Origin of the sequence: Burkholderia sp. PR2 (genome assembly GCF_052372875.1) — a bacterium.
GTDB classification, from domain to species: Bacteria; Pseudomonadota; Gammaproteobacteria; order Burkholderiales; family Burkholderiaceae; genus Burkholderia; species Burkholderia diffusa.
In genome coordinates this window covers 629,704-686,010 of record NZ_JBQRWH010000002.1, presented here as the reverse complement: position 1 = coordinate 686,010, position 56,307 = coordinate 629,704, and the positions used below count along the sequence as shown (strand labels likewise).

Sequence of the window (56,307 nt, the reverse complement as noted above, 5' to 3'; positions counted from 1 at the left end):
CCTTGGAAACCGCCGGAAACGTCGACCGGGCGAATAGGCGACGGCATCGTCCGCGCAAAAAGAATCACATGACAGCATTTGGGGAATAAAAATGAAAGACCAGAGCACGTCGCGGCTCGCATGCCGCGAAGAAGACCCGCAGTGGAATCGACGCGTCAGCGTCATCCGTTCAATCCGTATTCATGCCCGGGACGGTTATTTCGCCGTTCTGCTCGATCGCGCCATTCGCCAGATCGCAGCGCGCATGCATATCGCACGCATCAGCTCACCGACAATCGTTCGCCCGGCCAGGCTCGTACCCTGCCGTGTGCGTCGCTGAGCGCAGCATCCGAATCCTTGAGTTGTTCCGGCAGTACCCGCTCCCCGCGTCGATCCCCGACAACGGGTTTTTATAGTAGTGCGAAAGGAGAGTAGCCATGTCCACGTTCATCACGAAGATCCGCGGTTTCGTTCAAGACGAACAAGGCGTGACGGCCATCGAATACGGCCTGATTGCCGCACTTATCGCAGTCGGCCTCGTTGCAGCGCTGACGCTGGTCGGAAACGATCTCCAGACCGTCTTCAACACGATTGCAGACGATCTCAACGCGGCGGTCTGAATGGCGGGGCGGCGAACGGCGGGTCCGGCCCGTTCGTCGCCATCCCGTCGCTCGTGCAGGGCCGGACACTCAACCAACAGATGTCGAATGGAGCGAACGGCGGATGACTCGGCCGGTGCACTGCGCGAGTCTCCCCCGCTCTCTCGATCAACCGAATCGGAGGCTGTCATGCGGACCAGTGGACGTGCGGTAGCGGTATCGCGATGGATCGGCGACGAGCAGGGGGTGACGTCGATCGAGTACGCGCTGATCGCGGCAGTGTTCGCCACCATCGTGCTGGGAAGCGTGGTTACCCTGAAGGGTTCGGTTCAAGACGCGTACAACATGATCGCGGCAATCGTGACCGCGGCGGTCAATACCGCACTGGGTAAGTGATTCCGACTATTGCAGCCAATCGAGGTTCGCCATGTTGCCTGCCGCACTGCCTCACCCGGTCCCGTTGTGCGTGACGCTGCTCGTCGTCGTCGCGGCCAGCACGGACATCACGAGCCGACGCATCCCGAACCGGCTCGTCGCGATCGGGCTGGCCGGCGCGCTGATCGCCCAGTGCGCGCTGCACGGGGTCCAGGCGGGCGCACTCGCGTGGCTTGCCGGCGCGGCGACCGGCTTCGGCATGCTGCTGCCGTTCTATCTGATGCGCGGAATGGCTGCAGGCGACGTGAAGCTGATGCTGGCGATCGGCGCATGGGTCGGCGCACAGATGGCGTTCTACATCGTGCTGGCCACGTTTCTGGCCGGCGGGATCGGCGCGATCGGCCTTGTGCTGCTGCGCGGGCGCCTGCGCCAGATGTGCGCGAACGTCAGGGCGCTGATCGCGCATCGCTCGATCCGCGCGTATGCAGGGGCGACCGACGGCCCCATCGAAGCTGCGTCGGTCGGCGCGTTGCCGTATGGCGTGGCAATTGCCGCCGGCACGCTGGGCATGCTGTTCGCTTCGTGCGTCTAGCGCGACGAACCCGCAACGAGGATGAAACGCACATGAACACGATCCCCACCGAACCGAAGCGCGACGCGCAGGTTGCACACCTGCCGCATCCGTCGCCGTTGCGGGAGGCGCATGCGAAGCCGGGCACGCAGTTGCCTGCCGCGCCGCGCTCGCTCGAGGAAACCGGACTGAGCCAGCCATTCGTCGCAGGGCTCGTGCTGAAGTCGACGCTGGTGCTCGGCCGTCCGTCTTACGGCGACCTCATCGAGCGCCACTGCCTGCCGCTCGCGGTGCTCGACGACGTCTTCGCGTTCCTGGTGCGCGAGCATCTGGTCGAACTCACCCATCGCGGCAAGACGGATCTCGACGTGACGTTCCGCCTGACCGACGCGGGCCGCGTGGCAGCACTCGAGGAGTGTGCGCGCAGCACGTACAGCGGGCCCGCGCCGGTGACGCTCGACGCGTATCTCGACTGCGTGTCCACCCATTCGGTGCGCAAGCTGCACGTGGCTCAGAACGACGTGTGGGCCGTATTCGAAGGCATCGTGATGGACACGTCGGTACTCGACTCGGCGGCCGCCGCGCTGAACTCCGGCCGTCCGCTGCTGATCTACGGCCCCGCCGGCAGCGGCAAGACCTTCCTCGCCGAGCGGCTCGGCGCGTTGATGGGCGGTCACGTACCGGTGCCGTATGCGATCTATGCGGCCGGGGAAGTCATCCAGATCCACGATCCGCTCGTGCATGTCGACGCGCCGTTGCAAACGGAGGGACAGTCGGTCGATCGCCGCTGGCGCCTGTGCGAGCGGCCGGTCGTGATGTCCGGCGGCGAGTTGACGCTTGACGAACTCGACCTGCGCCGCGATGACGCGGCGGGCTTCTACCAGGCGCCGCCGCACATGAAGGCGAACATGGGCATGTACATCATCGACGATCTCGGCCGCCAGCGTGTCGAGCCGCGCGACCTGCTCAACCGCTGGCTGCGTCCGCTCGATCGAGGCGTGGATTTCCTGACGCTCGAATCCGGCAATCGATTCGTGCTGCCGTTCGACGTCTGGCCGGTGTTCTCGAGCAACCTGGCGCCGGAACAGTTCGCCGACGACGCATTCCTGCGCCGGCTCGGTTCAAAGCTTCACGTCGGCGCGCTGTCGATCGACCACTACCGCGCGGTGTTCGACGCCGCATGCGAGTCGCTCGGACTGGTGTCGACGCAGGACGCCTTCGACTATCTGCTGCACCGGCTGCACCTGCCGACCGGCAAGGCATATCTCGCATGCTTCCCGATGGATCTGCTGCGCCTGGTCGCCGCCGGCGCGCGGTATCGCGGCGATCCGCTCGAGGTGACGCACGACGCGTTGCATGACGCATGGGCCAGTTATTTCGGCACCGCGCCCGAGCGCGACGGCGGATATCTGCCGCCTGCCGAGCACGGCGGTCACACGCACATAACCGGTTGAGCCGTTTCTTTCACGATTCGTTGAGGAGCATTGCCATGAAAAACAGTCGAGCGCTCATGATGCTGATCGTCGCGATGGTCGCGGGCCTTGCCGCGGTCGTGTTCGCGTCCCGCTGGTTGATGAATACATCCAGCAGCTCGGTCACGTCGGTCGCGGTGGCGACCACCGACCTGAACCTGGGCGAGCCGCTCGGGCCGAACCAGATCCGCATGGTGAGCTGGCCGTCGGGCAGCGTGCCGACCGGCGCGTTCACCGACACGAAGGAACTCGAAGGGCGCGTCGTGCGTACGAGCCTCGCACGCGGCGAACCGGTGATCGAGTCGAAACTCGCGCCGGTCGGCACGAAGGGCGGGCTGTCCGCCGTGATCGCCGACGGCAGCCGTGCGATCACGGTGCGGGTGAACGACGTGGTGGGCGTCGCGGGCTTCGCGCTGCCGGGCAACTACGTCGACGTGATCGTCAACACGCAGGAACAGCAGGGCAAGACCGACGGGCAGAGCATCTCCAAGATCGTGCTCGAGCACATCCTGGTGCTGGCCGTCGCGCAGCAGGTCAGCCGCGACGATACCGCACCGAAGGTCGTCAACGCGGTGACGCTCGAAGTCACGCCCGATCAGGCCGAACGCCTCGACCTCGCGCGCAGCGTCGGCACGCTGTCGCTCGTGCTGCGCAACCAGGTCGACCAGAAGACGCTGACGACCGATGGCGCGACCAAGCTGACGCTGCTCGGCAAGGCTCCGGTACCCGACGCGACGCCCGCACCGGTACACGAACGCGTACGGACCGTGCGCGTGCACGTTGCGTCGCACGCGGCACCGGACGCACGGCACGATTGTGTAGGCGTGCTGACCGGGGTACGGGGCAGCGTCGAATGCTTTTGAAACCGTAGAACACACATCCAGATAAACAGATTAACCAGATCGGCCGCCGTCAGGGCACGGCGGCCTTGGAAGTCGACAACCGGCCGCTCGCCGGTCACTCGGGGGATCAGACGAAATGAAGATCAATCCGCAATATTCAGGTACCGGCCCGGTGCGCACGCGTATCGCACGGGGCACGATGATGGCCGCGATCCTGTGTACGGGGTGGCTGACGGTGTACAGCGCGCTGGCCCAGGAAGGCGCGGAATCGGCTGCGCTGATGAAGGGCGGCGCGAGCGCGCCGGCTGCCGTCGCCAAGGGGCCGATGCAGATGACGATCAGCATGGCGCCGGCGCCTGCCGCCGCGGCTGCCGCATCGGCGGGCCCGCTGCGCGGACCGAACTGCGTGGGCGCCGTGCGCGAGTCGACCAGCGTCAGCGTGCCGCTCGGCAAGTCGCTGCTGGTGCCGATGCCGGAGCCGGTCCGCAACCGGACCATCGGCAACCCGGCCGTCGCGCAGGCAACGATGGTGTCGCCGCAGACGCTCTACATCCTCGGGATGTCGGTCGGCACCACCAACATGATCGTGCAGGGCAGGAGCGGCGCGTGCCGCGTGATCGACGTTGCGGTCGGCGCGGACGCCGGCGGCCTGCAGGCATCGCTGGCGCAGCTGATGCCGGACGAGCACGCCATCCACGTATCGAACGCAGCCGGCACGATCGTGCTGGCGGGCACCGTGTCGAGCTCGCAGGCCGCGCAACAGGCCGTGCAGATCGCACGGGCCTACAGCGAGAGCACCGGCGAGGGGGGCGGCACTGGCAAGGGTGGTGGCGTGCTGAACATGCTGAACGTGACGTCGCCGCAGCAGGTGATGCTCGAAGTGAAGGTTGCCGAAGTGTCGAAGACGCTGATCAACCAGTTGGGCAGCGCGTTCAACATCCAGGGCGGGTTCGGCTCGTGGAGCGGCGCGCTCGTCAGCAACCTGCTCGCGGGCGTTGCGAGCGGTGCGATCTTCAACAAGGCGAACAACAAGCCGTTCAGCATCGCGGCCGATGCGCAGAACACCGACAACCTCGTCAAGATCCTCGCGGAGCCGAACCTCGTGACGATCAGCGGCCAGGAGGCGACGTTCCTCGCCGGCGGCAAGATCTTCATCCCGGTACCGCAGAGCAGCGGCACCGGCACGTCGTCGATTACCCTGCAGGAAGAGGAGTTCGGCGTCGCGCTGAAGTTCACGCCGACGGTGCTCGCGAACGGCCGGATCAACCTGAGGGTCGCGCCGGAAGTGTCGGAGTTGTCGCAGACGGGCGTGACGCTGAGCGCGACCAACATCGGCGGCACGTCGATCCTGCCGCTGATCACCACCCGGCGCGCGTCGACGACGGTCCAGATGGCCGACGGCGAATCGTTCGCGATCGGCGGGCTGATCAAGGACAACGCGAGCGGCGCGCTGAAGGCGATTCCCGGCGTCGGCGAGGTGCCGGTGCTCGGCGCGCTGTTCCGCAGCACGTCGTTCCAGCAGGACCGCACCGAGCTGATCTTCGTGATCACGCCGCACCTGGTGAGGCCGCTGCAGACCGCCGACCTGCCGCTGCCGACCGACAGCTTCTCGAAGCCCAACGAAGCCGACGTGTATGCGACCGGCAACATGGAAGGGCGCAAGGGTGTCCGCAAGGCGGGCGCGCAACCGGCGAACGGCGCGATGGATGCACCGCAGACGCCGGCACCTGCTCCCGCGCCGCAATCGGCTGCACCGGCCGCACCGGCCGCCGCGCTGCCCGCTCCGCGTGCGCCGCAGCCCGCCGACACACCGGCACCGGTGCCGGCGCAGCCTGAGAAGCCGGCGGCTGCAGCGGCCGCCGCGGCAGGAGCGGTGAACGCCGAGCCGGCGCATGCCGCGCAGTCGCAGCCGAAACCGCAACCGCAGGCCGATGCGGCCAGCGCGGCACGGATCGCGCGCATCGAAGCCGCTGCCGCGCGTCTCGCGGCGGCTGGCTCCGACACGCCGGCCAAACCCGCGCCGCATTCGAAGAACAGTCTGCCGGCCGCCGCCCACGCGCAGATCGCGCGGGCGAATGCGGAACCCGCGTCCACCGATCGTTGAAGCCATCCAAGGGGAAGCTCATGAAATCCGCCTACCTCGTATTCGTGCGCCGTGCGGCGCTCGCCGTCCCGCTCGCGTTCGCGCTTGCCGGCTGCATGTCGTCGACGCCGGTGTGGGACAGTCGCTTCGGCGACTCGGTCCGCGCCGTCACGCAAGCCCAGATCATCGATCCGCATGCCGCCGAACACGCGGCCTCGCGCCCGGGGGTCGACGGCAGCGCCGCCGCGGCCGCGCTCGACAACTACGACAAGTCGTTCAGGCAGCCCGAGCCGAAAGCCAATGCATTCGTGATCGGGATCGGCAAGTCGTCGGGCCAATAACACAGGCACGCTCAGGGAGAACGCCATGTCCAGCGCAGCTCGTCATCCGAAACTCACGCGTCGAGGGTTGCATCGCCAGCAAGGCGCCGTCGCGATCATAGTCGGTCTCGCACTGGCGGTGATGATCGGATTCGTCGGTCTCGCGCTGGACCTCGGCAAGCTGTACGTCACGCGCAGCGAACTTCAGAACAGCGCCGACTCATGCGCGCTGTCCGCTGCGCGCGACCTCACGTCGGCCATCAGCCTGCAGGTCGCGGAAGCGGACGGCATCGCCGCCGGCCACTCGAATTTCGCCTTCTTTCAGCAGAACGCGGTGCAGATGCAGACGGATTCGAACGTCACGTTCAGCGATTCGCTGACCAATCCGTTTCTGACGAAGACGGCGGTCGCCACGCCGGCGAACATCAAGTACGTGAAGTGCACGGCGCAGCTGACCAACATCGCGCACTGGTTCATCGAGGTGCTCAACACGATTCCCGGTGTGCAGGTCGCGAACGCGGCGCAGGTCTCGGCCAGCGCGATCGCGACGGTGGGCGCCGGGCAGACCACCTGTGCGATACCGGTGTTCGTGTGCCGCGCGGCGGCCGCCGCGCCGTACAAGGTCGGTGACTGGATCTCGTCGCCTTCCGGCTCGTCGTCGACGTACGGGCCCGGCAACTTCGGCTGGGCCGCGCTCGACGGTTCGACCAACGAAACGACGATCGCCAGCGAACTGTCTGGCAATACCTGCAACATCAAGTCGCCGCCCACCCTCGGTTCGACGGGCCTGAAGTCCGCGTCGCTGCGCGCGTGGAATACCCGCTTCGGCATCTATACGAACGGCGCCAACGGCTCGAGCGGCCAGCCGGACTTCACAGGCTACGCATACGTCGGCCCCAAATACGGGCCGCCGGGAACCGCGGGTATCGTCGGCGACGCGTACAAGCAGTTCGTGCTCGATCGTGCGAGCTTCAAGTCCTACCAGGGCGACGGCGCGCCGCCCGCCGGCAGCGGCATCGCGACCAAAGGGACCGCCACGGCAAGCAACTATCAGACGTTCGGTGGCGACCGCCGGGTCGCGCTCGCCCCCGAGGGCGACTGCTCGACGCTGCAGGGCGCAAGCAACCAGCTGACCGTCACGCAGTGGGACTGCGTGCTGATGCTGGATCCGCTGCCGTTCAGCCCGGGCGCCGGCGGGGTGGTCGCGCATCTCGAATACCTCGGCTCGGCGTCGTCCGGCAGCACGCCTTGCGCGACGCACGGTTTGCCGGGCAACGGCAGCTCGATCGGCCTCAAGGTGCCGATGCTCGTTCAATAGAGGAGACGCGATCATGAAAAGGCTCCCGATTCGCCGGTCGCGCATGCGCGGTGTCGCCGCGGTCGAGTTCGCGCTCGTGCTGATGCCGATGATCGTGCTCGCGACCGGTGTGGCCGAGTTCGGCCGCGCGATCTATCAGTACGAGACCCTCACCAAGGCGACGCGCGACGCGGCGCGCTACCTGTCGGTCTATCTGCCGGCCGACAGCGCGTATCCGCTCGCGGCGGCGCAGTGCCTGGTCGTCTACGGCAACACGACCTGCGGGTCTGCCGGCACCGAGCTGGTGCCGGGGCTCACGACATCGATGGTGATCGTGTGCGACGCCGCGCATTCGAGCGATTGCGCCGACGCATCCGATCCACCGCAGTTCGCGAACCTGCCGACCTATGACGCGACCAACAACGCGGCAAGCGGCACGGCGACCGGCAGCATCAACGTCGTCGAGGTGAAGGTGAAGGGCTATAAGTACCAGCCGATTCCGGCCTACCCGGGGCTGTCGTCGATCACCTTCGGCAACATCGTCACCGTGATGAGGCAAGTGTCATGAACCCGCGCTCCTGTCTGCCGTCGCGCCGTCGCGCACAACGCGGCGCGACGATCGTCGAATTCGCGCTGATCGCATCGATCCTGATGATGCTGCTGATCGGCGTCTTCGAATTCGGGCGCGTGCTGTTTTACTGGAACACGGCGGCCGAGGCCATCCGGCTCGGCGCACGCACGGCGATCGTCTGCGACGTGAACGCCGCCGGCGTCGTGAAGCGCGTGAAGTCGCTGATGCCGATGGTGTCGAGTGCGAACGTGTCGGTGAGCTACACGCCGTCGGGCTGCGACGTGAGCTCCTGCTCGTTCGTGACCGTCAGCATGACCAACTTCACCGTCAAGACGATGATTCCGCTCGCGAGCGTCTCGATCACGATGCCGCCGTTCACCACGACGCTGTCGCGTGAAAGCCTGAATTCATCCACGGGCGGCACCGCCTGTCAATAATCGAACCGACGAGGCACAGCCATGATCAATATCCTCGTAGCTGCCGACGATACCGCCCGGCTCACGCAGATCGCGCGCCTGGTCACCGACAGCGGACACTATCGCGTGACACGCGCGCATGGACGATCGTCGCAGATCGAGAATCGAACGGACGGACTCGATTCATTCGACATCCTGCTGATCGACGGCGCGACGACCGATGCGACCGAGCTGTCGGCGCTCGAGCGCATCTGCCGGCTGCACCCGAGCCTGACCTGCATCCTGGTGACGGCCGACGCGGCGCCGAACGTGCTGCTGGACGCGATGCGCGCCGGCGCGCGCGACGTGCTGCAGTGGCCGATCGACCCCACGGCGCTGGCCCGTGCGCTCGAGCGTGCCGCCGCGCAAAGCACGCGACGCGACGCCGAAGATACGCGCTTCGTGTCGTTCATGTCGTGCAAGGGCGGCGCGGGCACGAGCTTCGCCGCGAGCAACGTCGCGTACGAGATCGCTGAAGGATATAAGCGCCGCGTGCTCCTGGTCGATCTGAACCAGCAGTTCGCGGATGCCGCGTTCCTCGTCAGCGACGAGACGCCGCCGTCGACGCTGCCGCAGCTGTGCGCGCAGATCGAGCGACTCGACGGCGCGTTTCTCGACGCGAGCGTCGCGCACGTGACGCCGACCTTCCACGTGCTGGCCGGCGCGGGCGACCCGGTCAAGGCCGCGGAGATGCGCGAGGATGCGCTCGAATGGATCCTCGGCGTCGCGGCGCCGCGCTACGACTTCGTGATCTTCGACATCGGCGTGAGCATCAATCCGCTGTCGATGATCGCGCTGGATCGCAGCGACCAGATCCAGCTCGTGCTGCAGCCCGCGATGCCGCACGTGCGCGCGGGCCGCCGGCTGCTCGAGATTCTCGTGTCGCTCGGCTACCCGACCGACCAGATGCGGCTGGTGGTGAACCGGATGACACGCGCGAGCGAACGGTCCCGCACCGCGCTCGAGGAAGTGCTCGGCCTGCATGCGAGCAGCACGATACCCGACGACGCCGATACCGTGCGCGAGGCGCTCGACCTCGGGCATCCGGTCTCGCGCGTCGCACGCAGCGCAGCGGTTACGCGTGCGTTACAGGCCTGTGCGAAGCAGATCGTCGAAGGGGACGTGCGCACCAGGCACGACGCGTCCAGCAGCGAACCGTTGATGTCCCGGCTGTTCGGCCGCAAGGCCACGCCGAAGCTCAAGTCCATGTGAATCTTTCGGGGAAACTATCATGTCATTGCGCGAACAGATGTCCTTGTACCGGACGCAGCCCCAGGCGACGAGCACCGATCCGGCGGGTGCGACGCATTCGTCGGTACGCGACGCGTACCAGAGGCTACGCCGTGAAATTCACGCGGCGGTTCTTGAACGGGTCGAGCTGGAGCGTCTGTCACGCCTGCCGCAGGAACAGGTGCGGCAGGAAATCTCGGCGCTGATCTCGCGCATCCTCGACGAGGAGCGCATGCCCGCGAACGACATCGAGCGGCGCCAGCTCGCGATCGACGTGTACGACGAGATGTTCGGTTTCGGCCCGCTGGAGGCGCTGCTGCGCGACCCCGGCATCTCCGACATCCTCGTGAACACGTACCGGCAGGTCTATGTCGAGCGCGCCGGCCAGCTCGAGCTGACCGACGTGACGTTCTACGACGACGCGCACCTGATGAAGGTGATCGAGAAGATCGTGTCGCGGGTCGGGCGGCGCATCGACGAATCGACCCCGATGGTCGATGCGCGTTTGCCGGACGGCTCGCGCGTGAACGCGATCATTCCACCGTCGGCGATCGACGGGCCGCTGATGTCGATCCGACGTTTCGCGGTCAACCCGCTGAAGATGGACGACCTCGTGAGCTACCAGAGCCTCACGCCGCCGATGGCGGAGCTGCTCGATGCGCTGGCCAAGGCGAAAGTGAACGTGCTCGTGTCGGGGGGGACCGGCAGCGGCAAGACGACGCTGCTCAACATCCTGTCGGGCTTCATCCCGCGATCGGAGCGGATCGTGACGATCGAGGACGCAGCGGAGCTGCAACTGCAGCAGCCGCACGTGCTGCGGCTGGAAACGCGGCCGCCGAACATCGAGGGCAAGGGCGAGATCACGCAGCGCACGCTCGTGCGCAACGCGCTGCGGATGCGGCCGGACCGGATCATTCTCGGCGAAGTGCGCGGCGCGGAAGCGCTCGACATGCTCAATGCGATGAACACCGGCCACGAAGGCTCGCTCGCGACGATCCACGCAAACACGCCGCGCGACGCGCTCACGCGGCTCGAGAACATGATCAGCGTCGGCGGCCTGACGCTGCCGCCGAAGACGATGCGCCAGCAGATCGCGTCGGCGATTTCGGTGGTGGTCCAGGCGACGCGGCTTACCGACGGCAAGCGCAAGATCGTCAGCATCCAGGAGCTGACCGGGATGGAAGGCGACATCATCAACATGCAGGAGATCTTCACGTTCAAGCGCACCGGCATGGATCGCGACGGGACGGTGCGCGGACACTTCTGCGCGACCGGCGTGCGGCCGAAGTTCGCCGAGCGGCTGCAGTCGTTCGGCATCAACCTGCCGGATTCACTCTACGACCCGGCGCAGCGTTACGAGACGAAGTGACGACGCGCCGTCGTCTGATTCCGGGGAGGTCTCATGGACTCGATATTCTATGGTTTTGTGATTCTCACCTTCGTCGCGGTGGTGCTCGCGATCGAAGGTGTCTATCAATGGTGGAACTCACGCCACGGTGCCGCGGCACGCCGGATCGAGTCGCGCCTGCGCGCGATGTCGGCCGGCGGCAGCGTGCAGCAGGAGCGACTGTCGATTCTCAAGAAGCGGATGCTCGACGAATCGAAACCGTTCGACCGGCTGTTGCTGCGTATGCCGCGCGTGCAGTCGGTGGATTTGCTGCTGCAGCAATCGGGGCTCGACTGGACGGTGGCGAAGCTCGTCGTGTACAGCGCGGCATTGCCGGTGACGGTGATGCTCGTCCTGCTGTTCACTCCGTTGCCCCTGATCGCCATGTTGCCGATTGCGCTGCTGACCGCGTGCATGCCGGCAATGTACGTGATGCGGCATCGCAACCGGCGGATGCTCAAGCTCGAGCGCCAACTGCCGGATGTCTGCGACATGATCGCGCGCGCGCTGCGCTCCGGCCACTCCTTTACGAGCGCGCTCGGGATGGTCGGCGAGGAGTTTCCCGATCCGATGGGCGGTGAATTCCGGATCACGTTCGACGAGATCAATTACGGCGTATCGCTGCACGATGCGCTGGTGAACCTCGCGACACGCGTGCCTGCCCATGACCTGCGCTACTTCGTGATCGCGGTGCTGATCCAGCGCGAGACCGGTGGCAACCTGGCCGAGCTGCTCGACAGCATCGCATCGCTGGTTCGCGAGCGCTTCAAGCTGTTCGACAAGGTCCGCGTGCTGTCGGCGGAAGGGCGGCTGTCGGCCTGGATCCTCGGGCTGCTGCCATTCGGCACGGCGGGCATGATGGCGGTGTTGAACCGGGAGTTTCTGTCGGTGCTCTGGCAGGATCCGGCCGGCATCAAGATGGTCGGAGTGATGCTGGGGTCGATGGCATTCGGCATGCTGTGGATCCGACGCATCATCCGGATTCGCGTCTGACGCGTGTCTCAGGCTTCACGAACCGATTCGAGGCTGTCATGCAAAACCTGAGCGTAGTACATACCGTGATGCTGGCCGGCTTGTTCATCTTCGTCGCCGGCGGCGTGCTGGTCGCGATGCTGCTGTTTGCGCCGCGCAACATGGAGCGCCGGATCCAGCAGGCGAGCGGAGCAAGTGTGGGCATCGGCGCCGGCGCCGGCGCCGGCGCCGGCGACGGCGGCGGGCAGCCGTCGCGCTGGGTCGCGAAGCTCGTCGAGCTGTCGCAACCGATTTCCCGGCTGTCGGTGCCGCAGGAGGGCTGGGAGAATTCACCGCTGCGGATCCGGCTGATGAACGCCGGCTGGCGCGATCCGAACGCGGGCGCGCTTTACTTCGCGGCGAAGACGGTACTCGCGTTGGCGCTGCCGGGCGCCGCGCTGCTGGCGCTCGCCACGACCCGGCTCGCGGATCAACGCATGCTGCTGTCGTTCATCCTCGTCGCGCTCGCCGGGATCGGCTACTACGTGCCGAACGTGATCCTCAGGCGGCGGATCGCGACGCGTCAGCGAGTGATTTTCGAGGACTTTCCGGATGCGCTCGACTTGATGACCGTCTGCGTCGAAGCAGGGCTCGGGCTCGACGCGGCGCTGATGCGGGTGAGCGAGGAACTGCGCTTTCGCAGCGAAGTGGTCGCGGGTGAACTCGACTTGCTGCTGCTCGAGATGCGTTCCGGGTTCACGAAGGAAACCGCGCTGCGCAATCTGGCACTGCGGACCGGCGTCGAGGATATCGAATCGTTCTGCGCGATGCTGATCCAGGCCGATCGCTTCGGCACCAGCATCGCCGAATCGCTGCGCGTGTTGTCCGACATGCTGCGCACGCGGCGGCGGATGCGCGCCGAGGAGCGCGCCGCGAAGATCGCGCTGAAGCTGCTGTTCCCGCTGATCTTCTGCATCTTCCCGGCGCTGATGTGCGTATTGCTCGGGCCGGCGATGATTCATGTGTATCGCGTGCTGCTGCCGACCTTCACCAGTATCGGGCAGTAAGCAGCGGCGCGGGACTGCCGCGCGAACCGGATGTACGTGCCGACCGGGTATTGCCGGCCGGCACGGTCACCGTCTTCATGGGAGGCTCCTTCTCCCCCCGGGCGGCGCCGCGAGACAGGTCGATCATAGCGGCGTCAACGCAACCCGGACCCATGGTCGACCATGGAGACAGCCGTAGTCCACTGCCCGCGCGGGTGGCCCCCTACGACTAACCTCGAACGCAGTCGCGGCGGCGCGCCGACCGGACTGAAAGCCGATCCGACAGGTCCGATCTGCACGGCTGAATCCATCCGTGTCGATAACGCGAGCGATTGTTTACCGAATTGCCGGCCGGCGCAGGCAGTCGCCGCCCGGCCGCAGCGCCCTCGGGCCGCCAGCGGTGGCATGCGTCAGCCGATGACGCGGCACGTATCGACGGATGCCGCTGCCGATGTGCGCGTCATCGTGCCCGAAAATCTCCTTGAAATCGTCGATTCGAATTTCTACGATTATTCAAAATCAGGCTTGAATGACGCTGCGAACGGGACGATCGCCCCGCGTCGCGGAAAGAACGAACACAACGCCTGAAATTGAAGCGGCTGCCCGACGATACGGGCAACAGGCCAGTCAAGCACGATCGGGGCCGGGGGAATCATGAACGAACACGCAGCGCGATGCACGCCGCCTGACGCTTCATCGAGCAGGCGCCCACCCGCGTGGACCGAACCCGCGATGCCGCCGGGCTACGGCGCGCGTCGTCTCCCTCCCGATTACTAACAGCCGGCGCGCGCAACCGCGCCCGGAACACCGCTTTCTCACCGACATCCTGTGCACCGACGCACACGCGTATCGGGCCGCTCGCGGCCGGCGTGGCGACGCACGTCGCGCACTCGACGACCGACATAACAATTCGAACGAGGGACGCAGCATGGCCATCCGTGTGCCAGTGACACGCCGGACGTTTCTGAAGCTCGCCGGCAGCGGCGCCGTTGTCGCCGTTTCGGTTACGCATTTACCGGCACTCGTACTCGCCGCGGGCGAGACGCAGGCCGATGCGGACGGCCCGAGCTGGGCACCGGTGCCCGGAAAGGCGCGCTGGCGCATCGATGGCGTGCCGAAGGTAATGGGCCAGAAGATCTACGCGCGCGACTTCAAGTCCCGCGACTTCGTCGGCTGGCCGCAGCAGGAAAACTGGCTTTATGCGCTGCGCTGCGACCGGGTCGACGCGGTGTACCAGGGCTACGATCTCGGCGTGCTGCCGCACGAACTGCAGCCGATCGCCATTGTCGACAACGCGTTGCTGAGCGCGCGCAAGATCAATCTTGCACCGCGGCCCGACCCGATCGCGAACCAGGACATCTACTGGCTCGCGCGGGTGGGTCATCCGGCGGACTGCTACGGCCAACCGGCCGCGCTGTTGATCTTCGAGAACTTCGATATCTATCGTCGCGCGAGGAAGCTGCTCGATTTCAATCGCGGCGTGATCCGCTACGGCGCGCCGGTCGGCACCGGCCAGGCCGCACCGGTCGTGCCGTATTCGCCCGTGACCGTCTACGTGCGCGACGACGCACGGCGGTTCAACTACGTCGACAACTACGAGGCCGACAGCACCGGCAAGCCGACCGCGAAGTATCTGGAGGAACGCGAGGCGGCGGTCGCCAACATCGATGCGACGATTGCCCACCACGCGGCCGCCGGCACGTGGATCGGCATTCGGGCGACGGGCGACGACGGGTTCGAGACGCCGGCGATGGATCCGATGTTCATGGAGCCCGAAGCGGGACTCGCATGGTACGACGCGTCCGCCTCGAAGATGAGCCTCGTTCTCGGCACGCAGTCGGCGAACGACGATGCGATCGGTGCGTGTGCGCTGTTCGACGGCAGCAACGTCCCGGTCAAGGAGGCCCAGGTCATCGCGTGCTACCCGGGCGGTGGTTTCGGCGGACGCGACAAGTCCTATTTCCCGCTGTATCTGGCCCTTGCGGCGCCGTTCGCGAAGGGCGCGCTGCGTTGGCAGCAGTCACGCTACGAGCAATTCCAGGTTGGCCTGAAACGCTGCGAGACGCAGTTCTCCGAATCGCTGTGGTTCGACCGCCGCGGCAAGCTCGAAGCGATCACCTGCGATTTCCTGATGAACGGCGGCGGGAAGAAGAACCTGTCGCCGTACGTCGCGCAGCTTGCCGCGTTGAGCGCGATGAGCTGCTACGAGATTCCGCGGGCACGCGCGCAGGCCGCGTCGACCTACACGCGGGAAGTCTTCGGCGGCTCGCAGCGCGGCTTCGGCGGGCCGCAGGCGTTCATGGCGATCGAGACGCTGATGGACGAGGCTGCACGCCGGCTAGGGATGTCGCCGTTCGAGATCCGGCGCGCCAATCTGCTCGGCAAGGCGCCCGCTCTCGGCAAGGGCCGCGCGATCACGGGCGCGCCGATCCTGTTCGACCTGCAGCTGGACGCGCTGCTCGACCGGCTCGAACGTCATCCGTTATGGCTCGAGCGTGAGCAGATTCGTGCCGAGCGCAGCGCGCGCAGCCTCCGCTACGGTGTCGGCCTCGCGATGGCGAACGAAGCGTACGGCACCTCCGGCGACGGCATGTTCGGCATGGTGCAGATCCTGCCCGACGGCAACCTGCGAGTGGTCACGCCGTACACCGACATGGGCAACGGCGCGGCCACGACGCTCGGTCTCGCGCCGGCCGAGTTTCTCGGGCAAAACGCGCAAACGATTGCGATGAGCGAGATCGGACCGTTCAACTCGCTCGGGTTGCAGCGTTCGAGCAATCCGCCTGACGACAGCAAGTACGTGTGCTACACGTACGGCTCGTCGAGCGCCTGTCTCGGCGCATTTCATCAGTACCACGCGGTCAAGGGCGCCGCGCAGGTGCTGTTTCTGCAGAGCGTGCTGCCGGCCGCGCGCGCATGGTGGGGCGTACCCGTGCGTGCGGAGGACGTGCACTGGACCGATCGCGCACTCGCCGCGAACGGCCTCACACCGATTTCGTGGGCGACGCTGCTCGGCACGATCAGGAAGCTCGGCCTGCAGACGACCGCGGCCGTGCATGCGAGTTATGCCGGGTATTTCTGGAAGGGAACCTATCCGTTCGCGTCCGGCAGTGCGCAGATCGACTACGACTACGTGGCGGTCGGCCTCGATCCGTATCACCTGACGCCGTTGAAGCGCGTGCTGCAGCCGCCGCCGATCAATACGACACTTTACGGGCGCACGACCTATGCGCCGTCGGCGACGCTCGTCGCGGTGTCCGTCGATTCGGCGACCGGGCGCGTGAAGGTCGAACGCGTGGTGACGGCAGTGAGCGTCGGCCGGCAGTTGTCGCCGGAGCTCGTCGAAGGGCAGTCACAGGGCGCGGTCGCGATGGGTATCGGCAACGTGTTGACCGAAACGTGTCCGCTGGGGCCGGACGGGCCGGGCGGCGGCCGATGGAATCTGGATCGCTACGAGGTCACGCGGCTGCCGGACATCCCCGTGCAGGAGCTGATCGCCTTACCGCCGCCCGGCGGCGATCCCGCGAATGCACGCGGCATCGCGGAAGCGGTGATGTGTCCGATCGCGCCGGCGCTGCTCAATGCGCTCGCGATGGCGACGGGGCGGCGGTTCCGGGTGACGCCCGTGACGCCGGAGAAGATTCGGGAGGCACTGCAATGAGCAATCCGGTCCGGATGATCATCAACGGCAAGCCCGTCGAAGCGGACGCGGCCGACGCGGACATGAACCTCATCGACTTCCTGCACGAGCGGCAGGACCTGACGGGCACCAAGCTGTGCTGCGGCATCGGCGTGTGCCGCGCGTGCACGGTCGGCGTGCGCAATGCGCCCGATGCGCCGATGGAAAAGACGCTGTCGTGCTCGACCCCGGTCAGCGCGATGGCGGACATGCACGTGTACACGATCGAGGGGCTCGCGCAGGGTGGCGCGCTGTCGCCGCTGCAGCAGAGTTTTCTCGAGTCGTTCGCGTTCCAGTGCGGCTACTGCGTGTCGGGTTTCCTGATGGCCGCGACCGCGATGCTCGATCATCTGCGCGCGCAGCCGGTGCACGAGCGCGATCTGGACGCGATGATCGAAACATGGGTGGGCGGCAACATCTGTCGTTGCACCGGTTACGTGAAGTACATCGAGGCCATTCGCAAGGTGGCGATACGCTACACGAAGGGGGCGGCATGACGATGAGAACCTGCGTCGTCGTGCTGGCGACGATGCTGGCCGCGCCGGTCGTGCCGGTTGCGCTCGCGGCGGCAAACGGCGATACGTCGCTGCACGAGTATGCGCAGCGGTGCACCGACGAGATCGGCGAGATTCCCGCGTTCGACTGCAATGACGGCACCGATGTGCCGATCACCGTCAACGGCCGCGTGCCCGTGCGCTACGCAGCACACATGACGTGCGATCGCCCGGCGCTATTGCCCTATGACGCGCCGACGTCCGGACAGTGCACACCGTATTCGAAGATCCTCGACCTGTCGCATGGCGACACGCAGATCTCGGCGTTTTGCCGCCGCAAGCAGATCCGCGCGAATCGGAGCCCGTATTACGACGAAGTCGACATCGTGCTGCATCATGCGGGCAACGGCAAGACCTGCTGGTTTCATGCGGAGCAGGGCGGCACAGCCGGCATGAACGCGGCGCGCGTGCCGCCGCCGAACGAGACGACGCCGCCGCCCGGCCATCCGTCCGCGGCGGAGTTCTGGTGGAAGCCGGCCGCGACCGCGACGAAGCGCTGCGTGTCGTGTCATGACGCGAGCCCGGTCATGTACAGCCCGTGGATCGGCCAGGTCTGGAGCAAGGTGCCGACCGATCCGTGGGGCAAGTACGTGAATCTCGGCGCCGACTTCGCGTCGTGGACGTCGCACGCGATCAGCACGCCGGGCAATACCTGCATCGGCTGTCACCGGATCGGCGATCAGAACAGCTGCAAGATCTACGTGCCGCTCGCGGCCGGTTTGCTGCCGCCGCCGAAGGGAAGCAACGCGCGTGCGAGCCGGTATCCGATGACGCATTGGATGCCGATCGACAACAACAAGAGCCTGTATGAATGGAATGCGGCGAACGCGAAGTCGGTGAGCGACCTGCTCGAATGCTGTTCGGCGCGCGGCAAGGACGATCCGAAGTGCAGTTTCACGCCGGCGGCGCAGGCGGCCAAATAGGTCGCGCGCGGGTTGCGCGCCGGACTGCCACGGCGCCTCTCGCTTGCCCCATCGGCGGCCTTGCCGGGCTCGCCCACGACGATACGCGCGGATCGCCTCGGCCGGTGCAGCCGCGGTCATGTGATGCGCCGGCCGATGAGCGATGCGCGAGAAAAACCGGGGTAGTAGAAGTTGCCATCCGTCATACGTACCCGCGGTGCTGCGTCACGCGTCGGTGTTTCGCCTACTGAAAGTGATGCACGTACCGCAGCACCATCCGCGAACCCTGCGGCCGGTTACGGGCATGGACTTCGAAGTACGCGTTGAACATCAGGTGATCCTGGGGCGAGAAGCTGTACATTGCACCGGGTCCGATCGCCAGCACGGCTTCCCGCGTGCCGGACACATCCTGACCGTTCACCTTCATGTCGGTGGTCTGGCGCAGCCAGTAGCCGTTCAGACCCAGCCGCAGCCCGGGCCGCACTTCATACTCGGTCGCAAAGTTCGCATGAACGGCCTGGCCGGCCTGCGTCGACGTCACGTCCGGCCCGAGCGCGGTCGCCGGCTCGTGATTGGTCGCATTCCACAAATAGTGCAGACGCCACGACACGGTCCACTTCGGCGTGATCCAGAACGTCGCGGCCCAGTACGGATCGAACGACCAGAAATGGCTGCCCGGATTGATCGCGCGCGTTGGATCGTATGCACCGGTCGGCGCAATGAACTGGAACTCCAGCCGCTGCGCGAAGCGCGGCCCCTGCGCGCCCATCACCGGATCGAACTGGATGAACGGTCCGACCAGCAGGTCGCCGAATCCGGCACGCGAATTCAGCGCGACGTTGCCGATTCCGTCGTTCGTATGCACGGAGGCCACCCACGGCAGGATCACGTCGAGCCCCGGATGCATGCCGCCGAACGTCAGCGGCGACTGGTAGACGAGCTGGCTCAGCCCCGCGAACAGGTCGATGTCCTGCTTCGGCAGCCCGACCTTGTTGCCGGCGTTGTCGTTGACGCGTCCGGCGGTGTAGTACTCGAGATACTGCGTGCCGTACCAGCCGGAGCCGGCTGGCGGCATCCCGTCGAGGAAGCTGGTCATCCCCAGGTTGACCGACGGCAGGTCGGTCGCATGCGCCGGCGCGGGGCCGGTCAGGCCGACTAACCCGAGACCTGCGATCGCAAGCAGGCGAGAGCCGAATTTCATCATCACCACCTCCTGAATATTTATTTGTATAACTAATCAAACGGCGCGAGAAAGATCGGGATGTGCGGAGATCGCGCGATACTGGCCCGCATGGAACACGAGCGGCGCCTTTCCGAACGCATCGAACTGCTCGATCTGTCCGATGAACAGCAGATGGTCGCCGCCTTCGTAATGGCCCACGTTGCGGCACACGAAACGCGCGCTCGCGCCGTCGAGACAGGGTACGCCGCCCGCATCGGCCTCCACGTGCGACACGCCGTCGAACTTGTCGGCGCTCGGTGTCGCGAAACGGCGCGACAGCTCGATCTGGTCGTGCGCGAGGATATTGATCGCGAAGTGCGTGGCCGCGACGAAGTCCGGGCGGCTCGGCGCGACCTTGCGCAGGCTCCACAGCACGAGTGGCGGGTCGAGCGACAGGGACGAGAACGAATTCGCGGTGAGTCCGACCTTGCGCCCGTCCGGCGAACGCGTCGTGATCACGGTGACGCCGGTCGGAAACTGCCCGAACGCGGCGCGCAGTTGCTGCGGGTCGAGGCCCGAAATGCAGGTCGCGGTGGTGTCCATGTCGCTTACTCCGAACGTGCGGCGTGGTCGCGGATCAGCGCCGCACAGGCCGACGGTTCGAACCACCACGGCGCGAACTGGCGCGGATCGTCGAAGCCATTGACGAGCGTCGCGGCCAGCGACGGCAACTGGCCGGCGGCACCGAGCAGTTCGAGGATGTGCGGCGGCGGCGGGGTGAGCAGCGAGTTGGTCCAGCGCACGACGTGCTGCGCATAGGACCAGTAGCGTTCGAACGTGTCGTGCATCCAGCTTTCGTCGAACGGCTGGCCTTCGCGTGCGAGGATGGCGTCGCCGTATACCTTCGCGCATTTCGCCGCATTGTTCGAACCCTGGCCGGTGATCGGATCGTTGACGACCACCGCATCGGCCATGCCGAATACGGTTCGGCCAGACGGCAGGCGGAAGAACGGCTTGCGCACGGTCGGCGTGAAGCGGCCGGACAGCGTGCCGTTCGGATCGGTGAGCTCGACGTCGCGGCAGCGCTCGAATTCCCACGGCACATACTGCTGCAGGAACGACAGGCTGCGGTCGAGATGCTGCTCGGGCGTCTTGACGTCGGCCCAGCAGTCGAGCGGGCCGCCGGGGATTCCTTCGAACACCATGATTTCGCACGGGCCCGTCGTCGTCAGTGCGGGGAAAACGAAGTATTCGCCGATGCCGGGCAGGAGGTTGAAGCGCACGCGCGAATACGGCTGGCTCGGCGTCATGCCTTTCACGTAGGTGAGCGCAAGCGCGCGTTGCGGGCGCTCGAATGCGCTGCGTGCGTCGTCGCGGCCCAGCAGGTGCACGATTTCGCCCTTTCCGGCCGCGAGCAGCACGAGATCGTGGCTGAGCGCGAGGTCCTCGAGTTCCGGCACGCCGACGTCGCAGATGCGCACGTCCGCGCCGCGGCGCCGGATCGCGTCGAGCCAGTCGGCCATCTTCACGCGCTGGTCGACCGATTGTGCGTAGCGGGTCAGCCGCGACGACCAGTCGATTGCCTTGCGGCCGTTGCCTTCCGGATGCGGCACCGCGATGCCGATGCCTTCGACGGTCGGGCACGCTTCTTCCCAGGTGTTCAGGCCGAGATCGCGTTCGATCTGCAGTGCGGTATGGAACATGCACTGGCTCGACATGACCTTGCCGGCGCGGATCTGTTCCGCGTCGCGGTTGGTCGCGAGCGTGACGTGATAGCCCTGGTCGAGCAGCGTGAAGGCGAGTTGCAGGCCGGCCTGGCCGGCGCCGACGATAGCGATGCGTTTCATGATGAAATCCTTGGTAGAACGAATTGCATGAGGCGAAGTATGGGCGGGGCGAGAAGCGGCTGCCGGTTATTCGGCCAGCCGCGGAATCGCCGGCACCGCCTGCTCGGGGCCCATCGCGGAGTAGCCGCCGTCCACCGCGTAGTCGGCGCCCGTCACGAAGCTCGCCGCGTCGCTGCACAGGAACGTGACGACCTGCGCGACTTCCGACGGATCGCCCACGCGCCCGAGCAGATGAAACGGCGCGGCCACGCGGTCTGTCTTCGCGCGGTCGCCGTGCGTGAGCTCGTCCATCACGCGCGACCACGTCCATCCCGGCGACACCGAGTTGACGCGAATCCGGTCGCCGGCGAGATCCATCGCCATGCTGCGCGTGAGCTGGCGCATCGCGGCCTTCGAGGTCGGATAGAGCCAGCGGCCGGTCTGTGCGCATTGCGCGGAGATCGAACTGAAGTTGACGATCGCGCCGCCGCGCCGCTTCAGAAACGGATGAACGGCCTTGACCAGCATCGCGGCCGAAACGACGTTAACGTCCATCGCCGCCAGCCAGTCGTTGCGCGTGGCCTGGATCCCGTTGTCGACGTAGCTGCAGGCCAGGTTGATCAGCAGGTCGATCGCGCCGAAGCGTTCGGCGATCGCCGACACCGCTCGGTCGATCGCGCGGTCGTCGGTGATGTCGGTTGCGATGAACATCCCGCGTTCGCCGAGCGTGTCGGCGACGCGCGCGCCGTTTTCCGCATCGAGATCGAGGATCGCGACGCACGCGCCGGCGCGCCCGAGGTCCTGCGCGACGGCAGCGCCGATCAGCGTGGCGCCGCCGGTGACGATCGCGACTTTGCCAGCAAGGGAAGTCATGGTGTGTCTCCTGGAATGATTGAGTGAAGGCGGCGCGCGTTGCGCGCGCCGCATGCGTATCCGTCGATCACGCGCTGTCGTGCCAGCGCTGCATCAGCCTGTTCGACGGCACGGTTTCGTCGAGCAGCTTGCGCGCCGTTTCGACACCGGCAACGGGCAGCCCGGCCGCGTCGAGCAGGCCGATCTGCACGAGCACGCTCGCCTGGTCCCAGTAGATGTGTTCGTGATACAGCTTGTCGCCGCGGAACTTGACGATCGCGACGAGCGGAATCTCGACACGCTTGCCGGTCGGCGCGACGCCGGGCAGCATCCAGTCGATCTCGGTCGTGTGCGTGAAGCAGAACAGCAGTTCGTCGACGATCTGGCTCGCGCCGACCGTGCGCGAGATCGGCGTGATCGTCGTGTCCGGCGGGTTCGCATGCACGAAGTGATGCGTGTAGAAGCGCTTGAGCTCGTCGTAGCCCACGCCGCCCGTCAGCGTCGGAATATGGTTCACGTAAGGCTGCGCGACCATCGTGGCCATCGTCGCGTCGACGTTGCGCGTGTCGAACTCGTGCCGGAGGTGTTCTTCCCACAGGGCGGACAGATCGTAGTGCGGGCCGAGCGCCGCGCGGAACGCGGCGATCGCGCGCTGGTGCGCCATGACCGCGGCGGCCTTGTCGAAATGATCGCCGCCGACGCGCGCGAACGCATGATCGACACCCGGGTAGACGTACACTTCGACGCCGTCGCGGCCGGCCAATGCAGCGGCGATGCGCTGCTGCGCGTCGGGCGGGCAGAAGCGGTCCTGCGCGGCGATCTGCAGCACGAGCCGGCCGCGCAGATGGGCGGCTTCGTCGAGCGCGTGCTCGATCCCCACGCCGTAATAGCTGACGGCGGCGGCCACGTCCGGCAGCCGGCACGCGGCGAGATACGCGAGCTTGCCGCCCAGGCAGTAGCCAAGCACGCCGGCCTGGCCCGTGCATTCTGGCCGTTGCATCAGCACGGCCAGCGCGGCGGCGATGTCCTCGACGCCCTTGTTTTCGTCGTACTCGCGGTACAACGCCATCGCGCGCTCGAAGTCGGCCGCCGTGTAACCGAGTTCGATGGCGGGCGCCTGGCGCCAGAACAGGTCGGGCACGAGCACCGTGTAGCCTTCCTCGGCGTAGTAATCGGCCACGTCGCGCATCGTCGCGTTCGCGCCGAAGATCTCGTGACACAACACGATACCCGGCCCCGTGCCGCCGGCCGGCGTGCTCAGGTATGCGCGAAACGTCCCGCCGTCCGGCGACGGGATGTCGATGTGTCGTCCTTGCATGTGTCCCTCCGTTCTGTTCGTGACTGGCATGGGCCCAGTATTGGCGGACGAAACGCGCGCTTCTATCCGCTTTCTTCGGCCGGTATCCGCGAATTCCGGAAACCTGCGGATCGGCCCGCCGCGCCGGGGCCGGAACGCGGCGCACTGCGGGTATGTGCGGATGCGGAAGGTCCGCACAGTTTTCTACGATGCGCGAACGGTCCACTTCTTGCGTGATGTGCGCAGGGCTTGCGTAGTGTAACGAGGCGGACCGTCCGGATACTCCGGACGCTATCCGGATCGTGCGACGGGGTTCCCCGGAATCGGGAATACGTGCACGGCGCAGGTGCAATCGAGCACGACGGGAGAACTTCGATGGGGCAATTTTGCGGAGCGGGCTGGCTGGGTGACGCTGCCTGTTTCAACCACGACACGCTGCTGCTGCAGTCAGATGACGTCGACGAGGTGCGCGCGCGGGTTGCGGACGTGTTCAAACCGCATCGTCTTACGCTGACCGGCGATTCGCGCGCGCTGCACGGCCGCATGCATCATGCGCGCTGGGGCAATCTGTCGCTGAATCTGCTCGACTACGGCGGCGAAGTGTCGATCGAACCGGGGCCGCTCGAGCACTTCTATCTGTTGCAGATTCCGCTGCGCGGCGACGCCGAGATCGAGTGCGGCGCGACGCGCTTCGTGTCGTCACCCGACACCGCGTCACTGCTGTCGCCGACGCTGCCGCTCCGGATGCGGTGGGGCGAGGCGTGCCCGCAAGTGATCCTGCGCATCGAGCGCGAGGTGATGGAGCGGCATGCGCAGCGGCATGTCGGCGATGACCGGCGCGTGCCGGTGGAGTTCGAGCCGGAATTCAGCCTGTCGTCGCAGCAGGGCGCGTGTCTCGCGAAAATGCTGCCGATGCTGGCCGACGCGATCGCGACGGACGGGCATCCGCTGCGCCATCCGCTCGCATTCGAGCAACTCGAATCGACGCTGCTCAACCTGTTGCTGTACGGCCACCCGAACAGCGCACGCAACGGCACACGCCCCGCGCCGGCGCCGCTCGCGCCGTTCTACGTGCGGCGCGTCGAGGAATACATCCGTGCGCATCTCGACGAGCCGCTGACGATCGAACGGCTGGCCGAACTCGCGGGCGTCAGCCCGAGCACGCTGTTCGCCGGATTCCGCAATCGCCACGGCATCACGCCGATGGGATTCGTGCGCCAGTTGCGGCTGCAACATGTGCGCGACGAACTGCTCGACGACGCGACACCGGGGCTCGCATCGGTGACGGACGTCGCGCTGAAATGGGGCTTCGCGCACCTCGGGCGGTTCGCGATCGACTACAAGCGCGCGTTCGGGGAATCGCCGTCGGCCACGCTCCGGATGCGGCGTGCGCGGTGCTGACGGGAGGGCAGCCACAACGCAGGCTCACTTTTTGAAGTCTGGCACATGCGTGAAGCGCGCGCTTGACGCATGTCATGAACGCGGGCGATGCCACTGCGCCGCGTAGGGGCACGCTCCCGTCTCGCGCCTCACCGCGCTAGGATGAATGACGTCATCCTCGATTGCCGGAGACGCACATGAAAATCAGCGAGCCGATGCGAGCCCCGTCGGCGCCCGATACGTCACCGCTGCTGCAGCTTGGCCTGCGGCCGTTCTATCTGACCGGCGCGCTGTTCGCGAGCGTCGCCGTCGTCTTGTGGCTTGCGGCCTGGCACGGCGTGCCTGTCGCCGGGCGTGCCGGTCCGATGACCGGGCTCATGTGGCATGTGCACGAGATGATCTTCGGCTTCGTCGCCGCGATCGTCGTCGGCTTCTTGCTGACCGCCACGCGGGCCTGGACTTCGCGCGAGACGCTGCGCGGCCCGGCGCTCGCGGCGCTGTGGCTGCTTTGGCTGGCCGGACGCGTGCTCGTCTGGTCGGGGCCGCCGATGCTCGCGGCCGTCGTCGATTCGTTGTTCTTGCCGGTGACGGCCATCGTGTTGTTGCGCGTGCTCATTTCGGCGAAGAACCGTCACAACGTGTTCCTGCCGGTCGCGCTGCTGCTGTTCGGTGCGCTGAATGCGCTGTTCCATGTATCGGTGACGACGGGTCGGGCCGATCTCGCGTTGCGTGCGGCCTACGCGGCGACGGGGCTGGTCGTGTTCTTCGTCGCGGTGATCACCGGACGCATCGTGCCGATGTTCACGATGAATGCGATTCCCGGCTTCAAGATTCACCGCTTCAGGATCGTGGATGCGCTCGCGGCTCCCGCGGTCGCGCTGACGTTGTTCGCGGACGCGCTCGGCGCACCCGATACGCTGTTGGTCGTCGCTGCGCTCGCGACCGCCGTGCTGCACGCGTGGCGCCTTGCCGGATGGCATTCATGGCGCGTCGGCAAGCGGCCTATCGTGTGGATCCTGCACGTGTCCTGTCTGTGGATTCCGGTCGGCTTCGTGCTGCTCGCGCTGTCGTTCGCTGGCGCGGTCGCGCACTCGCTCGCCGTGCACGCGTTGACCGTCGGCGCGATCGGCGGCGCGATCATCGCGATGATCACGCGCACGGCGCTCGGCCACACGGGACGCATGCTCGTCGCGGGCCCGTGGGAGCAGCTGTGTTACTGGCTGGTGATCGGTGCGGCAGTCATTCGCGTGTTTGGTCCGCTCGTGCCGGGTGTGCCGTACACGGTCTGGCTCGATGCGTCGGGCGCGTGCTGGATCGTCGCGTTCGCGGCGTACGCGGTTCACTACGCGCCGTTCCTGATGTCGCCGCGTGCGGACGGTCGCCAGGATTGACGCTCGCGCGTCGTCGGATCGCTGCAGGAAGCGTCGGGCGCAACATCAGAGCCGCCTTGCGCGCCGGGCACGGCGTCATGAGACGTCGACCGATGCCGGTCTGATAAGCGATGGTTCGGAGAATGCGTCGCGCCGGCAAGCATCGCGGCTTGCCGGCGGTATCGCGCAACGAGACCGGTTACTGCAGGCGATCTCGTTGCGCGTATTTCAGAAATGCACGACGGTCCGGATGGACTCGCCGTTGTGCATCAAGTCGAATGCCTCGTTGATGCCGGTGAGCGGCTTCGTGTGCGTGACGAACGGTGCCAACTGGATCGTGCCGGCCATCGCTTCCTCGACCATGCCCGGCAGTTCGGAGCGGCCCTTCACGCCGCCGAATGCCGTACCCAGCCAGCGGCGACCGGTGACGAGCTGGAACGGGCGCGTGGAGATTTCCTGGCCGGCGCCCGCGACGCCGATGATGACGGACTGGCCCCAGCCGCGGTGCGCGCATTCGAGCGCGGCACGCATCACGTTGACGTTGCCGATGCACTCGAAGCTGTGGTCGACGCCCCAGCCGGTCATTTCGACGATGACTTGCTGGATGGGCTTTTCGTGGTCCTTCGGATTGACGCAGTCGGTTGCGCCGAACACGCGCGCAAGGTCGAACTTGCCGGGGTTGGTGTCGATCGCGATGATGCGGCCGGCCTTCGCGAGCTTGGCGCCCTGAATCACCGCGAGGCCGATGCCGCCGAGGCCGAATACGGCCACCGTATCGCCTTCCTGCACCTTCGCGGTGTTCTTGACCGCGCCGAGGCCGGTCGTGACGCCGCAGCCCAGCAGGCAGACCTGCTCGGGGTTCGCGTCCGGGTTGATCTTCGCGAGGGAGACTTCGGCGACGACCGTGTATTCGCTGAACGTCGAGCAGCCCATGTAGTGATAGATCGGCTGGCCGTTGTAGCTGAAACGCGTGGTGCCGTCGGGCATCACGCCCTTGCCCTGGGTGGCGCGCACCGACACGCACAGATTGGTCTTGCCGCTCTTGCAGAACAGGCACTCACCGCATTCGGCGGTGTACAGCGGAATGACGTGGTCGCCGGGTTTCACGCTCGTCACGCCTTCGCCGACTTCCACAACGATGCCGGCGCCTTCGTGGCCCAGCACGGCCGGAAAGATGCCTTCCGGATCGTCGCCCGACAACGTGAAGGCATCGGTGTGACAGACTCCGGTATGGGTGATCTTGATGAGCACTTCGCCCTTGCGGGGCGGTTCGACGTCGATTTCGACGATCTGGAGCGGCTTACCCGCCTCGAACGCAACTGCAGCACGTGATTTCATGGCAATCCTTTAAAAAATCATCGAATGGATCGATAGGTCGACGATTCCGCACCGGTCAGCGCAAGTAGGACCGAACGAGGGTCACGATATCGTCGATCGACCCGGAAGCGGGGCGCGATGCGTCCGCGAGCTGGGTGAATTCCTCGCGCAAATGGCTTTCGAGCACGCCGGCCATCACGCCATTGATCGCGCCGCGAATGGCAGCCAGTTGCTGAAGTATCGGGCCACAGTCCGCGCCCTCCTCAAGCGCTTGCTCGAGCGCATTCAGTTGCCCGCGAACACGGCGCACGCGGGTCAGGACGCGTTTCTTTTCTTCGGGGGAATGCGGCATGGGATCTGTGGGTTTCCGGATACTGGGGGGCAGTATAGAACAATGTGGCGCGGAGGTATACGGAATCGCTGCCGGGCACACCGTCAGATCAGCAGCGTGAGCGGGCGGGACAGCGCAAGATCCTCGTTGCGCGCCGACCGCGCATGCCGACGGACACCCGCAGCAGGCAGTCGATGACGCAGCGCACGGCGCCGCTCAGCGTGCTGCTGCGGCGCGTGACGATGCCGAGTTCGCTCGGCTCGTCGCTCGATCGGGCATATGTGCCGGGGGCAGCTGATCTGCCGTCGCCGTCGAGGCAGAGGATGGTGCATGCGGGGATTCGGCACGAGTTCTGACCGGATCGGAATCGAAGACGGGACGGGCGGCCGGCTTGGCGTCACCCGCTCGCACAATCGGTGGATCCCGGCAACGTCAGCGACCATGCGCCGTACGGCAACCTGTCGTGGCAGTTCTGAGCGCGGAGGGGTAGCCATTTACGCTGACACGCGAATGCGTGAACGGTCGGCCGGAGCGCGACGTCGACGCGGCGCGCTCCGTGCGTCAATCCCGCGCCACCGCCGTCGATTCCCGCACCACGAGCTCCGGCGCCCCGATCGTATGCACGGCGGCAGCCGGCTCGACGCCGTCGATCATGTCGAGCGTCAGCGCGATCGCCCGCGCGGCGATCTGCGACGTCGGAAACCGCACCGTCGTCAGCGCGGGGCGGAACTGGTGGGCGAGTTGGATATCGGTCATGCCGACCACCGACAGATCGGCCGGCACGCGCAGCCCGAGATCGGCGGCTGCCTGCATCGCGCCGATCGCCATCAGGTCATTGGTCGCGAACAGCGCGGTGAGGCCCGGCTTCTCCCGCAGCAGCGCAGCGGCCGCTTCGTAGCCACCTTCGATCGAATCGTGAGCCGACACCGTCGTCAGCGCCTCCGCCGGATGGCCGCATGCCGCGAGTTCGTCCGCGAACCCGCGCAAGCGCACCGATTGCGGACCGCCCGAGCCCTTGCCGACGAGCGCGCCGAACGCGCGATGCCGCAGCCCGGACAGATGCGCGGCTGCCAGCGCGCCCGCCGTCGCGAAATCGACGGTGACGCACGGCAGCGTGCGTGACGCATGCACGTGCTCCCACATGCACAGCACGATTGACGCGCCGTGGCGTGCGATGTCGGCGAGTTCGGCTTCCGCGAGGTCGGTGTTCATCACGATCGCGCCGGCGGCAAGCGTGCCGGCGATCCGCTCGAGGTAGTTGCGCGTGATCGCCGGATCGTCGTCGGTATTCGACACCAGCAGGTAATGGCCGCGCTTGCGCGCCTCGCGCTCGGCGGCCAGCACGAATTCCGGATAGAACGGGTTCGTGATGTTCGACAGCATCAACGCAAGCGTGGACGTGCGGCCCTCGGCCAGTGCCCGCGCGGTCAGGTTAGGCCGATAGCCGAGCTCGCGGATCGCCGCCATCACGCGCTCGACGGTCGCCGGCTTCACCTTCTGCGGATTGCGCAGCACGTTCGAGACGGTCGCCGCGGTGACGTTCGCGCGCCGCGCGACTTGCGCGAGCGTCACCATGCACGGCCTCGGGCCGGGCGGGCAACGCTGCACGAGGGAAGGGAAGCGAGGGAGTGTCTGCTCATATTCTGGGAGTGCGTCCCACAAGTTGCACAAGGACAAGCGATACGCTAATTTCTCGACACATCAGATCAAGGAGACGACATGGTACGGCGAACAGGGCGAATCGCACCACCGGAATTTAAGCGGTTAAATTTCGCGTCCCGAAGCGCCTGACCAGGAGAGGAGAGCGCGATGACCGCCATTTCATTGAAGGACGTCTCGAAGCGCTACGGCGACCATGCGCCGGTGCTGCGCGACGTGAACCTCGAGATCGCGTCGCACGAGTTCTGCGTGTTTCTCGGTCCGTCGGGTTGTGGCAAGTCCACGCTGTTGCGGATGATCGCCGGGCTCGAGGACGTGACCGAAGGCGAGTTGCGGATCGGCGGCGCGCGCATGAACGACACGCCGCCCGCCGAGCGCGGTGTCGCGATGGTGTTCCAGAGCTATGCGCTGTTTCCGCACATGACCGTGTTCGACAACATCGGTTTCGGCCTGCGCATCGCCGGCACGCCGAAGGACGAGATCCGGCGCCGCGTGACCGAGGCCGCGCGTGTCCTGCAACTCGATGCGCTGCTCGATCGCAAGCCGAAGGCGTTGTCCGGCGGCCAGCGGCAGCGCGTCGCGATCGGCCGCGCGATCGTGCGCGAGCCGCGTGTGTTCCTGTTCGACGAGCCGCTGTCGAATCTCGACGCGACGCTGCGCGGCCAGACGCGCGTCGAAATCGCCCGCCTGCATGCACGCTTCACGCAATCGAGTTCCGTCTACGTGACGCATGACCAGATCGAGGCGATGACGCTTGCCGACCGGATCGTGCTGCTGCACGCGGGCGACGACGTCGCACGCTTCGGCAGCATCGCGCAGGCCGGCGCGCCGCTCGAACTGTATCACCGGCCGGCCAACCGTTTCGTCGCGGGCTTTATCGGCTCGCCGCGGATGAACTTCCTGCCGGCGGTCGTCGACGCAGCCGATGCGCATGGCTGCCGGCTGCGGCTCGAGGGCACGGGCGAAACGCTGACGTTGCGCGATCGCCCGCTGCCGCGCCACATCGGCAGCGGCGCGCGCGTGACGCTCGGGATTCGTCCCGAGCATCTGACGGTCGCCGCGTCGGGCGATGCCGAACCGCCCACGATCATCCGCGACATCGCGCTCGTCGAGCAACTCGGCGAAGCCGCTTACGTGCATCTCGACCAGCCCGGCGGCGTGCCGCTGCTCGCGAAACTGCCCGGCCAGGCCGCGTTGCGGCGCGGCGAGCGGCATGCGTTCCACGTGCCGTCGTCGCGCTGTCACGTGTTCGACGAGGCCGGCATCGCGTTGCCGGCCATCCACGCCGAAGCGGCGTTCGCATAGCGGCGCAATGCCGACCCGCCGCGCGCGACGCGGCACCTATCACACCAATACCAGGAGACAACGATGAAACTTCGTGCGAGCCGACTGCTGCTTGCCCTGACGACTGCCGCCGCGCTCGCGGCGGGGACGGCCGACGCGGGCACGCTCAAGGTGAACGTCGCCGCGCGCGGCAACCAGCGCGCGACGTGGCAAGCCGTGTTCGACCAGTTCCACAAGGCGAATCCGGACGTCGACCTGAAGGTCAGCTACGTCGGCGAGGAGGCGTACAAGGTGCAGATGTCCGGCTGGCTCGCGACCGATCCGCCCGACGTGCTGAGCTGGAACAACGGCGAGCGGCTCGCGTTTTTCGCGAAGCGCGGGCTGATCGAGGACCTGAGCGCGGACTGGCAGAAGAACGGCTGGAACGAAACGTATGCGGCCGTCAAGCAGTCGTCGACCTACGGCGGCAAGCTTTACAGTTTGCCGCTCGGCTATGACGCGTATGGCCTCTTCTACCGCAAGGACCTGTTCGAGAAGGCCGGCATTCACGGTGAGCCGGCCGATTGGGCGCAGTTTCTGGATGCGTGCCGCAAGCTGAAGGCGGCCGGTATCGCGCCGATCGCGGTGGCCGCGCGCGATGCTTGGACGCTGGCCGCGTGGTTCGACTACCTCGACTTGCGGATCAACGGCTACGCATTCCACCAGAAGCTGATGGCCGGCGACGTCGCCTACACCGATCCGCGCGTGCGGGCCGTGTACGCGGCATGGAAGAAGCTGATCGACGACAAGTATTTCATCGACAACGCACTGTCCTACGATGTCGATTCGCTGAGCCCGCTGATCGTCAACGGCCAGGCCGCGATGACGCTGATGGGCACCTGGTATTCGGCGGGTCTCTTGAGCGCGACGCGCAACCCGATCAGTTTCTTCCGCTTCCCGGTGATCGACGCGTCGGTGCCGCTTGCCGAGGACGGCCCGGTCAACGTGATGATCGTGCCGGCGAAGGCGCGCAACAAGGCGGATGCGCGTCGCCTGCTCGCGTTCATGGGGCAACCGGTGGTCAACGGTGAGTTCGCGAAGGGGATGGGGCAACTGCCGTCGAACAACAAGGCGCCCGAGCCGCAGGACCCGATCTCGAAGATCGGTTTCCGCACGCTCGCGACCACGCCGGGCGGCATCGCGCAGTTCTACGACCGCGACATGACTAAGGAAATGGCAGACGAGGGGATGAAGGCGATGCAGCAGTTCCTGTCCGACCCGACGCAGCTCGATGCGATCCTGCAGCGCCTCGAGCAGACCCGCAAGCGCATCTACCGGAAGTAACGCGCCGCGCGGCCGGGCCGCCCACGCCGGCCCGGTGTGTCGTTGCCGCCGTCGCGTCCGTTTCGTCAGTTACGTCCGTCTCGTCGAAGGTAATCTCATGTCAACCAGCCTGTCCGAAAGCACCGCGCGCCGCGCAGCCGGCCCGCGGCGGCATGCGCGTGCGTCGCTGGCGCGCCGCCGCAACCGCGCGGCCCTGCTGTTCGTGCTGCCGGGTTTCGCGCTCTTCACCGTGTTCGTGCTGTATCCGATCGTCAGCAGCATCTGGCTCAGCTTCCATCACTGGGACGGGATGACGCCGATGACGTACGCGGGGCTCGACAACTACCGCGAGCTGCTGCAGTCCGACACGTTCTACGTCGCGCTGAAGAACAACGTGCTGTGGCTCGTGCTGTTCCTCGCCGCACCGCCGCTCGGCCTTGCGCTCGCGCTGTACCTGAACCAGAACGTGTTCGGGATCCGGCTCGTGAAGTCGCTGTTCTTCGCGCCGTTCGTGTTGCCGGGCGTCGTCGTCGGCCTGGTGTTCTCGTGGTTCTACGACCCGACGTTCGGGCTGCTGAAGCTGATCGTCGGGCACGGGATCCCGGTGCTCGGCGATCCGCGTTATGCGACCTTCGGCGTGATCGCCGCCGCGCTGTGGCCGCAGATTCCGTTCTGCATGATCCTCTACCTGACCGGGCTCACGGGCATCAACGGCGAGATCGTCGAGGCGGCGCGCATGGAGGGCGCGCGCGGCTTCACGCTGCTGTGGCACGTGATCCTGCCGCAGTTGCGGCCCGCGACCTTCATGGCAGTGGTGCTGACCGTGATCGGCGCGCTGCGCAGCTTCGACCTGATCTCCGTGATGACGGGCGGCGGCCCGTTCGACAGCTCGACCGTGCTCGCGTACTTCATGGTCGACCAGGCGATCAAGTACTACCGCGAAGGCTATTCGGCCGCGATCGCGGTCGTGCTGTTCGCGATCATGCTCGTCTATATCGTGTGGCAGCTACGCAAGCTGGTGCGCGTCGAATCATAAGGATCACGAAAATGTATCCGATGCCCGTGTCCCGCTGGGGACGTCCCGCCCGCTGGCTGTACCGGCTGTCGCTGCCGTGCGCGCTCGCGCTGTGGCTCGTGCCGCTGCTCGCGGTGCTCGTCACGTCGGTCCGCTCGACCGACGAGATCATGGCCGGTCATTACTGGGACTGGCCGAAGCAGTTCGCGCTGCTCGACAACTACGGCGCCGCGCTCACGCAGACGCCGATGCTGCATTACTTCTCGAACAGCATCCTGATCACGGTGCCGTCCGTCACCGCATCGATCCTGCTCGCGTCGCTCGCGGGGCACGCGCTCGCGAACTACCGGTTCCGCGGCAATCTCGTGCTGCTCGGGCTGTTCGTCGCCGGCAACTTCGTGCCGATCCAGATCCTGATGATCCCGGTGCGACAGATCATGCTCGGCGTCGGCCTCTACAACACCGTGTGGGCGCTCGTGCTGTTTCATACCGCGTTCCAGACCGGCTTCTGCACGCTGTTCCTGCGCAACTTCATCCGCGAGCTGCCGTTCGAGCTGATCGAGGCCGCGCGCGTCGAAGGCGCGTCCGAGTGGGCGATCTACTGGCGCGTCGTGCTGCCGCTCGTGCGGCCGGCGCTCGCCGCCCTCGCGATCCTCGTGTTCACGTTCGTGTGGAACGACTACTTCTGGGCGCTGTGCCTCACGCAAGGCGACGACGCCGCGCCGATCACGGTCGGCGTCGCCGCGCTGAAGGGGCAGTGGACGACCGCCTGGAACATCGTGTCGGCCGGCTCGGTGCTCGCCGCGCTGCCGTCGGTGCTGATGTTCTTTGCGATGCAGAAGCACTTCGTCGCGGGGCTCACGTTCGGCGCGACGAAAGGCTGATCCGTCACATTCATTTTCTTCTGCAAGGAACCCACGATGCACCTCGGCGTTTGCTATTACCCCGAACACTGGCCGCGCGAACAATGGGCCCGCGATGCGCGGCGGATGGCCGAACTGGGCCTGACCCGCGTGCGGATCGCCGAATTCGCGTGGAGCCGGATGGAGCCGGAGCCGGGCCGCTACGACTGGGCGTGGCTCGACGAAGCGATCGACACGCTCGCCAGCCAGCAGCTGAAGATCGTCCTCGGCACGCCGACCGCCGCGCCGCCGAAGTGGCTCGTCGATCGCCATCCGGAGATCCTGCCCGTCGGCGCGGACGGCGCGGTGTGGCAGTTCGGTTCGCGCCGCCATTACGACATCGCGAACCTCGTGTATCGCGAGCACTGCGTGCGCATCGCGGACGCGATGGCACGACGCTACGGTGCGCATCCGGCGGTCATCGCATGGCAGACCGACAACGAGCTCGGCTGTCACAACACGCTGCCGAGCTATACGCGCGCGGCGCTCGAAGGCTTTCGCGCGTGGCTCGCGGTGCGCTACGGCGACATCGGCGCGCTGAACCGCGCGTGGGGCAACGTATTCTGGAGCATGGAGTATCGCGGTTTCGACGAGATCGAACTGCCGCGCCATACGCCGACCGATGCGAATCCCGCGCATCTGCTCGACTTCCGTCGCTATCAGTCGGACGAGGTCGCGCGGTTCCACGCCGTGCAGGTCGATGCGATCCGTCCGCACGCGCCGGGCCGCGACGTGCTGCACAACTTCATGGGCTTTTTTACCGAGTTCGATCACTATGCGTTCGCGCATGGCGGCCTCGACGTCGCCGCGTGGGACAGCTACCCGGTGCCGCGCACCGAAGTGCTGCCGCTCGACGAAGCGGACAAGCGACGCTGGGCACGTACTGGCCACCCGGACGTGTCGGCGTTCTCGCACGACCTGTATCGCGGCGTCGGCAACGGGCGGATGTGGGTGATGGAGCAACAGGCGGGGCCCGTGAACTGGGGGCCGTACAACCCGGTGCCGCATGCCGGCGCGGTGCGGCTGTGGACGTGGGAAGCGTTCGCGCATGGCGCGGAACTCGTGTCGTATTTCCGCTGGCGACAGTATCCGCATGCGCAGGAGCAACTGCACTCGGGGCTGAATGCGCCGGACGACCGGCTGTCGCCGGGCGGCCACGAAGTGGCGCGCGTCGCACGCGAACTGGCCGCGCTGGATATCGGGCTCGTCACCGGCCCGCATGAGCCTGCACGCGTCGCGCTGCTGTTCGATTACGCGGCCGACTGGATGATCCGGATCCAGCCGCACGGCGCCGACTTCGACTACCAGCAGCACGCGTTCGACTGGTATCGCGCGTTGCGCGAACTGGGGCTCGACGTCGACATCGTCGCGGCCGATGCCGACGTGTCGCGTTATGCACTCGTCGTCGCACCGACGCTGCCGGTTGTGCCGGATCGTGTCGTCGAGCAGGCGGCGTGCGGAGACGCGCACTGGCTGTTCGGGCCGCGCACGGGCTCGCGCACGGCGGAATTCGCAATCGCGCCGGGCCTCGCACCCGGCAAGCTGCGCGACGTGCTGCCGGTGCGAATCGGCCAGGTCGAGTCGCTGCGGCCGTCGCTCACACCGCGCGTCGCGTTCGACGGCATCGATGGCCATGCGCTGAAATGGCGCGATCACGTCGATATGGAATCGGCGACCGGCATCGACGTGCTTGCTGCCTGCGACGACGGCGTGCCCGCGCTCGTGCGGCGCGGCCGCGTGACGATGGCGACCGCCTGCTTCGACCACGCGCTGTTGCGTGCGATCGTCGCCCGCTGCGCGCGCGACGCCGGACTGCCGGTCCGCGCGTTGCCGGATGGCGTGCGCTTGCGCCGGCGCGGACGTCTCGTGTTCGCGCTCAACTATGGCGACGCGCCATGCACGCTGCCGGCGCCGGACAGTGCGCGCTTCGTGCTCGGCGGCGCCGAACTCGGCGCGGTCGACGTCGCCGCGTGGGTCGAGCCGGACTGACGCGATGCAGTCGCCGCGGTCGCTACGGTCGCATTTCGCGCGCCTCGCCGGGATCGCGCATTTCTTGCCGCTGTCCGCCGCCGCGCTGATGCTCGGCGTCGCGATGTCCTTTACGGCGCCGTACCTGTCGCTGTTCGGCGTGGAGGCGGCGGGGATGTCGCCGTTTCTCGCGGGCATCTTCATGACGCTGATCGCGGCGAGCGGTGTCGTCGCGAGCACGTGGGCCGGGCGCTGGTCGGATCGCCGCGACCGGCACAGGCCGTTGCTCGTGGTGTCGCTCGCGGCGGCCGCGCTCGGTTTCGCGCTGCTGTGCGTGCTGCGCGCGCACGGGCCGGTGATCGCGGCCGGCACGATCCTGCTCGGTGCAGGGGCCGTGTCGCTGTCGCAGATCTTCGCGTTCGCACGCGCGGTGCTGCCGGTCGACGACGATGCGCAGCGCGATCTCGCGTCGGCGGCGCTGCGCACGATGCTGTCGGTTGCATGGGTGTTCGGTCCCGCGCTCGGCGCGCTGATCCTCGCGCAGACGGGTTTTGTCGGGCTTTTTCTCGCCGCTTCAGTGGGCTTCGTCGCATGCGCGGCGATCATCGCGCGGATTCCGGAGCCCGCGCGGCGGCCGGCGGCGGCTCATGTGCGCGCAGTGGACCATGCTGCGCCGCTGTCCGCCGAGGCACCGGCGGAGATCGTCGTCGCACCGCGCGCAAGCGTGCGGCGCACCCTCGTCGCGCTCACGCTGATGGGGCTCGCGGCGAACGCGACGATGATCGTGCTGCCGCTGTACATCGTGCGCGGGCTCGGCGGATCGCCGGGCAACGTGTCTGCCGCGCTGGGTCTCGCCGCGTTGCTCGAGATCCCGATGATGCTTTGGCTCGGCATCCGGTCGACGCGGCTCGACAAGGCGCGCTGGCTGACAGCGTGTGCGGCCGTGCATGCGGCGTATTTCATCGGACTCGCGGCGGTGACGCGGGTGGACATGATCCTGCCGCTACAACTGCTGAGCGCTTGCGTGGTCGCGATTACGTCGTGCCTCGGCATGACGCGCGTGTGCGACCTGATGCCGACGCGTCCCGGCACCGCGACCGCGATGTTCTTCAGCACCGCGCGCGTCGGCTCGATCGCATCGGGCGTGCTGTCGGGCGCGTGCGTCGACCTGTTCGGTTATCGCGCGACGTGCGCGGGGTGCTGCGTGCTCGCGCTCGTCGCATTCGCGCTGCTCGCCCGAGACGCCCGGGACGCCCACGGCGAACGGGGCGGTGCGCGTGGCGCAGGCGGCACGACGGCATCTGCCCGAGGCCGCTTCGATGCACCGCACTGACGCGGGATGCGTCGGTGCGGTGATGCGGTGACGACGCGAATGCGTCAGCGCTGGCGATACGCGTCGAGCGACGGCAGCGCGTTGCCGTGGAAGTCGAACAACGTGTTGTTGTCCCATTGATCGCCGGCACCGAGCTTCCAGCCGACACCCGGCGTCGGGATCCATTCCGGTTCCCACCAGAACACGCCCTTGCCGCGATTGCCCGGCACGCCCTTCACGATATCGACGACCGCCGCGAGGAACTGCGCCTGGCCGGCCGGCGACGGCGGGAACGAGGTCGAGCCGGTGTTCGTCATCGCGTTCGGTTCCGAGTCGCCGTCGCTGGTGGTCCACGGATACGCTGTCTCGACGACGATCAGTTCCTTGTCGTATCGCACCGCGAGGTCATTCGCGTTGTTGCGCAGGTCGTCGAGCGAGCCTTGCCACTGCGGGTAGTACGACAGGCCGATCACGTCGAACGCGACACCGCGCTGTGTCGCGCTGTCGAACCACCAGCGGCTTTTCGCGTTGTCGCCTCCGCTGTCGATGTGCAGCATCACCTTGATGCGCGGATCGACGGCCTTCACCGCATCGCGGCCCGTCTTCAGCAGCTGCGCGAGGTTGTCCCACTGGTCGTAGCGGCCGAGCGGCCACAGCATGCCGCCCGTGATCTCGTTGCCGATCTGCACCCACTCCGGCCGCACGCCGACGCGCTGCAGTTGGCGCAGCACGTCGGTCGTATAGGCCGACAGCAGCGCGCACGTTTCGGCGAGATTCTTGCCGGCCCACGCATGCGGCGGGTATTGCTTGCCGGGGTCGGCCCACCAGTCGCTGTAGTGGAAATCGATCAGGATACGCATCCCGAGCGCGGCCGCGCGTTTCGCGAGTGCGACGACATGGGCCGCGTTGTTATAGCCGGCCGCATCGCTCTGGTTGGCCGGGAAGAATGCCGGATTGCCGGGATCGTTCCATACCTTGATGCGGATCGAGTCGACGCCGTGCGCGTGCAGGACCTTCAGGCAGTCGGTCGGGCGGCCGTGGTCGAAGTACCGCGCGCCGTGCGCCTCGAGCTCCGGCAGCGTCGACACGTCGGCGCCCATCGCGAACGGGATGCCACCCGCCGCGCGCGCGACGCCTTGCGCGACGGCCGGCAGCGCGCCGGCCAGGTCGACGCATGCGAGCGCCGCGGTCGAGACACTCCAGCGCAACATCGATCGTCTGTTCATCGTCATCCTCCAGTATCGGGCCCGGTCGATCGATCGCAGGATCGCGGGCTTCGTCGGTTTAAGCGCTTAAATTTCAGCCTCGATGCGAGGCCGGATCGAGCGTAGCGCAGCCGCCGATGCCGATGCAAAGAACGCGTGCGTTGCCTACTATCTGGCGACCGGCATGTCCGCTACCCGCGCACCCCGACCCGATACCGGGTCGTCTGACGATAGGTGTTGCCCGGATGAAGGATGGTTTCGTCGCGCAGCGCGTCCATGTTGACCTGGTTCGGATAGAACCCGGCTTCGACGCACAGCGCCGCATGTCGCACGCACGGCATGCCGCCGCCCACGCGCACGCCATCCAGATAATTGCCCGTATAGAGCTGCAGCCCGCGCTGATCAGTCGACACGGCAAGTTCCCGACCGCTTTCCGGATCGTAGATCGACGCGACGGGCCGCACGTTGCGCCCATGGTCGCGCAGCACGTAGCAGTGGTCGAACCCGCGCCCGCGCGTGAGTTGCGCATGCGGCCAGTCGAGGCGAGCGCCGATCGGCGCGCTCTGCCGGAAATCGAACGCGCTGCCCGTCACGTCGGCGGTGCCGGTCGGGATCAGCGCATCGTCCACTTCGACGAACGCGTCGGCGTGGATCTGCAGCAGGTGGCCGCGCACGTCGCTGCCCGCGCGTCCGCTCAGGTTGAAGTAGCTGTGATTCGTCAGGTTCAGCGGCGTCGGCGCGTCGGTCACGCCCACGTAGTCGATCGTCAGCGTGCCGTCGTCGTCGAGCGTGTAGCGCACCTGCACGCTCACGTTGCCGGGGAAGCCCGCATCGCCTTCCGGCGAATCGAGCCGCAGCGTCAGTCCGCCGCGGTCGTCGACCACGTCCCAGCGCGCGCGGTGAAAGCCGCTCGCGCCGCCGTGCAGCAGGTTGCCGTTCTCGTTGCGGTCGAGCGTGTAGTCGATGCCGTCGAGCGAGAAGCGCGCATCCGCGATCCGGTTCGCCCACCGGCCGACCGTCGCGCCGAGGTACGCACCCGATTCGACATACTCGGCCGGCGTGTCGTGCGCCAGCACGATATCGGCGAAGCGCCCGGTGCGGTCGGGGGCGAGCCACGACACGACGGTCGCGCCGAGATCGCTGATGACGACGCGCATGCCGTGCGCGTTGCGCAGCGTGTAGCGCCGCACCGGATCGCCGCCGGGCAGCGCGCCCCACGGCTCGGACGGAATGCGGCCGACATCGGCTGACGGGCGGGAAGAGTCGGTATCGATATGCATGAGTGGGTTCGCTCGTGGGCGGTGAATTCAGTGAGCGGCCGCCGCGCGTTCCTGGTATTCGCGCGGGGTGCAGCCGAGTTCGCGGCGGAACACCGCGTACATGTATTGCAACGACGTGAAGCCGCAACGGATCGCGACTTCCGCGCTCGACGCATTGCGGCCCGCGAGCAGCGCCTGCGCGGCCTCGAGCTTGTGACGCAGGATTTCCTGGTGCACGGTGCGCTGCAGTTCGCGCCGGAAGTGCTCTTCGAGCAGCGAGCGCGACACGCCGACATAGTCGGCGACCTGTTCGGTCTTGATCCCCTGGCATGCGTACTGCCGGATGAAGTGCCGCGCGCGCATCACGTGCGGGCTCGCGAGCGGCTGGTGGCGCGTCGATTCGAGCACGTTGATGCCGACCGGCGGCACGAGGATGCGCTGCCCGGGAAACCTGGCGCCGCGCAGCATCCGGTGCAGCAGGTGCGCGGCGGTGCGGCCCATTTCCTCGGTGCCCTGGATCACCGACGACAACGGAATGCGCGTCAGCGTGCGCGTGAGCGGATCGTTGTCGATGCCGATGATCGCGACCTGTTCCGGCACCGCGATGCCGGCGAGCAGGCACGCCTGCAGCAGATGCCGCGCGCGCGCATCCGTGACCGCGATCACGCCGACGGGCTTCGGCAGCGCATGCAGCCAGCCGATCAGCTCCTCGATCGCGTGATTCCAGCCCGATGCGCTCGTCGACACGCCGCGGTAGATCGGCGCGTCGAGCCCGTCCGCGCGCGCGAGCCGGTCGAACGCGAGCTCACGCTGCTGCGCCCAGCGGTTCTCCTGCGCGACCGGCAGGCTGTACATCGCAAAATGCGCGAGCCCCGCGCCGATCAGGTGCGTGTAGGCGAGCGACACGAGCTTCGGGTTGTCCGTCGCAATATATGGGACACCGTCCGGGTACTGCGCCGGATCCTCGTACGACGAGCCGACCGCGACGATCGGCAGCGGCGAACCGGCGAGCGCGTCGGCGACGGCCGGATCGTCGAAGTCCGCGATGATGCCGTCTCCGTCGAAGCGTTCGATGCCGGCGAGCCGGCAGCGGAAGTCGTCTTCGAGGAACAGGTCCCACACGACGCGCGTCGTGTGCAGGTACTGGCCGATGCCGCTGATGATCTCGCGGTCGTAGACCTTGTTCGCGTTGAACAGCAGCGCGATGCGGTGCGGTGTCTGGGCGGAAGAGGCACGGGTCATGTCGGTCTCGTGGCGGGCGCCGCTCGGGCGTCTCGCCGTTGTCTCCGGGGCGCGCGGGCGGTGCCGCGCGGTTCTCTGGTGTCCGGCGATTGTAGGACGGAACGCACGCCGCGCGCAGCGGCTGGCAAGAAACGTTAAGCGTGCTGCGCAATTTCGCAATTGCCGGCCGGCAGGCGCGCGGGCACGATCCAGCCAACCGGATTCGGCCGCGTGCGTCGTCGTCGCGACGCGCGTTGCGCTGCACCAAGACCCAGCACGGAGACGCCATGTCGTATTTCGAACACATTCCCGCGATTCGCTACGAAGGTCCGCAGTCGGACAACCCGCTGGCGTACCACTATTACGACCCCGAGAAGCGCGTGCTCGGCAAGACGCTCGCCGAGCATCTGCGGATTGCCGTGTGCTACTGGCACACCTTCGTATGGCCGGGGCACGACATCTTCGGGCAGGGCGCGTTCCAGCGGCCGTGGCAGCAGCCTGGCGACGCGCTCGAACGTGCGCGAATGAAGGCCGACGCGGCATTCGAGTTCTTCACGAAGCTCGGCACGCCTTTCTATACGTTCCACGACACCGACGTCGCACCGGAGGGCGACAGCCTGCGCGAGTACGCAGCCAATTTCGCGCGGATGGTCGACTATCTCGGCGAGCGCCAGCAGGCGAGCGGCGTGCGGCTGCTTTGGGGCACTGCGAACCTGTTCTCGCACCCGCGCTTCGCGGCGGGCGCCGCGACGAATCCGAACCCCGACGTGTTCGCGTGGGCCGCGACCCAGGTGTGCCACGCGCTCGACGCGACACACTGGCTCGGCGGCGAGAACTACGTGCTGTGGGGCGGCCGCGAAGGGTACGAGACGCTGCTCAATACCGACCTGAAGCGCGAGCGCGAGCAGTTCGCGCGTTTCCTGTCGATGGTCGTCGAGCACAAGCACCGGATCGGCTTCAAGGGGGCGCTGCTGATCGAGCCGAAACCGCAGGAGCCGACCAAGCACCAGTACGACTACGACGTCGCGACCGTGCACGGATTTCTGGTGCAGTACGGACTCCAGAACGAGATTCGCGTGAACATCGAGGCGAACCATGCGACGCTCGCCGGCCACTCGTTCCATCACGAGATCGCGAACGCGTTCGCACTCGGCGTGTTCGGCAGCGTCGACGCGAACCGCGGCGATCCGCAGAACGGCTGGGACACCGACCAGTTCCCGAACAGCGTCGAGGAACTGACGCTTGCGTTCTACGAGATCCTGCGCCACGGCGGCTTCACGACCGGCGGGATGAACTTCGACGCGAAGGTGCGGCGCCAGAGCATCGATGCGGAAGACCTGTTCTACGGCCACGTCGGCGCGATCGACGTGCTCGCGCTCGCGCTCGAACGTGCGGCCGTGCTGGTCGAGAACGACCGGCTCGACGCGCTGCGCCGGCAGCGCTACGCGCAGTGGGACGACGCGTTCGGCCGCAAGATCCTGTCGGGCGGCTATACGCTGCAGTCGCTCGCGGATGACGCGCTCGCGCGCGGCGTGGACCCGCGGCATGCGAGCGGCGCGCAGGAGCGGCTGGAGAACATCGTGAACCAGGCGATCTACGGCCTGCGCTGACGCCATGTATATCGGACTCGATCTCGGTACGTCGGGCGTGAAAGCTGTGCTGCTCGACCGCGACGGCGTGGTGCGGGCGAGCGCGAGTCGCCCGCTGACGGTGAGCCGGCCGCAGCCGCGCTGGTCCGAACAGGCGCCGCGCGACTGGTGGGACGCCGCGTGCGGCGCACTGGCCGCGCTCGTCGATGAGGCACGCGCGGGCGGCATCGATCCGCGCGCCATCGACGCGCTGGGACTGACCGGGCAGATGCACGGCGCGACGCTGCTCGATGCGCAGGGCGACGTGCTGCGTCCCGCGATCCTGTGGAACGACGGCCGCGCGGATGCGGAGTGCGCGGAACTCGAGCGGCTCGCACCCGCGCTGCGCGCGGTGACAGGCAATATCGCGATGCCGGGCTTCACCGCGCCGAAGCTGCTGTGGGTGCGCCGCCACGAGCCCGACGTGTTCGCGCGCATCGCGCACGTGCTGCTGCCGAAGGATTACCTGCGCTACCGGCTGACCGGCGCGTTCGCGACCGATCCGTCGGATGCCGCCGGTACGCTCTGGCTCGACGTCGCGAAGCGCGACTACGACGACACGCTGCTCGCCGCGTGCGGGCTGTCGCGCACGCAGATGCCGGTTGTGTACGAGGGCAACCGCGTAACGGGCACGCTTCTGCCGGCCGTCGCGCGCGCGCTCGGGCTGCGCGAGATTCCGGTGGTGGCCGGCGGCGGCGACAACGCGGCCGGCGCGGTGGGCGTCGGGATCGTGCGGCCCGGTGACGCGTTGCTGTCGCTCGGCACGTCGGGTGTCTATTTCGCGGTGTCGGACGGGTTTCGCGCGAACCCCGAATCGGCGGTGCACAGCTTTTGCCACGCGCTGCCCGATACATGGCATCTGATGTCGGTGATGCTGAACGCGGCCGGCTGCATCGACTTCACCGCGCAACTGGCCGGTTACGACGGCGTCGCGGCGCTGCTCGCCGATGCCGAGGCGAACGCGCGCGCCAGCCGCCCGTGGTTCCTGCCTTACCTGAGCGGCGAGCGCACGCCGCACAACGACGTGAATGCGAAGGGGGTCTTCTACGGGCTCACGCCCGATACGCAGCGCGCGGATCTCGCGAACGCAACGCTCGAAGGCGTCGGCTTCGCGTTGCTCGACGGCATCGATGCGCTGCATGCGGCCGGACTGGCGCCCGACGGCATCACGGTGATCGGCGGCGGCTCGCGCAGCGCGTACTGGACGCAGATGCTCGCCGACCTGAGCGGACGCGCGCTGACGCTGCGCGCGGGCGGCGAGGTCGGCCCGGCGCTCGGTGCCGCACGGCTCGCGCATCTCGCGCTCGAACCGGATGCGTCGCTCGACGATGTGTGCCCGCAGCCGCCGATCGTCGCGGTGCGCGAGCCCGATCCCGCGCGACACGCGTGGTATCGCGATGCGCGGCGGCCGACGTTTCGCGCGCTTTACCGCGCGCTCGAACCGGTGTTTGCGACGGGCGCGTGAGCGGCGCTTCGCCGGTGCGATCCCGTGCTGTGCAGTGACTCGAAGCGGGCGGCGCATTCCCGCGGCCGCCCGGTGTTCGTGAGGTTGTCCAATAACAAGGAGTGGAGACATGAAATCCGTGACGCGCCGTACCGTATTGAGTTCCCTTGCCGGCGCAGCAGTGCTGGCGCTCTTCGCGCTCGGCGCTCCGCTTGCGCATGCGAGCAAGGACAAGCCCGAGATCGGCTTCTGCATCGACGACCTGCGCGTCGAGCGCTGGTCGCGCGATCGCGATTATTTCGTCGCGGCCGCGACGAAGCTCGGCGCGAAGGTGTCGGTGCAGTCGGCCGACGCGAGCGAGGAGCGACAGATTTCCCAGATAGAGAACCTGATTTCGCGCGGCGTCGACGTGATCGTGATCGTGCCGTTCAATTCGAAGACGCTCGGCAACGTCGTCGCCGAAGCGAGGAAGGCCGGCATCAAGGTCGTGTCGTACGACCGTCTGATCCTCGATGCGGACGTCGACGCGTACATTTCGTTCGACAACGAGAAGGTCGGCGAACTGCAGGCGAAGGGCGTGTTCGACGCGAAGCCGAAGGGTAACTATTTCCTGCTCGGCGGCGCGCCGACCGACAACAACGCGAAGATGCTGCGCGAGGGCCAGTTGAAGGTGCTGAAGCCGGCGATCGATCGCGGCGACATCAAGGTCGTCGGCCAGCAATGGGTGCCCGAATGGAGCGCATCGACCGCACTGCGCATCGTCGAGGATGCGCTCACCGCGAACAACAACCGGATCGACGCGATCGTCGCGTCGAACGATGGCACCGCGGGCGGCGCGATCCAGGCGCTCGCCGCGCAGCACCTGGCCGGCAAGGTGCCGGTGTCCGGGCAGGATGCGGACCTCGCGGCGGTCAGACGCGTGATCGCCGGCACGCAGACGATGACCGTCTACAAGCCGCTGAAGCTGATCGCGAGCGAAGCCGCGAAGCTTGCGGTCGATCTCGCGAAGGGCACGAAGCCCGCGTTCAACGCGCAGTACGACAACGGGAAGAAGAGGGTCGACACGGTGCTGCTGCAGCCCACGCTGCTGACCAAGCGCAACGTCGACGTCGTCGTGAAGGACGGCTTCTATACCCAGGCCCAGCTCGCGAGCCAATAACGGCACGACGGGCAGGATGCATGTGGCCGGCCAGGTGCGGCCGGCCGCGTGCTCACTGCGAGGCAATGAACGTATGACCGAACCCTTGCTGACGATGCGTGGCATCGTCAAGGCATTCGACGGCGTGAAGGCGCTCGACGGAATCGATCTGACCGTGCGCCCCGGCGAGTGCGTCGGGCTGTGCGGCGAGAACGGCGCCGGCAAGTCGACGCTGATGAAGGTCCTGTCGGGCGTCTATCCGCACGGCACGTGGGAGGGCGAGATCCGCTGGGAAGGCGCGCCGCTCGTCGCGTCCGGCGTGCGCGACACCGAACGCGCGGGCATCGTGATCATCCACCAGGAACTGATGCTGGTGCCCGAGCTGTCGGTCGCCGAGAACATCTTCCTCGGCAACGAGATCACGCTGCCCGGCGGGCGCATGCATTACGCGGAGATGGTGCGGCGTTCCGAGGCGCTGCTGCGCGAGCTGCGGATCGACGCGATCAACGTCGCGCAGCCGGTGATGAACTACGGCGGCGGCCACCAGCAGCTGATCGAGATCGCGAAGGCGCTGAACAAGCGCGCGAAGCTGCTGATCCTCGACGAGCCGTCGTCGTCGCTGAGCGCCGCCGAGACGCGCATCCTGCTCGACATCGTGCGCGACCTGAAGCGCCGCGGCGTCGCGTGCGTGTACATCTCGCATAAGCTCGACGAAGTCGACGCGGTGTGCGACACCGTGACCGTGATCCGCGACGGCCGCCACGTCGCGACCGAGCCGATGCGCGGAATGACCACCGACCGGATCATCGCGATGATGGTTGGCCGCGAGATCCGCAACCTGTATCCGCGCGAGCCGCACGAGATCGGCGACGTCGTGCTGGACGCGCGCAACGTGACCTGTCACGACGTGGCGAACCCGCGCCGCAAGCGCGTCGACGACGTGTCGTTCAGCGTGCGGCGCGGCGAGATCCTCGGTGTCGCGGGGCTTGTCGGCGCCGGCCGCACCGAGCTGATGCAGGCGATCTTCGGCGCGTATCCGGGCGCGAGCACGGCGACCGTGCGGATGAACGGCCGGCCGCTCGCGATCCGCTCGCCGGCCGATGCGATTCGCGCGGGCATCGCGATGGTGCCCGAGGACCGCAAGCGTCACGGGATCGTGCCGCAGCTTGGCGTCGGCCACAACATCACGTTGTCGGTGCTGCGCCGTTTCGCCGCCCACGGGCGGATCGATGCGGCCGCCGAACTCGACGCGATCCGCACCGAGATGCAGCGTCTGTCGGTGCGCGCCGCGCATCCGTTCCTGCCGATCGCGAGCCTGTCCGGCGGCAACCAGCAGAAGGCCGTGCTCGCCAGGATGCTGCTGGCCGATCCGCAGGTGCTGATCCTCGACGAGCCGACGCGCGGTGTCGACGTCGGCGCGAAGGCGGAAATCTACCGGCTGATCTTTGCGCTCGCGAAACGCGGCGTCGCGCTGATCGTCGTGTCGTCCGAGCTGCCGGAAGTGCTCGGGCTCGCCGATCGTGTGCTCGTGATCGGCGAAGGCGAGCTGCGCGGCGATTTCGTCAACGACGGTCTCACGCAGGAACAGATCCTCGGCGCCGCGCTGAAATCCGCGCGGCAGCCGGCCGAACCCATTGCAGCGAGTGCCCCATGAATACCGAACTGTCTTCCTCCACCGCCGTGCCGCCGGACACCGACGCGCGCCGCGCGCACGGCCATCCGCTGCGCCAGATCTTCGTGCGCTACAAGGTGCTCGCGCTGCTGTTCGCGGTCGCGGCAATCTGGGTGTTTTTCTCGGTGCTGACCGACGGTGCGTTCATCACGCCGCGCAACGTGTCGAACCTGCTGCGGCAGATGTCGATCACCGGGATGCTCGCGTGCGGCATGGTGTTCGTGATCATCGCGGGCGAGATCGACCTGTCGGTCGGATCGCTGCTCGGGTTGCTCGGCGGTGTCGCGGCGATCCTCGACGTCAATCGCCACTGGCCCGTGGCCGCGACGGTGCCGGCCGTGCTCGCGCTCGGCGTGCTGGTCGGATTGTTCAACGGCTGGTGGTCGACCTACCGGCGCGTGCCGTCGTTCATCGTCGGGCTGGGCGGGATGCTCGCGTTCCGCGGCATCCTGCTCGGCGTGACGGGCGGCTCGACGATCGCGCCGGTGTCCGACGGCTTCGTGTTCATCGGGCAGGGTTATCTGCCGCGCGCGGGCGGCGACGGGCTCGCGGTCCTGCTGTTCGCGCTCGTTGCGCTGCTGGTCCTCCGGCAGCGCGGTACGCGGCACCGTTACCGGCTTGCGGTCGTGCCGCTGTGGCAGGACGTCGCGAAAGTCGTCGGTGCCGGGGCCGTGCTGTTCGCGTTCGTCGCGACGCTCGATCGTTACGGCGGCATTCCCGTGCCCGTGCTGCTGCTGCTCGCGCTGCTCGGTGCGTTCTCGTGGATCGCGACGCAGACCGTGTTCGGCAGGCGCATCTATGCGGTGGGTTCGAACCTGGAAGCGACGCGGTTGTCGGGCGTCGACACCGATCGTGTGAAGCTCGCGATCTTCGCGCTGATGGGGCTGATGTGCGCGTTCGCGGGCATCGTCAACACCGCGCGGCTCGCGGCCGGCTCGCCGTCGGCCGGCACGATGGGCGAGCTCGACGCGATCGCCGCGTGCTTCATCGGCGGCACGTCGATGCGCGGCGGGTCGGGCACCGTCTATGGCGCGCTGATCGGCGCGCTCGTGATGGCGAGCCTCGACAACGGGATGTCGATGCTCGACGTCGACGCGTACTGGCAGATGATCGTCAAGGGCGGGGTGTTGGTGCTGGCCGTGTGGATCGACGTGGTGTCGCGTTCGAACCGGCGGTGACGGGCGGTGCGGGCGTGATCGCCGCTTGCGCAGGCGCCGGGCGGCGGCGCCCGCCGCTCTACCCGGCATCCGCCTTGACGAAATCGACGAACGCGCGCAGCGGAGCCGGTACGAAACGCCGCCCCGGGTAATACAGATACGGGCCCGAGAACGGTCGCCACCATTCGCCGAGCACAGGCTCGAGCGCGCCGCTCGCGAGGTGCGGACGAAGCCAGTCTTCGAAAAGGTGCACGATGCCGAGCCCGGCGCAGGCGGCGTCCACGACGAGATCGACGGCGCCGCCGATCTGCACGACGAGCGGGCCCGACGGCTCCACGCGGACCACTTCGCCGTCGCGCTCGTACTCCCACGCCGGCATCGCGCCGCTCGCGAACCGGCCGCGCAGGCACGCGTGATCGAGCAGATCGCGTGGATGCGCCGGACGGCCACGGCGCGCGAGATAGGCGGGCGCCGCGGCGGTGGCGAAGCGTTGCGTACGCGGGCCGATGGGCACGGCGATCATGTCCTGTTCGAGGCGCTCGTCGTAACGGATGCCCGCGTCGCAGCCGGCCGCGAGGATATCGACGAAGTTTTCGTCGGCCACGACCTCGAGCCGGATCTCCGGATACGCGTCGAGAAAGCGCGGAACGATGGACGGCAGCACGAGCCGCGCCGCGCTCATCGGCACATTGAGCTTCAGCGTGCCGACCGGTCGCTCGCGGAACGTGTTCACCACGTCGAGCGCCGCCTCCACCTCGCTCAGTGCCGGCGCGAGCCGCGCGAGCAGGCGCTCCCCGGCTTCGGTCGGCGACACGCTGCGCGTCGTGCGGTGCAGCAGCCGCACGCCGAGCTGCGCCTCCAGCCGGCGCACCGCTTCGCTAAGACCGGATGCGCTCGCGCCGACCATGCGCGCACCTTCGCGAAAGCCCTTCGCCCGTGCCACCGCCACGAACGCGTTCAGATCGCCCAGATCGACTTGCATTGTTCGCCTTTTCGTACAGGTCGTGCAGATTATGACCGGTTATCGCGCAGCGCGACACGGCGTAACCTGCGGCGACGCATTCGATCCAGGAGCACGATCATGTCCCCCATTGTTCAGTCCGGCACGTATTCCGTCGCGGGCCGACGCACTCACCGCATCGGCTATGGCGCGATGCAACTGGCCGGCCCCGGCGTGTTCGGTCCACCGAAGGATCGCGACGCGGCGCTCGCCGTCTTGCGTGAAGCCGTCGCATCGGGCGTCGACCACATCGACACGAGCGACTTTTACGGCCCGCATGTGACGAACCAGCTGATTCGCGAAGCGTTGCATCCGTATCGCGACGACCTGCTGATCGTGACCAAGGTCGGCGCGAGGCGCGGCGACGACGGTTCCTGGCTGCCGGCGTTTTCCGGCGAAGCGCTCGCCGCTGCCGTGCAAGACAACCTGCGCAACCTCGGTCTCGACGTGCTCGACGTGGTCAACCTGCGGATCATGTTCGACACGCACGGCCCGGCAGAAGGCTCGATCGAGGCGCCGCTGTCCGCGCTGGCCGAACTGCAGCGGCAGGGCCTCGTGCGGCACATCGGGCTGAGCAACGTCACGGCCGCGCAGATCGCCGAAGGGCGCCGGATCTGCGACATCGTCTGCGTGCAGAACCATTACAACCTGGCGCACCGGGACGACGACGATCTCGTCGATGCGCTCGCGGGCGACGGCATTGCCTACGTCCCGTACTTTCCGCTCGGCGGCTTCAATCCGTTGCAGTCGTCCACGCTCGACGCGGTCGCGGCCCGGCTCGGTGCGACACCGATGCAGACCGCGCTCGCGTGGCTGCTGCAGCGCGCGCCGAACATCCTGCTGATTCCGGGGACGTCGTCCGTCGCGCATCTGCGCGAGAATCTCGCCGCCGGTGGGTTGGTGTTGCCGGAGGACGCCGTGCGCGAACTCGACGGTGTCGCGTCCGTTCGCGGTTGAGGCTGGCGCGTGACTCAGCGCGCCTGCCCCAACGCTTGTGCCGCTGCGGCGCGCTCGCCGTCAGGCCAGCACGGCGACGCCGTCGGCTGCCCGCACGCCGTGGCCGGCATCGAGCACGAACAACGGATTGATTTCGGCTTCGACGAGCCGCGCGCCGAGCTGGCGCGCCATCCGCGAGAACGCGACGAGCGCGTCGGCGAGCGCGTCGACGTCCGCCTTCGGGCGGCCGCGATACCCGTCGAGCAACGGCCACGTGCGAAGCGCGCGGATCATGTCGAGCGCGTCGTCGCGCGACAGCGGCGCGTCCTCCGGCAGCATCCGCAACACCGTGTCGTTGAATATCTCCGCGGTCACGCCGCCCATCCCGAGCAGGATCGCGATGCCGAGCGGGTCGCGATGCAGGCCGACGATCATCTCGACGCCGCCCGCAATCATTTCCTGCACGAGGAACGCGTCCGGCACGAACCCCGCGCCGGTCTCGACGTCGACACGCATGCGTCCGAGCCGTTCGCCGATCGCATCGGCATGCACGCCGACCGCGACGCCGCCAATGTCGCTCTTGTGCGTGACGCGGTTCGACAGCAGTTTCAGCACCACGCGATCGCCGAGATGCCGTGCCGCCTGCTCGGCATCCGCTGCATTGCGCACGACGCGCTCGCGCACGGGCGTCACGCCGAAGCGTGCGAACAGCGCCTTCGCCTGCGCTTCGTCGAGCGGCCCGCGCGGCAGGTCCGGCACGTCGATGCCGGTTGCCGCGCCAACCGCATCGAGCGTGGGCGCGGCCGCCCGCGCGCGCCAGCGACCGGCGTCCCGCATCGCGACCATCGCGCTCGCGACGCTCTCGGGCGACACGAACGCCGGCACGCCGAGCCGGTTCATCGCATGCGTGACGGCCGGCGCATGCGGGCTCACGAACGCGACCACCGGCTTGTCGGTGCCGGGCAACGCATCGCGCACGGCGCCGGCCATCAGCTCGGGCATGCCGATGCTCGACGAACCGGCGATCACGGCAACTGCGTCGTATGAAGGGCTGGCCGCGAGCGTCTCGATCGCGCGGCGCAGCAGCTCGGGCTGCAGGCCGGCGAGCGTCACGTCGATCGGATTGCGGTCGAGCACCGCGTGATCGCCGGACTGCAGCGCGCGTAGCGCGGCAGCCGTGTCCGCATCGGGCGCCGGCGTGTCGAAGCCGGCCAGCCCCAGGTTGTCCGCGACGAGCGTGCCCGCGCCGCCGGTCGACGTGAGAATCGCGACGCGCGTGCCGCGCAGCGTGCGGCCGGCCGCGAAGGCGTTCGGCATGTCGAGCAGATCGCCGAACGTCTGCGCGCGAATCACGCCCGCGTCGCGGAACAGCGCGTCGTACATCCGGTCCTCGCCGGCGAGCGCGCCGGTGTGCGAGACGGCCGAGCGCGCGCCGGACTCCGATCGTCCGATCTTGTACACGACGATCGGCTTGCCCGCACGCGCCGCGTGGCGCGCGGCCGCGCGAAACCGCGCGGGATCGCGCAGCCCTTCGAGGTACAGCGCGATCACGGAGGTTGCATCGTCGTCGATGAAGTAATCGATGAAGTCGCTCACGTCGAGATCGACTTCGTTGCTGGTCGACACGAGCTTCGACAGGCCGATGCCGCGATCGGCGGCGCGCGACAGCAGCGCACCCAGAATGCCGCCGCTCTGCGACACGACGCTCACGCCGCCGACGGCGAAGCCGTCGGTGTCCAGCGCGCCGCTCGCGGACAACGTGACGCGATCCGTGAGGTTGACGACGCCGATCGTGTTCGGCCCGAGCACCCGCATCGAGCCGGCCGCTTCCTTCAGTTGCGCCTGGCGGCGTGCACCGGCTTCGCCGGTTTCGGCGTAGCCGCTCGCGAGCACGATCGCGGCGGCGGTCCCGCGTTTCGCAAGCGCCTCGACCGCGAGGTGCGCGCGCTCGGCGCCGAGCAGCACGATGCCGACGTCGGGTGCGTGCGGCAGCGCTTCGACGTCCTCGTAGCAGCGCAGGCCGGCAATCGACGGATAGCGCGGATTGACCGGGTAGATGTCTCCCCCGAACCCGTGTTTTTGCAAGTAGGCGATGGGTCGGCCGGCGGTCTTCGCGGGATCGGCGGACGCGCCGATGACGGCGACGCGGGCCGGCCGCATCAATTTTTCGATGGCGTTCATCGGAGGCTCCTGTCGGCGCTCAGCGCACGTTGTCGAGGAATGCGCGCACGGCATCGCGGTGCTCGCGGCTCGTGTAGCAGATCGCTTGCGCCTGGCTGCCTTGCGACAGCACCTGCGCGGCCGACAGTTCGTAGCTCTGGTTCAGGATCGCCTTGCCGAGCGCGAGCGCGGTGGGCGAGCCCTGGATCAGCTCGCTCGCCCACGCGGTGGCGTCGGCGAGCAGCGTGTCGGGCGCGCTGATCCGGTCGGCGATGCCCAGCGCGTGCGCCTCGCGTGCGTCGACCTTGCGGCCGCTGAAAATCAGGTCCTTGGCGGCCGCGAGCCCGACCCGCCGCGGCAGGAAATACAGGCCGCCGCCGTCGGGAATCAGTCCGCGCTTGATGTAGCTCCACACGAACGTCGCCGCTTCCGAAGCGATCACGAAATCGCACGACAGCGCCATGTCGGCGCCGAGCCCGGCTGCGGCGCCGTTGACGGCGGCAATCGTCGGCTTCGGCATCGTGTGCAGCAGCGAAACGGCGTGATGCACACGCTGCTGGCGCGACCACCCGTTGAACGCGACTTCATCGGGCGGCGCATCCATGCGCTGCGCCATCCCGGCGATGTCGCCGCCAGCGCAGAAACCCTTGCCGCTGCCGGTGATGATGACGGCGCGAACTTCCGGCGCCCGTGCGAGCGATTCGAGCGCATCGATGAGCTCGGTGCGCATCGCGTCACTGACGGCGTTGCGCTTGTCGGGGCGGTTCAGGGTAAGGGTCGCGATATTCGATTGAATCGTGACGTCGATGGTTTGCATGGTTTCTTCCTGCGTCGAAAACGAGCGGTGCGATGAATCGGCAGTGCGCGGCGCGATGCGCGAAGGCCGATCCGCTTGCAGCAAGCGTAGCGCCAACGCATGCGGCTGCCATCAACGTCGTTTCACTGAATGAAACTGTCAGCCACGCAGGTTTGTTTCATCCAGTGAAACGGCATGGTTGCGGCTGGCCGCCAGCCGCCGATAATCAACTTCACCGCGACCGGACAAAACCCGATTTGGTGTCGCGGCGCGTTCAACAAGACTGGAGACAAGATGCAACCCGCCATTGCAACGGAATCGCTCGAGCGAAGCGGCGCTGACCGGCCGGCACTCGACGCGGTTTATGCCAAGGTGACGAAACGGCTGCTGCCGTTCCTCTTCATCTGTTACGTATTCGCTTACATCGATCGCGCCAATATCGGCTTCGCGCATCTGCAGTTCTCGCGCGACATTGGTCTGACTGAAGCGTCATTCGGCCTCGGTGTCGGGCTGTTCTACGTCGGCTACATGATTTTCGAGGTGCCGAGCAATTTGTGGCTCGCACGTGTCGGTGTGCGCAAGACGCTGATGCGGATCATGGCGCTCTGGGGGCTCGTGTCCGCGGGCACCGCGTTCGTGCAGACGCCGACCCAGTTCTACATCGCGCGGGTGCTGCTCGGCGCGGCGGAGGCGGGCTTTTTTCCCGGCGTCATCCTGTACTTCACGTACTGGTTCCCATCGGCGCGGCGAGCCCGCGTGACCGCATTGTTCATGACGGCGATCTGCGTATCGGGCATCGTCAGCGGGCCGGTATCCGGTTTCATCCTGAACAACCTGTCGGGTGTGCTTCACCTGAAGGGATGGCAGTGGCTGTTCGTGATCGAAGGGTTACCGTCGGTCGTGGCCGGCCTGTTCGCGTACGTCTATCTGACCGATCGCCCGGAGCACGCGAAATGGCTGAGCGCGGATGAGAAGGCGCTGCTGCTGCGCGAACTCGAACACGACGCGGCGCTGAAGGCATCGCACGCGCACGGCTCGATCTGGGATGCGCTGAAGGAGCCGAAGTTCTACTTACTGGCGTTCGCGTATTTCAGCGTGCCCTGGGCGAGCATCGTCGTGCATGTGTGGGCGCCGAGCGTGATTCGCAAGAGCGGCATCACGAACTTCTGGTACATCGGGCTGCTGTCGGCGATTCCTTATGTGTTCGGTGCGGTCGCGATGTATCTGCTCGGCCGGCACTCCGACCGCAAGCTGGAACGGCGCTGGCATTTCATGGGCAGTGCCGCGCTGGCCGCGCTCGGCGTCGCGCTGCTGCCGGCCGCCGCGTCGCAGCCGGCCGCACTCATCGTGCTGCTCACCATCGCGACGGCCGGCTATCTCGGGATGCTGTCGCTGTTCTGGACGATTCCGCCCGCGTATCTGTCGAGCACCGTGGCCGCGAGCGGGATTGGCCTGATCAGCAGTCTGGGCCAGTTCGGCGGCATTGCGGCACCGTCGGTGATCGGCTACACGTCGACCCAATTCGGCAGCAGCGCGATCGGCCTCTACACGGTCGCGATCGTGTCGGTGCTCGGCGGGCTCGCCGTCGTGCTCGGCATCCCGGCGCGCGCGATTCGCGAACGCTGATGCAGGGGGGAGCCGATCGTCGCGTCAGCTGTCGAGGCGCAGCGTCGCGGCGACGATGTCGTCGCGCAATGCCAGCAATGCCGCCGACAGGCGGGCGGCGACGGCTGACGGGGCATCGAGCGTGCGCACGCTGAAGTTGAGCGCGAGCGTGCGGTGGCCCGCAATCTCGAGCGGCGTCGCGAGCGCGACGACTTCCGGCTGCCAGCTCGCGACGCAGAATCCTTGCGCGCGCACCGCTGCGACGGCGTCGTCGATCTCGGCACGGATGCGCGGCCACGATGCGCGATGCGGTTCGAGTTCGGCGAGTTGACGCGCGTAATCGGCGCCCGGCAGCGACGCAAGAAACGCGCGGCCGAGCGACGTCAGCGCCATCGGCACGCGCTGGCCGCTGACGACGGTGCGAAGCGACGCACGCGGGCTGTAGCGGATCGATTCGAGGTAGACCATGTCGTCGCGGTCGGGGCCGGCGATGCCGACGTTGATGTGCAGCGCCTGGGCCGTCTCGCGCAGCCGCGGCGCGGCCGCCTGCAGCACCGTCGAACCGCTCCTGAGCGCATGCGCGAGGCCGAGCACCGGCAATCCGAGCCGGTAGCCGCGATGCACGGGATCGTGTTCGAGATAGCCGGCTTCGACGAGCGTGCGGGCGAGCCGGGTGACGGTGGCCTTCGGCAGGCCCGTGAGTTCGACGAGGTCGCCGTTGCCGAGCAGCGTCGCGCCGGAGCCGAACGCGCGCAGCACGTCGAGCCCGCGTTCGAGCGAGCGGTTCGAGACCGTCGACGACGGGCCGCGTTCGGTTGCGTCTGACGAGTGCGACGGGCGGGATTCACGCATGGTGCAGTGGCTCGCGAGGGTGGGGAGATGGGACAGCGTCGAATGCGTCGCCGCGCCGGCCGCGCACACATGGCCGGCACGCGGGGTTCAGGAGTCCGATGCGAGCCATACGACCTGATCGCTCCAGGTCTGCTCGCGCGTAAAGCGGAACAGCGTGTCCTTGAGCATGCGGATCCATGCGTCGACCAGACGCGACGGGCGGTTTTCGCGCAACGTGGTGATCGATACGGTCGAGCGGATTGCGGGCCGTTCAATCGCAATGGCTTTCAGCTCGCCGCGCGCCAGTTCTTCCTGGATCGCAACGTAGGTAAGCAGCGAATAGCCGACGCCCGCGCGCACGAGCTGCTTGGTCAGCGCCACGCTGTCTATTTCGAACGCGACGCGCAGCCGCACGCCGTGCTGAACGGCGGCCTGGTCGATCAGTCGGCGGTTGCTGTGCGGCAGGCCGGGCAGGATCAGCGGCATGCTCGCGAGATCGCGAATGCTCAGCGCCTTTCGCACGGGTGCCGCGTCCGGCGGCGCGACGACGATCAACGGTTCGCTGAAAAGGGGAACGACATCGAACGCATCGAGGGGCGGCTGGTTGTAGACGACGGCGAGATCGACGCGCCGATCGAGCACCCATTCCTGCAGCGAATTGCTGAGCCCCTCGCGAACGTGCAGCGACACGCCGGGCCAGCGTGCATGAAAGTCGCGCACGAGATCGGTGCCGATCAGCCGGCCGATCGTCGGCGGCAGGCCGACCGCGAGATAGCCGCGTTCGGTGTCGGCGCTGGCACGCACCTGATCGGCCGTTTCGCTGACCATTCGTGTGATCATCTCCGCATGCTCGAGGAGCCGCGAACCCGCGGCCGTCAAGCGAACGCCGCGTCCGTAGCGGGTGAACAGCGCAACGCCGATTTCTTCCTCGAGCTTCGCGATCTGGCGGCTCAACGCGGGTTGCG

General features: G+C 67.3%; 50 protein-coding genes and 2 pseudogenes (1 of these 52 only partly in view). 35 read left to right on the top strand and 17 right to left on the bottom strand.

Going from position 1 to position 56,307, the window contains the following annotated elements; all coding sequences use genetic code 11:
* Positions 1-91 precede the first annotated feature (91 nt).
* From ACT2FV_RS14695 to ACT2FV_RS14605, 19 genes are all read left to right on the top strand, one after another.
* Entirely contained in the window at positions 92-319 is a 228-nt protein-coding gene (locus ACT2FV_RS14695) for a hypothetical protein (RefSeq protein WP_151051307.1), read from the top strand.
* 97 nt (positions 320-416) lie between these two features.
* Complete coding sequence (locus ACT2FV_RS14690; protein ID WP_151051309.1) at positions 417-599, top strand: Flp family type IVb pilin; 183 nt, start codon at positions 417-419, stop codon at positions 597-599.
* Positions 600-767: 168 nt separating this feature from the next.
* Positions 768-974, top strand: coding sequence for a Flp family type IVb pilin (locus ACT2FV_RS14685; RefSeq protein WP_151051311.1), 207 nt, complete (start codon positions 768-770; stop codon positions 972-974).
* Between the two features lie 31 nt (positions 975-1,005).
* Entirely contained in the window at positions 1,006-1,545 is a 540-nt protein-coding gene (locus tag ACT2FV_RS14680; RefSeq protein WP_444504182.1) for an A24 family peptidase, read from the top strand.
* A gap of 32 nt (positions 1,546-1,577) precedes the next feature.
* On the top strand, positions 1,578-2,978 hold the full coding sequence (locus tag ACT2FV_RS14675; protein ID WP_151051315.1) for an ATP-binding protein: 1,401 nt from the start codon (positions 1,578-1,580) through the stop codon (positions 2,976-2,978).
* Positions 2,979-3,013: 35 nt separating this feature from the next.
* Complete coding sequence (gene cpaB / locus ACT2FV_RS14670; protein WP_124901871.1) at positions 3,014-3,859, top strand: Flp pilus assembly protein CpaB; 846 nt, start codon at positions 3,014-3,016, stop codon at positions 3,857-3,859.
* Positions 3,860-3,974: 115 nt separating this feature from the next.
* Positions 3,975-5,942, top strand: a complete 1,968-nt coding sequence (locus tag ACT2FV_RS14665; protein WP_444504181.1) for a type II and III secretion system protein family protein — start codon at positions 3,975-3,977, stop codon at positions 5,940-5,942.
* Between the two features lie 20 nt (positions 5,943-5,962).
* Positions 5,963-6,262 (top strand): hypothetical protein, encoded by a 300-nt coding sequence (locus ACT2FV_RS14660; protein WP_059599670.1) that lies wholly within the window; start codon positions 5,963-5,965, stop codon positions 6,260-6,262.
* A 25-nt stretch (positions 6,263-6,287) separates the two neighbouring features.
* Complete coding sequence (locus ACT2FV_RS14655; protein ID WP_444504180.1) at positions 6,288-7,559, top strand: pilus assembly protein TadG-related protein; 1,272 nt, start codon at positions 6,288-6,290, stop codon at positions 7,557-7,559.
* Positions 7,560-7,572: 13 nt separating this feature from the next.
* A complete protein-coding gene (locus ACT2FV_RS14650; RefSeq protein ID WP_124627436.1) occupies positions 7,573-8,106 on the top strand; it encodes a TadE/TadG family type IV pilus assembly protein in 534 nt (177 codons plus the stop codon).
* On the top strand, positions 8,103-8,546 hold the full coding sequence (locus tag ACT2FV_RS14645) for a TadE/TadG family type IV pilus assembly protein (RefSeq protein ID WP_059599667.1): 444 nt from the start codon (positions 8,103-8,105) through the stop codon (positions 8,544-8,546). The genes ACT2FV_RS14650 and ACT2FV_RS14645 overlap by 4 nt, the downstream gene beginning before the upstream one ends.
* Positions 8,547-8,567: 21 nt before the next feature.
* Positions 8,568-9,776, top strand: coding sequence for an AAA family ATPase (locus tag ACT2FV_RS14640; RefSeq protein WP_151047696.1), 1,209 nt, complete (start codon positions 8,568-8,570; stop codon positions 9,774-9,776).
* A 19-nt stretch (positions 9,777-9,795) separates the two neighbouring features.
* Entirely contained in the window at positions 9,796-11,163 is a 1,368-nt protein-coding gene (locus tag ACT2FV_RS14635) for a CpaF family protein (RefSeq protein WP_151047698.1), read from the top strand.
* A gap of 33 nt (positions 11,164-11,196) precedes the next feature.
* Positions 11,197-12,174 carry a type II secretion system F family protein gene (locus ACT2FV_RS14630; RefSeq protein WP_444504179.1) on the top strand — a complete coding sequence of 326 codons (978 nt, stop codon included), beginning with the start codon at positions 11,197-11,199 and terminating at the stop codon, positions 12,172-12,174.
* A gap of 38 nt (positions 12,175-12,212) precedes the next feature.
* Positions 12,213-13,199 carry a type II secretion system F family protein gene (locus ACT2FV_RS14625; RefSeq protein WP_444504178.1) on the top strand — a complete coding sequence of 329 codons (987 nt, stop codon included), beginning with the start codon at positions 12,213-12,215 and terminating at the stop codon, positions 13,197-13,199.
* A 162-nt stretch (positions 13,200-13,361) separates the two neighbouring features.
* Positions 13,362-13,766, top strand: coding sequence for a hypothetical protein (locus tag ACT2FV_RS14620; protein ID WP_444504177.1), 405 nt, complete (start codon positions 13,362-13,364; stop codon positions 13,764-13,766).
* A 340-nt stretch (positions 13,767-14,106) separates the two neighbouring features.
* Positions 14,107-16,839 (top strand): xanthine dehydrogenase family protein molybdopterin-binding subunit, encoded by a 2,733-nt coding sequence (locus tag ACT2FV_RS14615; protein WP_444504176.1) that lies wholly within the window; start codon positions 14,107-14,109, stop codon positions 16,837-16,839.
* Positions 16,836-17,354 carry a (2Fe-2S)-binding protein gene (locus ACT2FV_RS14610; RefSeq protein WP_059599660.1) on the top strand — a complete coding sequence of 173 codons (519 nt, stop codon included), beginning with the start codon at positions 16,836-16,838 and terminating at the stop codon, positions 17,352-17,354. Before ACT2FV_RS14615 ends, ACT2FV_RS14610 begins: the two co-directional genes overlap by 4 nt.
* A complete protein-coding gene (locus ACT2FV_RS14605; RefSeq protein ID WP_444504175.1) occupies positions 17,351-18,334 on the top strand; it encodes a hypothetical protein in 984 nt (327 codons plus the stop codon). The genes ACT2FV_RS14610 and ACT2FV_RS14605 overlap by 4 nt, the downstream gene beginning before the upstream one ends.
* 223 nt (positions 18,335-18,557) lie before the next feature.
* On the opposite strand, the gene ACT2FV_RS14600 is transcribed toward ACT2FV_RS14605, so the two are convergent.
* The 5 genes from ACT2FV_RS14600 to ACT2FV_RS14580 form a co-directional block, all read right to left on the bottom strand.
* Positions 18,558-19,517, bottom strand: a complete 960-nt coding sequence (locus tag ACT2FV_RS14600; RefSeq protein ID WP_444504174.1) for a SphA family protein — start codon at positions 19,515-19,517, stop codon at positions 18,558-18,560.
* 33 nt (positions 19,518-19,550) lie between these two features.
* Complete coding sequence (locus ACT2FV_RS14595; protein ID WP_059599657.1) at positions 19,551-20,078, bottom strand: flavin reductase family protein; 528 nt, start codon at positions 20,076-20,078, stop codon at positions 19,551-19,553.
* Positions 20,079-20,083: 5 nt separating this feature from the next.
* On the bottom strand, positions 20,084-21,322 hold the full coding sequence (locus tag ACT2FV_RS14590) for a styrene monooxygenase/indole monooxygenase family protein (RefSeq protein WP_444504173.1): 1,239 nt from the start codon (positions 21,320-21,322) through the stop codon (positions 20,084-20,086).
* Positions 21,323-21,388: 66 nt separating this feature from the next.
* The gene (locus ACT2FV_RS14585; protein WP_444504172.1) at positions 21,389-22,174 is read right to left on the bottom strand and encodes an SDR family oxidoreductase; all 786 of its coding nucleotides are present in this window, start codon (positions 22,172-22,174) and stop codon (positions 21,389-21,391) included.
* Positions 22,175-22,241: 67 nt separating this feature from the next.
* Positions 22,242-23,471, bottom strand: a complete 1,230-nt coding sequence (locus ACT2FV_RS14580; protein WP_444504171.1) for a dienelactone hydrolase family protein — start codon at positions 23,469-23,471, stop codon at positions 22,242-22,244.
* 354 nt (positions 23,472-23,825) lie between these two features.
* Here ACT2FV_RS14580 and ACT2FV_RS14575 point away from each other — a divergent pair, with 354 nt between their 5' ends.
* Together ACT2FV_RS14575 and ACT2FV_RS14570 are read left to right on the top strand one after the other, a co-directional pair.
* Positions 23,826-24,851: an AraC family transcriptional regulator gene (locus ACT2FV_RS14575; protein WP_444504170.1), complete on the top strand. Its 1,026-nt coding sequence runs from the start codon at positions 23,826-23,828 to the stop codon at positions 24,849-24,851.
* 176 nt (positions 24,852-25,027) lie between these two features.
* On the top strand, positions 25,028-26,221 hold the full coding sequence (locus tag ACT2FV_RS14570) for an NnrS family protein (RefSeq protein ID WP_059599652.1): 1,194 nt from the start codon (positions 25,028-25,030) through the stop codon (positions 26,219-26,221).
* 207 nt (positions 26,222-26,428) lie between these two features.
* On the opposite strand, the gene ACT2FV_RS14565 is transcribed toward ACT2FV_RS14570, so the two are convergent.
* From ACT2FV_RS14565 to ACT2FV_RS14555, 3 genes and pseudogenes are all read right to left on the bottom strand, one after another.
* Positions 26,429-27,538: an S-(hydroxymethyl)glutathione dehydrogenase/class III alcohol dehydrogenase gene (locus tag ACT2FV_RS14565; protein WP_059599651.1), complete on the bottom strand. Its 1,110-nt coding sequence runs from the start codon at positions 27,536-27,538 to the stop codon at positions 26,429-26,431.
* A 55-nt stretch (positions 27,539-27,593) separates the two neighbouring features.
* Complete coding sequence (gene frmR / locus ACT2FV_RS14560) at positions 27,594-27,869, bottom strand: formaldehyde-responsive transcriptional repressor FrmR (RefSeq protein ID WP_059599650.1); 276 nt, start codon at positions 27,867-27,869, stop codon at positions 27,594-27,596.
* A gap of 83 nt (positions 27,870-27,952) precedes the next feature.
* Positions 27,953-28,110 (bottom strand): annotated as a pseudogene (locus tag ACT2FV_RS14555) (LysR family transcriptional regulator); the annotation flags it as partial.
* Between ACT2FV_RS14555 and ACT2FV_RS14550 the strand changes: the two are divergent.
* Positions 28,106-28,204, top strand: a pseudogene (locus tag ACT2FV_RS14550) (porin); the annotation flags it as partial. The pseudogenes ACT2FV_RS14555 and ACT2FV_RS14550 overlap by 5 nt on opposite strands.
* Before the next feature lie 205 nt (positions 28,205-28,409).
* On the opposite strand, the gene ACT2FV_RS14545 reads toward ACT2FV_RS14550, so the two are convergent.
* On the bottom strand, positions 28,410-29,423 hold the full coding sequence (locus tag ACT2FV_RS14545) for a LacI family DNA-binding transcriptional regulator (protein ID WP_444504169.1): 1,014 nt from the start codon (positions 29,421-29,423) through the stop codon (positions 28,410-28,412).
* A gap of 234 nt (positions 29,424-29,657) precedes the next feature.
* Between ACT2FV_RS14545 and ACT2FV_RS14540 the strand changes: the two genes are divergently transcribed.
* The 6 genes from ACT2FV_RS14540 (at position 29,658) to ACT2FV_RS14515 (ending at position 37,311) form a co-directional block, all read left to right on the top strand.
* Positions 29,658-30,812, top strand: coding sequence for an ABC transporter ATP-binding protein (locus tag ACT2FV_RS14540; protein ID WP_444504168.1), 1,155 nt, complete (start codon positions 29,658-29,660; stop codon positions 30,810-30,812).
* A gap of 63 nt (positions 30,813-30,875) precedes the next feature.
* Complete coding sequence (locus tag ACT2FV_RS14535) at positions 30,876-32,114, top strand: ABC transporter substrate-binding protein (RefSeq protein WP_444504167.1); 1,239 nt, start codon at positions 30,876-30,878, stop codon at positions 32,112-32,114.
* A gap of 97 nt (positions 32,115-32,211) precedes the next feature.
* On the top strand, positions 32,212-33,129 hold the full coding sequence (locus ACT2FV_RS14530; RefSeq protein ID WP_059679901.1) for a carbohydrate ABC transporter permease: 918 nt from the start codon (positions 32,212-32,214) through the stop codon (positions 33,127-33,129).
* Between the two features lie 11 nt (positions 33,130-33,140).
* Positions 33,141-33,992 carry a carbohydrate ABC transporter permease gene (locus ACT2FV_RS14525; RefSeq protein WP_444504166.1) on the top strand — a complete coding sequence of 284 codons (852 nt, stop codon included), beginning with the start codon at positions 33,141-33,143 and terminating at the stop codon, positions 33,990-33,992.
* Between the two features lie 36 nt (positions 33,993-34,028).
* Positions 34,029-35,999 carry a beta-galactosidase gene (locus ACT2FV_RS14520; RefSeq protein WP_444504165.1) on the top strand — a complete coding sequence of 657 codons (1,971 nt, stop codon included), beginning with the start codon at positions 34,029-34,031 and terminating at the stop codon, positions 35,997-35,999.
* 4 nt (positions 36,000-36,003) lie between these two features.
* Positions 36,004-37,311, top strand: a complete 1,308-nt coding sequence (locus tag ACT2FV_RS14515; protein WP_444504164.1) for a sugar efflux transporter — start codon at positions 36,004-36,006, stop codon at positions 37,309-37,311.
* 44 nt (positions 37,312-37,355) lie between these two features.
* Here ACT2FV_RS14515 and ACT2FV_RS14510 read toward each other — a convergent pair whose 3' ends face one another.
* The 3 genes from ACT2FV_RS14510 to ACT2FV_RS14500 form a co-directional block, all read right to left on the bottom strand.
* Complete coding sequence (locus ACT2FV_RS14510) at positions 37,356-38,516, bottom strand: glycoside hydrolase family 53 protein (protein ID WP_444504163.1); 1,161 nt, start codon at positions 38,514-38,516, stop codon at positions 37,356-37,358.
* A gap of 170 nt (positions 38,517-38,686) precedes the next feature.
* Entirely contained in the window at positions 38,687-39,775 is a 1,089-nt protein-coding gene (locus ACT2FV_RS14505; RefSeq protein WP_151047727.1) for an aldose epimerase family protein, read from the bottom strand.
* A 27-nt stretch (positions 39,776-39,802) separates the two neighbouring features.
* Complete coding sequence (locus ACT2FV_RS14500) at positions 39,803-40,996, bottom strand: XylR family transcriptional regulator (protein WP_059599641.1); 1,194 nt, start codon at positions 40,994-40,996, stop codon at positions 39,803-39,805.
* 266 nt (positions 40,997-41,262) lie between these two features.
* Between ACT2FV_RS14500 and xylA the strand changes: the two genes are divergently transcribed.
* The 5 genes from xylA to ACT2FV_RS14475 all read left to right on the top strand — a co-directional run bounded on the left by xylA (position 41,263) and on the right by ACT2FV_RS14475 (position 48,035).
* Positions 41,263-42,585 (top strand): xylose isomerase, encoded by a 1,323-nt coding sequence (gene xylA / locus ACT2FV_RS14495; RefSeq protein ID WP_444504162.1) that lies wholly within the window; start codon positions 41,263-41,265, stop codon positions 42,583-42,585.
* Positions 42,586-42,589: 4 nt separating this feature from the next.
* Positions 42,590-44,068 (top strand): xylulokinase, encoded by a 1,479-nt coding sequence (gene xylB / locus ACT2FV_RS14490; protein ID WP_444504161.1) that lies wholly within the window; start codon positions 42,590-42,592, stop codon positions 44,066-44,068.
* Positions 44,069-44,177: 109 nt separating this feature from the next.
* A complete protein-coding gene (xylF, locus tag ACT2FV_RS14485) occupies positions 44,178-45,206 on the top strand; it encodes a D-xylose ABC transporter substrate-binding protein (protein WP_444504160.1) in 1,029 nt (342 codons plus the stop codon).
* Between the two features lie 73 nt (positions 45,207-45,279).
* Positions 45,280-46,839 carry a D-xylose ABC transporter ATP-binding protein gene (gene xylG, locus ACT2FV_RS14480; RefSeq protein WP_151047737.1) on the top strand — a complete coding sequence of 520 codons (1,560 nt, stop codon included), beginning with the start codon at positions 45,280-45,282 and terminating at the stop codon, positions 46,837-46,839.
* The gene (locus ACT2FV_RS14475) at positions 46,836-48,035 is read left to right on the top strand and encodes a sugar ABC transporter permease (RefSeq protein ID WP_151047740.1); all 1,200 of its coding nucleotides are present in this window, start codon (positions 46,836-46,838) and stop codon (positions 48,033-48,035) included. The genes xylG and ACT2FV_RS14475 overlap by 4 nt, the downstream gene beginning before the upstream one ends.
* Positions 48,036-48,093: 58 nt before the next feature.
* On the opposite strand, the gene ACT2FV_RS14470 is transcribed toward ACT2FV_RS14475, so the two are convergent.
* On the bottom strand, positions 48,094-48,996 hold the full coding sequence (locus tag ACT2FV_RS14470) for a LysR family transcriptional regulator (RefSeq protein WP_059599636.1): 903 nt from the start codon (positions 48,994-48,996) through the stop codon (positions 48,094-48,096).
* Between the two features lie 99 nt (positions 48,997-49,095).
* Here ACT2FV_RS14470 and ACT2FV_RS14465 point away from each other — a divergent pair, with 99 nt between their 5' ends.
* Positions 49,096-49,971, top strand: coding sequence for an aldo/keto reductase family oxidoreductase (locus tag ACT2FV_RS14465; protein WP_444504159.1), 876 nt, complete (start codon positions 49,096-49,098; stop codon positions 49,969-49,971).
* A 60-nt stretch (positions 49,972-50,031) separates the two neighbouring features.
* Here the strand turns inward: ACT2FV_RS14465 and ACT2FV_RS14460 are convergent, their stop codons facing one another.
* On the bottom strand, positions 50,032-52,131 hold the full coding sequence (locus tag ACT2FV_RS14460) for an acetate--CoA ligase family protein (RefSeq protein WP_444504158.1): 2,100 nt from the start codon (positions 52,129-52,131) through the stop codon (positions 50,032-50,034).
* A gap of 19 nt (positions 52,132-52,150) precedes the next feature.
* Complete coding sequence (locus ACT2FV_RS14455; protein WP_151047747.1) at positions 52,151-52,927, bottom strand: enoyl-CoA hydratase/isomerase family protein; 777 nt, start codon at positions 52,925-52,927, stop codon at positions 52,151-52,153.
* A gap of 273 nt (positions 52,928-53,200) precedes the next feature.
* On the opposite strand from ACT2FV_RS14455, the gene ACT2FV_RS14450 reads away from it, so the two are divergent.
* Positions 53,201-54,532: an MFS transporter gene (locus tag ACT2FV_RS14450; RefSeq protein ID WP_059599633.1), complete on the top strand. Its 1,332-nt coding sequence runs from the start codon at positions 53,201-53,203 to the stop codon at positions 54,530-54,532.
* A gap of 24 nt (positions 54,533-54,556) precedes the next feature.
* Here the strand turns inward: ACT2FV_RS14450 and ACT2FV_RS14445 are convergent, their stop codons facing one another.
* Both ACT2FV_RS14445 and ACT2FV_RS14440 read right to left on the bottom strand, forming a co-directional pair.
* Positions 54,557-55,363, bottom strand: coding sequence for an IclR family transcriptional regulator (locus ACT2FV_RS14445; RefSeq protein WP_059599632.1), 807 nt, complete (start codon positions 55,361-55,363; stop codon positions 54,557-54,559).
* Positions 55,364-55,450: 87 nt separating this feature from the next.
* Positions 55,451-56,307, bottom strand: the 3' portion of a protein-coding gene (locus ACT2FV_RS14440; RefSeq protein ID WP_124901899.1) for a LysR family transcriptional regulator. 82 nt of this gene lie beyond the right edge of the window; 857 of the gene's 939 nt are visible here — the last part of the coding sequence; its start codon lies off the right edge, out of view; its stop codon occupies positions 55,451-55,453.

What these genes read in the sequence shown, in the direction of transcription:
- ACT2FV_RS14565 (WP_059599651.1), bottom strand. Translation starts at nt 27,538, where the DNA reads ATGAAATCACGTGCTGCAGTTGCGTTCGAGGCGGGTAAGCCGCTCCAG.
- ACT2FV_RS14650 (WP_124627436.1), top strand. Translation starts at nt 7,573, where the DNA reads ATGAAAAGGCTCCCGATTCGCCGGTCGCGCATGCGCGGTGTCGCCGCG.
- ACT2FV_RS14695 (WP_151051307.1), top strand. Translation starts at nt 92, where the DNA reads ATGAAAGACCAGAGCACGTCGCGGCTCGCATGCCGCGAAGAAGACCCG.
- frmR (WP_059599650.1), bottom strand. Translation starts at nt 27,869, where the DNA reads ATGCCGCATTCCCCCGAAGAAAAGAAACGCGTCCTGACCCGCGTGCGC.
- ACT2FV_RS14575 (WP_444504170.1), top strand. Translation starts at nt 23,826, where the DNA reads ATGGGGCAATTTTGCGGAGCGGGCTGGCTGGGTGACGCTGCCTGTTTC.
- ACT2FV_RS14475 (WP_151047740.1), top strand. Translation starts at nt 46,836, where the DNA reads ATGAATACCGAACTGTCTTCCTCCACCGCCGTGCCGCCGGACACCGAC.
- ACT2FV_RS14465 (WP_444504159.1), top strand. Translation starts at nt 49,096, where the DNA reads ATGTCCCCCATTGTTCAGTCCGGCACGTATTCCGTCGCGGGCCGACGC.
- ACT2FV_RS14525 (WP_444504166.1), top strand. Translation starts at nt 33,141, where the DNA reads ATGTATCCGATGCCCGTGTCCCGCTGGGGACGTCCCGCCCGCTGGCTG.
- ACT2FV_RS14460 (WP_444504158.1), bottom strand. Translation starts at nt 52,131, where the DNA reads ATGAACGCCATCGAAAAATTGATGCGGCCGGCCCGCGTCGCCGTCATC.
- ACT2FV_RS14505 (WP_151047727.1), bottom strand. Translation starts at nt 39,775, where the DNA reads ATGCATATCGATACCGACTCTTCCCGCCCGTCAGCCGATGTCGGCCGC.
- ACT2FV_RS14655 (WP_444504180.1), top strand. Translation starts at nt 6,288, where the DNA reads ATGTCCAGCGCAGCTCGTCATCCGAAACTCACGCGTCGAGGGTTGCAT.
- ACT2FV_RS14535 (WP_444504167.1), top strand. Translation starts at nt 30,876, where the DNA reads ATGAAACTTCGTGCGAGCCGACTGCTGCTTGCCCTGACGACTGCCGCC.
- ACT2FV_RS14680 (WP_444504182.1), top strand. Translation starts at nt 1,006, where the DNA reads ATGTTGCCTGCCGCACTGCCTCACCCGGTCCCGTTGTGCGTGACGCTG.
- ACT2FV_RS14640 (WP_151047696.1), top strand. Translation starts at nt 8,568, where the DNA reads ATGATCAATATCCTCGTAGCTGCCGACGATACCGCCCGGCTCACGCAG.
- ACT2FV_RS14660 (WP_059599670.1), top strand. Translation starts at nt 5,963, where the DNA reads ATGAAATCCGCCTACCTCGTATTCGTGCGCCGTGCGGCGCTCGCCGTC.
- xylA (WP_444504162.1), top strand. Translation starts at nt 41,263, where the DNA reads ATGTCGTATTTCGAACACATTCCCGCGATTCGCTACGAAGGTCCGCAG.
- ACT2FV_RS14595 (WP_059599657.1), bottom strand. Translation starts at nt 20,078, where the DNA reads ATGGACACCACCGCGACCTGCATTTCGGGCCTCGACCCGCAGCAACTG.
- ACT2FV_RS14530 (WP_059679901.1), top strand. Translation starts at nt 32,212, where the DNA reads ATGTCAACCAGCCTGTCCGAAAGCACCGCGCGCCGCGCAGCCGGCCCG.
- ACT2FV_RS14580 (WP_444504171.1), bottom strand. Translation starts at nt 23,471, where the DNA reads ATGCAAGGACGACACATCGACATCCCGTCGCCGGACGGCGGGACGTTT.
- ACT2FV_RS14545 (WP_444504169.1), bottom strand. Translation starts at nt 29,423, where the DNA reads ATGGTGACGCTCGCGCAAGTCGCGCGGCGCGCGAACGTCACCGCGGCG.
- ACT2FV_RS14455 (WP_151047747.1), bottom strand. Translation starts at nt 52,927, where the DNA reads ATGCAAACCATCGACGTCACGATTCAATCGAATATCGCGACCCTTACC.
- ACT2FV_RS14585 (WP_444504172.1), bottom strand. Translation starts at nt 22,174, where the DNA reads ATGACTTCCCTTGCTGGCAAAGTCGCGATCGTCACCGGCGGCGCCACG.
- ACT2FV_RS14445 (WP_059599632.1), bottom strand. Translation starts at nt 55,363, where the DNA reads ATGCGTGAATCCCGCCCGTCGCACTCGTCAGACGCAACCGAACGCGGC.
- ACT2FV_RS14620 (WP_444504177.1), top strand. Translation starts at nt 13,362, where the DNA reads ATGGAGACAGCCGTAGTCCACTGCCCGCGCGGGTGGCCCCCTACGACT.
- ACT2FV_RS14570 (WP_059599652.1), top strand. Translation starts at nt 25,028, where the DNA reads ATGAAAATCAGCGAGCCGATGCGAGCCCCGTCGGCGCCCGATACGTCA.
- ACT2FV_RS14645 (WP_059599667.1), top strand. Translation starts at nt 8,103, where the DNA reads ATGAACCCGCGCTCCTGTCTGCCGTCGCGCCGTCGCGCACAACGCGGC.
- ACT2FV_RS14675 (WP_151051315.1), top strand. Translation starts at nt 1,578, where the DNA reads ATGAACACGATCCCCACCGAACCGAAGCGCGACGCGCAGGTTGCACAC.
- ACT2FV_RS14630 (WP_444504179.1), top strand. Translation starts at nt 11,197, where the DNA reads ATGGACTCGATATTCTATGGTTTTGTGATTCTCACCTTCGTCGCGGTG.
- xylF (WP_444504160.1), top strand. Translation starts at nt 44,178, where the DNA reads ATGAAATCCGTGACGCGCCGTACCGTATTGAGTTCCCTTGCCGGCGCA.
- ACT2FV_RS14520 (WP_444504165.1), top strand. Translation starts at nt 34,029, where the DNA reads ATGCACCTCGGCGTTTGCTATTACCCCGAACACTGGCCGCGCGAACAA.
- ACT2FV_RS14610 (WP_059599660.1), top strand. Translation starts at nt 16,836, where the DNA reads ATGAGCAATCCGGTCCGGATGATCATCAACGGCAAGCCCGTCGAAGCG.
- ACT2FV_RS14635 (WP_151047698.1), top strand. Translation starts at nt 9,796, where the DNA reads ATGTCATTGCGCGAACAGATGTCCTTGTACCGGACGCAGCCCCAGGCG.
- ACT2FV_RS14600 (WP_444504174.1), bottom strand. Translation starts at nt 19,517, where the DNA reads ATGATGAAATTCGGCTCTCGCCTGCTTGCGATCGCAGGTCTCGGGTTA.
- ACT2FV_RS14470 (WP_059599636.1), bottom strand. Translation starts at nt 48,996, where the DNA reads ATGCAAGTCGATCTGGGCGATCTGAACGCGTTCGTGGCGGTGGCACGG.
- ACT2FV_RS14685 (WP_151051311.1), top strand. Translation starts at nt 768, where the DNA reads ATGCGGACCAGTGGACGTGCGGTAGCGGTATCGCGATGGATCGGCGAC.
- ACT2FV_RS14500 (WP_059599641.1), bottom strand. Translation starts at nt 40,996, where the DNA reads ATGACCCGTGCCTCTTCCGCCCAGACACCGCACCGCATCGCGCTGCTG.
- ACT2FV_RS14510 (WP_444504163.1), bottom strand. Translation starts at nt 38,516, where the DNA reads ATGAACAGACGATCGATGTTGCGCTGGAGTGTCTCGACCGCGGCGCTC.
- ACT2FV_RS14625 (WP_444504178.1), top strand. Translation starts at nt 12,213, where the DNA reads ATGCAAAACCTGAGCGTAGTACATACCGTGATGCTGGCCGGCTTGTTC.
- ACT2FV_RS14665 (WP_444504181.1), top strand. Translation starts at nt 3,975, where the DNA reads ATGAAGATCAATCCGCAATATTCAGGTACCGGCCCGGTGCGCACGCGT.
- xylG (WP_151047737.1), top strand. Translation starts at nt 45,280, where the DNA reads ATGACCGAACCCTTGCTGACGATGCGTGGCATCGTCAAGGCATTCGAC.
- ACT2FV_RS14540 (WP_444504168.1), top strand. Translation starts at nt 29,658, where the DNA reads ATGACCGCCATTTCATTGAAGGACGTCTCGAAGCGCTACGGCGACCAT.
- ACT2FV_RS14450 (WP_059599633.1), top strand. Translation starts at nt 53,201, where the DNA reads ATGCAACCCGCCATTGCAACGGAATCGCTCGAGCGAAGCGGCGCTGAC.
- ACT2FV_RS14590 (WP_444504173.1), bottom strand. Translation starts at nt 21,322, where the DNA reads ATGAAACGCATCGCTATCGTCGGCGCCGGCCAGGCCGGCCTGCAACTC.
- cpaB (WP_124901871.1), top strand. Translation starts at nt 3,014, where the DNA reads ATGAAAAACAGTCGAGCGCTCATGATGCTGATCGTCGCGATGGTCGCG.
- ACT2FV_RS14605 (WP_444504175.1), top strand. Translation starts at nt 17,351, where the DNA reads ATGACGATGAGAACCTGCGTCGTCGTGCTGGCGACGATGCTGGCCGCG.
- ACT2FV_RS14515 (WP_444504164.1), top strand. Translation starts at nt 36,004, where the DNA reads ATGCAGTCGCCGCGGTCGCTACGGTCGCATTTCGCGCGCCTCGCCGGG.
- ACT2FV_RS14690 (WP_151051309.1), top strand. Translation starts at nt 417, where the DNA reads ATGTCCACGTTCATCACGAAGATCCGCGGTTTCGTTCAAGACGAACAA.
- ACT2FV_RS14615 (WP_444504176.1), top strand. Translation starts at nt 14,107, where the DNA reads ATGGCCATCCGTGTGCCAGTGACACGCCGGACGTTTCTGAAGCTCGCC.
- xylB (WP_444504161.1), top strand. Translation starts at nt 42,590, where the DNA reads ATGTATATCGGACTCGATCTCGGTACGTCGGGCGTGAAAGCTGTGCTG.